This is a genomic window from Vibrio sp. 10N.261.52.C11, from assembly GCF_041471405.1.
Taxonomy (GTDB): Bacteria; Pseudomonadota; Gammaproteobacteria; order Enterobacterales; family Vibrionaceae; genus Vibrio; species Vibrio crassostreae_C.
Genome location: NZ_JBFROI010000023.1, coordinates 1 through 54,476, shown reverse-complemented (window position 1 = coordinate 54,476; position 54,476 = coordinate 1). Strand labels below are relative to the sequence as shown.

The window sequence follows — 54,476 nt, the reverse complement described above, 5'->3', positions numbered from 1 at the left end:
TGGGTGTGTTGCCATTAAAGAGCTAAATACCCAACACGCTGAACTCAAATCGATGAGAACCTCACAGTTTGCTCGAAAGTCAGGTGTTGCCAGCCAACTTTTACAACACGTATTAGATACAGCGGCCATTCGCCAGTATCAAACAATCAGCTTAGAGACTGGCTCAGAAGACTACTTTAAGGCCGCACGTAACCTGTATGAAAAGTTTGGCTTTGGATACTGTGAACCCTTTGCTGATTATGTGTTGGATCCGCACAGCCAGTTTATGCGTATTGAGTTGCGTTAAGAGGCTAGCCTTAGATGTCGACTTACTTTGCAGGTTTCTCCCTTGGCCTTTCGCTGATTCTTGCGATTGGCTCTCAAAATGCGTTTGTTTTAAAGCAAGGGCTTAAGAACCAACACGTATTGGCAGTTTGTGCTGTATGTGCCATTTCTGACGCCTTACTGATTAGCTTTGGCGTGACGGGCTTTGGCGCAATCGTTAAACAGTTCCCACAAATTGAGCAGTTCGCCCGTTATGGTGGCGCTATCTTTTTGGGTGTCTATTCATTCTTAAGCTTCCGATCAGCATTTACCGAAAACCACGCCTTAGAAGCCACGGCAGAAACTAAAGACTCATTAACCAAAGCGATTGCGATGTGTTTGGCGTTCACTTGGCTTAACCCGCATGTGTATTTGGATACTGTGGTATTGCTGGGGTCTATCTCAACTCAATATCAACCGGATCAAATGTTGTTTGGCGCTGGGGCGGTATCGGCGTCATTCGTGTTCTTCTTTTCACTTGGATATGGCGCTCGCTTCTTGGCTCCAATGTTTAAGAACCCGAGAGCGTGGAAGGTGTTGGAATTTGTCGTTGGCGTGATCATGGCATCTATTGCAATATCTTTGATTGTCTAGCTGCGCGTAATTAGGCTTCCATTTTGGTATAGGTGTTGAATACACGCCAGTAGAAAGCCTAACCTTACGTTTAATCTCACAAGCAGATGCAGTAAATATCGAATTCTTCGGCCCGAAAGCCGTGATGTAGCGTTTAGCACAGTAACTCTGGGCGCTTCGTACAATTTTTGACGACCTCTGTGAAATAGCTTAAAGCTAAAGCTATGGACACCTAAAACCGCTCTAACGTTGAGCGGTTTTTTTATGTCAAAAATAACGATTGGTCACGCTATGGGCGGAGTTGGTCCAAAGCCTGAAATTAGTTGGTTTTCACAAGCTTATAAAAGGGAATTATCTCGACTATTTTGGTAGATTAAAGGTATTACCGACTTCCAGTGAGCAGCAATGAAGATTCTTCACACGTCCGATTGGCACCTTGGCCAAAACTTCTACAATAAAAGCCGTAAGAATGAACATGAACGGTTTTTACAATGGTTACTTGAGCAAGTTACAGAGCACGACATCGACGCGATCATTGTTGCTGGCGACATTTTCGATACCAGTACACCGCCGAGTTACGCTCGTGAGATGTATAACAAGTTTGTGGTCGATTCGAACAAGATCGGTTGCCAGTTGGTGTTATTAGGTGGTAACCATGACTCGGTGTCTGTGTTGAAGGAGACACAGCAATTACTGAAGTACATGGGCGCAGACGTAATTCCGAACACCAATGAAGATCATGCGACTCAGGTTGTCGAACTAAAAGGTAAGAACGGCGATGTAGAAGCGCTGGTTTGTGCCATTCCTTTTATTCGCCCTCGCGATGTGTTGATGAGCCAGGCGGGTGTCACTGGCGTTGAGCGTCAGAAGCAACTCGGCGATGCAATCAAACAGCATTATCAAAGTGTTTATGATGCGGCGGTTGCTAAGCGCGCGACGTTTGCAAACAGCGAGCACATGCCGATCATCGCTACCGGCCACTTAACTGCGATGGGTGTTCAACAATCGGATTCGGTACGTGATATCTATGTCGGCAACCTTGATGGTTTTGCCGCTGATGGCTTCCCAGACGCAGACTATATTGCACTTGGTCATATCCACCGCCCACAAGTGGTGGCAAAGCGTGAATACATTCGTTATTCAGGCTCTCCAATCCCACTAAGTTTTGATGAACTTAAGTCTCAAAAACAAGTGTGTGTGGTTGAGTTTGTTGAAGGTGAGCGCACCATTTCTCAACTGCCTGTTCCCACATTCCAACCTCTAGCTGAAATCAAAGGCGACTTGAGCGAGATCGAATCTCAGCTTAACCAATACATAGGTTTAGATAGCGACCAAAGCGTATGGTTATCGATAGAAGTGCAAGCGCAAGATTACTTGTCGGATCTACAAGAACGTATGCGCGCACTGACCGAAGGATTGAATGTGGAAGTACTTCAACTGCGCCGAGCAAGAGAGCGTCGTAATCAAGCATTAGAGCAAGAGTCGGCAGAGACCTTATCTGAACTGAGCCCGATGGACGTGTTTACGAAGCGTATTGCCTTAGAAGAGTTTGAAACCGATTCTGAAAAAGCGCGTTTAGAGCGCATGACGGTGAAGTTCAAACAAGTGATGGTCGAAGTGTCTGAAAGCGCTCAAGCGCCCAATAAAGTAGAAGAGTAATCGTATGAAGATTTTAAGCCTAGAATTTGAAAACCTGAACTCTTTGAAAGGGCGCTGGAAGCTCGATTTTACCCAATCGCCGTTTGCAGAAAACGGTCTGTTCGCAATTACTGGTCCAACTGGGGCGGGTAAAACCACCATTCTTGATGCGATTTGCTTGGCACTTTTCCATCGCACACCGCGTTTGAAAAGCATTGCTAAAGGTAATAATGAATTAATGACTCGTGGTACGGGCGAGTGCTTTGCTGAGCTTGAATTTGAAGTGCAGGGTAAAACGTACCGCTCTAACTTCCACCAAAAGCGCGCACGTGGCAAACATGATGGCGCACTGCAAACGCCGACCTGTGAATTTGCAGATGCCGACACAGATAAAGTGTTAGAGACCATGCTCACTAAGAAGATCAAGTTGGTGGAGCAGGTCACGGGCCTCGATTTCTCACGCTTCACTAAATCCATCATGTTGTCTCAAGGTGAGTTTGCGGCGTTCTTAAATGCCAATGCTAACGACCGTGCAGAGCTACTTGAAGAGCTGACGGGAACAGAAGTTTATAGCCTGATTTCAGAGCGTATCTACGATCATTTTAAGTCGAGTGAAGAGTCGCTTAATCAACTTAAAGCGAAAGCTGAAGGTGTGAGCTTACTGTCTGAAGAGCAAATCAAAGAGCTGACCGCAGAGCGTGAAACGCTAGAAGTAGAGCAGAAGCGTTTAGCCGAGCAATTAAAAGAGTGGCAAGTGCATCTTAGCTGGTGGAAAGACGTGACCAAAGCTGAGCAAACTATTGCGGCCAGTGAGCTCGATCTGAAAACCGCTCAAGATGAACTAGACCGTAACCAACCGTCACTAGAGCGCTTGGCAAACAGTGAGCCGGCTGAAAAGCTGCGTCCAGTACACAAAGATTTAAAGCGTTGCGAACAAGAGGTGAACACTACTCAAGCTCACCTAGATAACAGCACCAAGTTACTTGCCGTTCGTGATGCAGAAATGCAAGACGCGCAAACTAAACTGACTCAAAGCAGTGCGATTGTCGAACAGGTAAAAGCCGAACAGCAGGATCAAGAGAAGATCATCGAGCAGGTTCGCCCGTTAGATAACCAAATTGCCGTACTCAAAGATAAGCAAACTGCGGCCGTTAGTGCAGCGAATACGCTTAACGAGCAACATACGCAGCAGCGTAATCAACAGATTGTTTTAGTCCAAAAAACAGATGCACTGAAGCAACAAGATAAACTCAGCACTGAGTACCTAAATACGCATCAAGCTGACCAACATCTGGAAAAATACCTAGGTCAGTGGCAAGCAAAGGTCGAGCAAGTTCGTACTCTAGAGCGCCAGCATTCAGAGCAGTTGAATTCAGCGAAGCAAGCTTTGTCTGCAGTTGATGCACAGCAAACGATCATCAAATCCGCGCAAGATGCTAAAGCAACGCAAGATAAAACTTTAGCTGAATTGGTTGTTCTCGAGAGTAGTGCAAAGCAACAGTGGGAAGCCTTGCAAGGCAACACTAGCGAGCAAGTGTTGAATTCGCAAAAAGATCTGTTGGAGTTTTGGAATCGCAATACGCACTCATTACTCGAGATCAATCGTGGTTTCCTAAATGCCCAACAACAGCTGCACGCAAAAACACAGGCACATCAAACCAACACCCAGTTGGTCGACAAGCTTTCGAAAGAGCGTGAAGTGTTGCTTCTGCGATACCAAGAAAAAAAGACCTCACTTGAACGTTTAGTTCGCTTAATTGATCAAGAAGGTGACCTTGCGAAATACCGAGCGTCATTGAAGCCAGGTATGGATTGTCCATTGTGTGGTTCAACAGACCATGCGATCGAACAATCACAAAGTTCGAAGGATTTGAATGCCCAGAAAGAGCTTGAGGAACAAGAATTAGCAGCGATTCAGAAAGAAGGCCAAGAGCATCGTCAGCAGTTAGATTCTCTTACCCTTGTGATTGTGGCGCTTAACGATGACATTCAACGTGCGCAAGCGGACATTCAACAAGCTCAGCTGAATTGGCAAGGCGTTGTCGGCAAGCTTCAACAGAGCTTATCGGATTTCGTTGGCACGGCTCCTGAACTGGCACTGCTAACGATTAACGATTTAGGCAATGAAGCTACAGTCGCGACCTTTGCTCAGCAGTGTGAACTTCAACTAAGTCAGAGCGCGCAGCAACTCAAAGCGTTGGGTGATGCTAAAGCGCATTACGCTGAAGCTGAGAAACAACGCCTGTCTGTAAGTGTTATGGCTGACAAGGCGCAGTCTAATCTCGAGTTGGCCGAGCAACGCTTAGCTGATTTGAATAAGCAAAACCAAGTCGCAAACGAGCAAGTGACTCAAATAGCTCAAGCGAAAGGCCAGCAATGGAACGCTTTGAAAGAGAGCATTGTTCAAACTTCTATCGAAGCACCTGAACTTGAGCATATCGATGATTGGTTTACTGCGAAATCGCAAGCATCAAGCACATGGCAGCAAACCAAACAGCAACAGGCCGATATTGAGAAGCAACTGATTACTCAAAATGCCGAATTGAAAACGTTAGACGACAAGCTAAGCAGTGTTGAGAAAGAGCTCGCGACACTGACGCAAGAGAGTGAGTCTTTAGTGTCAGAACTCACTCGTGTAACGGCTGAAAGAACAGAGTTGTTTGGTGACAAAGACATTCAAGCCACCAGCAATGCGATGAAGCAAAGAGTCACTGAAGCAGTAAATGCATTTGATGCCGCGCAGTTAGTGCTTAACCGCAGCGAACTTGAACATCGAACCGAGCAAACCAAACACACTGGTTTCTCGGACGAGTTAGTCAGTAAGCAATCGAGCTACACACAAGCGTCGAATGCTTGGTTAGAAGCGCTGAAAACTAGCCCGTTCGAAGATGAGGCTAATTTTGAAGCAGCGTTGTTAGATGAAGAGGTTAGAACTCAACTTCAAAGCCTGAAGAAGTCTTTAGACGAAGCGATTGTCAGTGCGCAAGCTAGGTTGAACGCCGCCAAAGCGACACAAGTGGATCTACTAAATCACGAAAATGCGAAAGCATGGCAAGAGCAAGACCAACAGCAAGTTGAAGAAGCGACTACTGAGTGTCAAAACGCACAGCAAAGCCATGCGACCAAGATCGGTGCAATTTCTGCCAATCTTGAAACGGATAGCCAGAACCGCAGTAATCAGCAAGATCTGTTTAAGCAAATAGACGAGCAACAGGTCGACTTTGATGATATTTCACGTCTGAATTCACTTATTGGTTCTAAGAACGGCGACAAGTTCCGTAAGTTTGCTCAAGGTCTAACACTGGAAAACTTGGTGTACTTGGCAAACAAGCAGCTACAACGTTTGCATGGTCGTTACGAGCTTAAACGTAAAGCCGACGATGGTTTAGAACTGCAAGTGCTCGACACATGGCAGGGCGATGTTATGCGTGATACCAAAACGTTATCAGGTGGCGAAAGCTTTTTGGTGAGCTTGGCGTTGGCATTAGCGCTTTCTGATCTTGTGAGTTACAAAACCAGTATTGATTCTTTGTTCTTGGATGAAGGTTTCGGCACGCTGGATAGCGACACATTGGACATTGCCCTAAACGCGCTCGATAACCTGAATGCGTCAGGCAAGATGATTGGCGTCATCAGTCACGTTGAAGCATTGAAAGAGCGAGTGCCTGTTCAGCTTAAAGTAACAAAACACTCTGGCTTAGGTGTGAGTGAGATGGAGAAGCAGTACAAGGTTGTTGCTTAGGTTCTAGCTATATTCCATCAGCGCAGAAATAGAAACAAAGCTAGATGAAGTAGATCCCCGACTCAGTCGTTCCTCCTTCTCGAGGATGACGGAGTCGGAAGTTGTCATTAATCACTTCGCCGTCATCCCTTAATGTCAGGATCGAATAAAAAGCAGCCGTCATTCCCTAAAGTGAGGCACGAGCGTAATAGGGAATCTCTAGTAGACGCAGGAAGTGGACGCATCAAAAAGGGAACGGCCATGCACAACAAGCCCCATTTACCAACTAAGACATGTCCTATTTGCCAAAAGCCTTTCTCATGGCGTAAAAAGTGGCAGCGCTGTTGGGGTGACGTGATTTACTGTTCTGAACGTTGTCGTCGTCATAAGCCAACTTTGTCGTAATTTCTGTTCGTTTTTAGAACACGTTAATAGTTTCGTCATTCATTTCTTAAGTTAATATTTCTATCTGTAAGACAACTAATGTATAAAGGCGGCATGAAGATACCTAAAAGAATACAGCCTTTAGTTGACGACGGTTTAGTCGACGAGGTGACAAGCCAACTCATGAGTGGCAAAGAAGCATCGGTGTACATTGTGCGCTGCGGCGATACGATCCGTTGTGCCAAGGTATATAAGGAAATAAGCCAACGCAGCTTCAAAAAAGCGACCGCGTATCGTGAAGGCCGAAAAGTCCGAAATAGCCGCCGCGCTCGAGCGATGGAAAAAGGCTCTGGCTTTGGTCGTGAACAACAAGAAAAGGTTTGGCAAAGTGCTGAAGTGGATGCCTTATATAAACTGGCAGAAGCGGGTGTTCGTGTGCCTGTCCCTTATGGTTGCTTTGACGGCGTACTGCTTATGGAGCTGGTCACTGACGATGAGGGTTACGTTGCACCACGTTTGAACGATGTGGTGATGTCAGCAGAGCAAGCGATCGAAGATCATGCGGTGATGATGACTTACGTGGTTAAAATGCTTTGCGTTGGTTTGATCCATGGTGACTTGTCTGAGTTTAACGTATTGGTTGATGAATACGGCCCTGTGATTATCGATCTACCACAAGCTGTCGACGCTTCGGCTAATAACAACGCTGAGTGGATGTTGGCTCGTGACATCAATAACATCCGTGACTATTACGCTCAGTTTGCTCCTGAACTGGCAAAAACCGAGTATGCCAAGGAAATGTGGGCGCTGTACGAGAAAGGCGACTTGAAGCCAGACAGCAAACTGACGGGTGAGTTTACGGAAACCGACGACTTGGCTGATATCGAAGCCATCATGCAAGAGATAGACGCTGCGCGAATTGAAGAACAGCATCGACGCGAGCGAGCTAAAGAAGAGAAAGAAGGTGTTGACGATACTAAGTTCAATTGGGCTGAATAATCGTGATGATCAGTTTTGATCTTTAGCTAGATATCAACCAAACGCCTTTTAAAACAGAGGCGTTCTTTCTAAATAAAAACCCAATGGAGCTTCAACTCTGTTGGGTTTTCTTTTTTAGCACTAATGAAAGACGAACACTCGTATCAACTACCAATTTAACTGTTCACCATCGTAAGCGTAGAAGTGCCCACTGTTATCCGGTGTGGCAGTGCGAATAATATCGACCAACTGATGGGCGACATAGCTTGACTCAAACAACTTACCTTCAGGGACATTGGTCTGAAAAGGCTTCGACAGAGCTGTGTCTGTCGTGCCCGGGTGCAGAGCCAACACGGTGCCTTTCTTAATGGTGCGTTGCCATTCGATCGACATGGTTTTGATGAACATATTTAGGGCTGCTTTCGATGAGCGGTAGCTATACCAACCGCCTAATCTGTTGTCTGAAATACTGCCAACCTTTGCGGATACCACAGCAAACTTTGGATTGTCGCTCGCTTTAAGTATCGGCGTGAAGTGTTTTGCTAATAACAAGCTGGGCAGGGTATTCACAGAGATGTTTTTGAGGAAAAACTCAGGGTCGATGGACGACAAGTTCTTTTCCGGTCCAAGATCTGGAGTGTGGAGCATACCCACGCAGTTGATCAGCCAATCAAGTTGTTCAAACTCAGAACTCAAGCGCTTAATATCAGCTTCGTCGGTGGCGTCGACTTTGTGCCAGCTCAAGCGATTGTTTTCTAGTTCCGGCTGTTGAGAGTGGTAAGTCGCGTCTACATGCACATCAAGAAAATCAAACCGAGAGAGCTCAGATAATAGGTGTTTAACCACAGCGAAACCAATACCGCCGCTCCCACCGACCACCAATATGTGTAATCTGAGTTGCTCCACCATTATAAGTTCTCCAAGTTTGTGATTCGTTGTTCAGCAGTATCGAGAATCGCTTGTTGTGATTGCTCATCCATGTTGTCCCAAGAGCGATATAACATGCCCATACGTGGGTTGCGGTTTAACGCATCGCGGTGCTGGTCCATAAAGCGCCAATACAAGCTATTGAAAGGGCAAGATTGCTCGCCGCTGCGTTCTTTTATCTTGTAGTGACAGCCTTTGCAGTAGTCACTCATGCGGTTGATATAGGAACCGCTGGCAGAGTATGGTTTGGTTCCTACGATCCCGCCATCCGCAAACAGTGCCATACCTCGCGTATTTGGCATTTCAACCCACTCAATCGCGTCGACGTAAATACCGAGGTACCAACTGTCGACTTGGTCAGGGTCTATACCCGTGATTAAACAGAAGTTGCCAGTGATCATTAACCTTTGGATGTGGTGCGCGTAAGCAAACTCAAGAGACTGGTCAATCGCATGCTTCATGCAATTCATTTTGGTTTGTCCATCCCAAAAGTAATGAGGCAGCTTATTGGTTGCTGAATAATGGTTTTTGTTGGCGTAAGCAGGCATGTTTGCCCAATAGACGGCGCGTATGTACTCTCGCCACCCCAGTATTTGGCGTACAAATCCTTCGACCTGTGCAATATCGATGCTTGGCTTATCTGGTGAGCTGTCTCGAAGACAGGATGCTTGGTAGGCCGACAGTGCTGCATCAATCACTTCTTTAGGGCTCAGCAGTTTACTGTTCAGCGAGAACGATATACGGCTATGATACAAGCTCCATTTAGAGTCGTGCTCTGTCGTCATCGCATCTTGAAACTGCCCAAATAACGGCAAGCAGACTTGGCAGAAATGAGCGAGTAGAGACAAGCTTTGTGCGCGGTTCACCGGCCATAGTAACTGGTTACCGACTTGACCAATAGTTTGCACTTGGTGGTGCTCGATACGCTGCAAAATGTCGGTTATGTCATTGGTAAACATCAGCGGCTGAGGCAGGTTTTCGATGTCTTGTTTCTTGAGTTTCTTTCGATTGTTCGCGTCGTAATTCCATTTGCCGCCAACGGGCTTTCCGTCTTCTAACAAAATGTCGAAGCGCTTTCTCATTCGGCGATAGAAGTGTTCCATCATGATGTGTTTGTCTTTCGGAAACTGTTGTTCGATCTCTTCGAATGGAAAGAGGAAGTGTTCCGTATCACAACAACCTTTGGTCGCATTAGTGAGCTTCAGCTTGTTCATCTGCTCTAAAAGGCGATATTCATCTGGCCTTTGATATTCGAATTTCTCAGCGCCGAATTCGTGTACGTAGTGTTGCAATAGAGCATCGAGATTTTCAAATTGCGTGGTGTCATCAAGAGCGAGGTGGAGTACTTGATGACCTTGTTCTTTGAGTTCGTTAGCGAAGTAACCCATCGCACAGAAAAACGCGGCCACTTTTTGAACGTGAGAGGCAACATAATCTGTTTCTTGTTTTAGCTCAGCAATGATGTAAATAACGTCATCGTTAACCTGTCTAAACCATGAATGCTCAATGTTGAGTTGGTCACCTAATACAAGTCGTACCGTTTTAAATTTCATAATGCGTCCTGGTTTGTGAGGCTTGTTGTGACTGCGTTACCGCCTGTCCATTGATTGATGAAGGCATGGTCTGGGTCGTACATTTCAGTACGTTGATTCAAATCGAAATGACGTGATTTGTTAATTATTAGACGCTTACGAGTTGATAAGCTGACAAGATCACAAATTTCTACTCTAAGCGGGAAATAGGAGATTTCGGTCAGGATGAGTGTGTTGAAGAGGATATCAAGCCAACCAATAATACCGATAGAGGTTGGCAAAGCCGGTTATTTTTGAGTGTCGAACTGGAGCTTCTATTCCATAGGAATAACGAGAATATCGATAGGGGAAGTATCGATGATCTGTTTAGAATGGGAGATGAGCTTATGCCAAAAATCATGGTGATGGCCGCATAGCAATAGGTCAACGCCGTTGGCTTCGATGGCATTTTTGAGCTTATCGTTCAAATCACCCGTTCCCACGAAAATGTGCTTGATTGGGTGCTTGGCGTAGGCTTCAAACTCTTTCAAATGCTTAACGGCATCTTCATTGATGGGTAAATCACCGTCATTTCCCTGAATATCAACGAGCTCTGGATAAATTTCTCCATGCGTACCATCGATATAAACAAATGAAATGCCAGCCTCCAGTTTATCAGCGAAGAAGGTCGCTCTATCAATGAGAATCTTGGTGTCGTCAGACAGTTCAAGTGCGACCAGAATATGTCGGTAATCCATAATTAAAGCCTCTTGTTGTGAGTTATGTAACAAGCATAGTTTCTGTTGACGCAAATGATATCGAAGAGATCTCATATTCCGTAAAATCATCATTCAATGTTCTTCTAAGCACTATCGTATTTATATCGCTTTGATTGGTAAGAAATTTACAAAAGGTTGATATAGTGGTTGAAGCGCTAGCTTATGCTGTTAGATAGGCTTGATAGTTCAATGCGCCAATAACGAAGAGGCATCAATGACAGCACTACTAACCATTCCCACTCGAACATTAGGTTTCGACTACGATATTGAGATCCGAGACTGGTCTCAAAAGCTCGTCGGCTTTCATGTGTTTGAAGATGGTAGACGACCGCTTGATGGAGGCATTGGGCTGAGCCTCAACCTTGTTGAACAGTTTGACGTGAATGGTCGTTGGCTAAATTCATTACCTGCGCGTTATCGTGAAATCACCGACGACTTTCCAGAATACCAATACCAGATGTTGTGGCTTGCTGCGAATACTTATGAAGCCGCGCAATTGCTTGAATTAAGGCCTGTTATTTTGGCTTTGATCTGCATGAAATACAGTGTCGACAACAAGAAAGCACTGGCACTAAGTCGCTTAGGGCAGAAGAAGATCCTTACCAAGTTGGGCTTAGACGGCAGCAAGGCGACACTCAAATTCATCGACAAGCTAGAGCTTCATTACAATGTTGGTGATGAACTCGACCACATTGTTCGCATTCTCGAGCCACTGCAAAGACGAGTTCTTAAGTTTAAGCATTACTCAAAAGTTGGATACACAGCCCTGCGTTTGGACCAAGTTCATCCATTTCTAACTGGTAGCAGGCTAGGGATTGCAATGGTGGAAGAGGGCAGACTTAACGCACCATCGAAGATGGCGATGTTCCAAGATGCGATATTGCTAGGGCAAGATTTGGAGATGGATGATCCACTGCGCGCGATTACCAGTCAGAACTCTTTTGCGATGTTTGAACAACTCCATGACCGCTGGACGGAGCAACGCCAATTACGTCGTTTGGAGGGTAACTGCCCAATGGATAAAGACATCCCTTATCCCGTTCCTTTACTTGGCAATGACAACATTCATCCGCTCACGGATTATTACGACCTTGAACACGAAGGCATCGAGCAGAAGCACTGTATTGGCGTGTATCACAACCGAATCATGAGCGATCGTTATGTGGTGTTCCGCATGCTCAAGCCTCAGCGTTTAACCATAGGTTTACGCCGCGTCCCGAGCAAAGCATTTCCTTTTGAAATAGACCAAATCTGCGGAAAACGAAATGCACCTCCGTCGGAATCCGCTCGCCAAGTGATTCACGACTGGCTAGAAGCGAGTAAGCAAAAATATCCTAAGCAATAGCCATTAAGTAGAAGGAATACAGGATGTTTCAACAAGGCGATCTTTGCCCTCATTGTGGTTTGATTATTGTGATGCCTACGGATCTGCAAGGTGAATGCCTAGGATGCGGCGAAGAAATTAATCAAGACCCAGCAGACGATTACGACGAAGAAGAGTAGCTTTACCTACACTTAGATTAAACAAGGCTAGGATAGCCGAATTACTCTCTTTAAAAGGACGGAAAAATGCAGAAAGTAATCTTTAGAAATTGCGATGAAAACTCACCTTATTGGCATGAGTTAGAGGGCTTATTTCAAAGTGAATGGTCTGATTTCAAGTTTAAAGATACATATAAAGAAAACGTACAACTCCCTCCAGTAATAACAGTACTTCGCGATAATGTGGTCATTGGTGGCTTGGCGTATTCCTATTTTCAAGAACCTCACCAAGTTCGTGATGTAGTGTGGATCAACGCTGTGTTTGTCGACCCTCAATGGCGCGGTCAAGGCATTGCCAGTGAACTGATTAATCGTGGTGTCAGACAGGTTTCTTCTGCAGTGCAAACTCAACTCTACGCGTACACCAATATCATGGGTCTCTACCAAGGGCTAGGTTGGTCAATCGTAAATATGGAATCAGAACCGAACCATAAAGTGATGAGTATTGAGCTTAATCGATAAGCTCGGAATAAAAGCCTGATATTAGTTTATCTGCCGTTCGAGTAATGAATTTCTCCCTTTCATCCATAATGCATAAACCTGTTAAATTTTCGTTGAAACTCATGCCGATATCGCCTTTAAATCAAACAACTAGTTGTTGATTAAAACGATCAAGACGATTTATTGCAGCAGTTGTTGAGCACAAAGCCTATATTGACTAGAATGACGCACTTTTTTTATTTACGTACATACAGGTAATGAACATGAGCGATACTAATTCAAGACCAGCTTTACCAGATCATCTTGCAGGCAACCCACGCAGCCCACACCACGTTGCTGAGTGTTTCGAATACCCAATCGGCATTCGTCTAAATGGTAAAGAGCGTACTGATGTTGAAGAATACTGCATCAGCGAAGGTTGGGTTAAGATCCCTTCTCCAAAAGCGCTAGATCGTTTTGGTCAGCCAATGCTTATTACTCTAAAAGGCACTGTAGAAGCTTTTTACATCGACGCATAATCATGTCGTGTGGCTAGCTAATACATCGACGCATAATCACGTCGTGTGGCTAGCTAATACTTCGAGTAATTAGCTAATGTTTGCTTAATTAGCCAACATCAAGCCACCAAGCGTTATTACCTAAAAGGGTCTAGAGAAATCTAGACCCTTTTTGTTTGCATTGATTTTAGCGAACTTCTTTAACCAATAGCCCAAACCACCTTCATAACTCCACAGATTCAACCAAAATTGTTGTTATTCACTATGCATTCGCAGTAATAACAAAGTTGTTGTTGGTTGATTTATGTTCGCTCGCTCTTTTTGGATTTATTCGTACTCGAAAGTTCTGATGTTTAATTAAACAGATACAAACAAAAATATGAAGCGCAGTCTAATTAAATGAAACTAATATGCTGTATTTAAAGTTATTTTTTGTTAATAACTACCTCTATCACAGAAATTAATCCTGAAGCACATACAATTCCCTTGATTTCGAATGAGCGCTAAATTTTTTCGTTCGAGCATTTAAATTCTTCCTTCGCCCAATAATTATGAGGTTCCTATGTTTGGAATATTCAAACCTATGGCGCATATCGATCGCTTGTCATCAGATAAGATCGATAGCACCTACACACGACTACGATGGCAGCTGTTTCTTGGCATCTTCGTTGGCTATGCGGGGTACTACTTAGTCCGTAAAAACTTTAGTTTGGCGATGCCTTATCTCATTGAACAAGGTTTTAGCCGTGGAGAACTAGGGGTTGCATTAGCGGCGGTATCTATCGCTTACGGCTTATCTAAGTTCTTAATGGGCAGTGTTTCTGACCGTTCTAACCCTCGTTACTTCCTCAGCGGTGGCTTGTTAATGTCGGCACTGGTGATGTTCTGCTTTGGCTTTATGCCTTGGGCAACAGGCAGCATCACTGCGATGTTTATCCTGCTGTTCTTGAATGGTTGGTTCCAAGGTATGGGTTGGCCAGCTTGTGGATGAACCATGGTCCACTGGTGGTCACGAAAAGAACGTGGTGAGATAGTGTCAGTATGGAACGTTGCTCACAACGTGGGTGGCGGTTTGATTGGCCCAATGTTCTTGTTGGGGCTGTGGGCTTTTAACGACGATTGGCGAACCGCTTTTTATGTTCCTGCATTTTTTGCCACTCTCGTTGCTGTCTTTGTTTGGTTTACTGTAAGAGATACACCTCAATCTTGCGGCTTACCACCGATTGAAGAACATAAAGACGATTACCCAGACGACTACGATACGTCTCATGAGAAAGAAATGACGGCGAAAGAGATCTTCTTTAAGTACGTTTTCTCTAACAAACTGTTGTGGTCAATCGCTATTGCCAATGCGTTTGTTTACCTTATCCGCTATGGCGTACTCGATTGGGCTCCAGTTTACTTAAAAGAAGCAAAAGACTTCTCTGTAGATAAATCATCTTGGGCTTACTTCTTGTATGAGTGGGCAGGTATCCCTGGCACCTTATTGTGTGGTTGGATTTCAGATAAGTTATTCAAAGGCCGACGTGCACCTGCAGGTATCTTGTTCATGGTTCTAGTGACAGTCGCTGTGTTGGTATATTGGCTGAATCCAGCAGGTAACCCAACGGTTGATATGCTGGCACTGGTTGCGATTGGTTTCCTTATCTATGGTCCTGTAATGCTGATCGGTTTGTATGCACTGGAACTTGCGCCTAAGAAAGCAGCGGGTACAGCGGCTGGTCTAACGGGTTTGTTTGGTTACTTAGGTGGCGCGGTTGCTGCGAACGCAATACTCGGCTTTATGGTTGACCATTACGGCTGGGATGGCGGCTTCATTATTTTGGTCGGCGCTTGTGTGGCTTCAATCATCTGTCTGCTTTACGCCTTCTTAGGTGAGCGTGCGCACCATAAACAAAAAGATCTCGAACGAGAGAGAGAAGCGCTAGCTCAGTAGTGTATTTACTGAATCACATCTATAAATAACAACAGAGGCAGGTATATCCTGCTTCTGTTTTATCAAGGGAAACAATAATGAAAACAACGTCACTGTCTCTGACCTTATAAGCACTAAGCTTATCTGCAAATGCATTAGCAGATCCTTTAGTGATTGCGCATCGCGGCGCTTCTGGTTATTTACCTGAACACACTTTACCCGCTAAAGCGCTCGCTTACGCAATGAAACCCGACTACATCGAACAAGATGTCGTGATGACCAAAGACGACCAATTGGTGGTTTTGCATGATCATTATCTAGACCGAGTCACCGATGTCGCGGATCGCTTTCCAACACGTGCTCGTTCAGATGGCCGTTACTACGCGATTGATTTTACGCTCGCTGAGATCAAATCATTAAAGGTGACCGAAGGCTTTAAGTTAGATGAACAAGGCAACAGAGTGGCAGGGTACCCAACGCGCTTCCCAATGTGGCAGTCTGATTTCCGTGTCGCTACCTTTGCAGAAGAAATCGAGCTGATCCAAGGCCTAAATAAGACCTTAGGTTATGACGTGGGCATCTATCCTGAAATTAAAGCACCTTGGTTCCATCGTCACGAAGGCAAAGATATCTCAAAAGCTGTGCTTGCAACCTTGCATCAATATGGTTACCTATCAAAAGACGACAAAGTGTATTTGCAGTGTTTTGACGCCAATGAACTTCAACGCATTAACGATGAGCTCATGCCAGTGATGGAAATGGATCTTAAGCTCGTTCAGTTGATGGCTTATACAGATTGGAATGAAACCATGACGTACCAAGGTGACAAAGCAACGCCGTACAGTTATGACTGGATGTTTGAAGCTGGTGGCATGGATAAAGTGGCGACTTATGCGGAAGGAATAGGCCCTTGGAAGCCAATGTTGGTGGACGATGCATCGACCAAAGATAACATCATTATTAAACCGTTAATGAAGTCAGCAAAAGACGCGGGCTTAGATGTTCACCCGTACACGTTCCGTGCTGACCCAGGAAGAATCCCAGCTTATGCTGATAACTTTGATGGCATGTTGGATGTCTTCTACAACCAAGTCAAAGTTGATGGTGTGTTTACCGACTTCCCAGACAAAGCGGTCGACTTCTTGAACCGTTAATGCCCCGTCAGTTACGAGCTATTAGTAACGAGATACTAAGAGCCAAAAGCACCGACTAAAGGTGCTTTTGGCTCTTCTTTCACTTTTTGGATCTCCTTGTACTGGCCTCGAAATCCTACCTATATTCTTCTTTCTCAGCCCACATTTTGATATTCACTCGGTTTACAGCTATAACCTGACTTGATAGGTTACTCCCAATGCAGCCAGATGCTTAATCTATAAGTGTTTATCGGCTCAACCTGATATTGAATTTGGAAAGATCATGGAAGAAAGAAGCAAAGCTTATCTTGATAGCTACCTCAACACATTACCAGCAGACGTTGCTTCGCAATACACCTCTTTTAGTGCCGACTATTACTGTGCTGATGAATACAACGCCAACCTCTGCGCCCAGTTAATTCTCAAGGGTGAAAAACAAGCGTCTTGCAGCCTTGAATATTGGTACAGCCATGAAGGCGAGACGAGACCAGTAGTTGGTCACTTGCAAGTCGTCACTGACTGGGATGGCAAGCCAGTTTGCATTGTAGAGATCACTTCAGTCTCACAGTGCAAATATAACGAAGTGACGGCGGAGTTTGCTGCTGCCGAAGGCGAGGGTGACAAAACACTCGAATGGTGGAAAGAAGCTCACTGGAACTTCTTCTCTCGTGAATGTGAAGAGCTCAAGATCTCACCAAGTGAAGACATGTTACTTATGTTGGAGCGTTTCAAAGTGGTTTATCAATAAAGGGTATTTTGTGTTTAGAAGATCGTGCTCCATAAACAGTAACAAGGTTGTCCATAATGAGCCTAACCGTCCGAGAAGTTTTTATAGGCTCGCTTAAACATTAGATAATTCATCGTATGCAGGAGGCAAGATGACAAAGCTAATCGAATTAACAGAAATAGTCTTATTCGACTGGGGCAATACGCTGATGGTCGACTTCCCAGACGCACAAGGGAAGATGTGTGACTGGGAAACCGTACAAGAAGTGAGCGGTGCTCGTGCATTACTGGCTGAACTCTTCAAAAATCATCAAGTCTATGTTGCCACCAATGCTGGTGATTCCAGTAAAGACGACATCATTCGTGCCTTTGAACGCGTTGGCCTATCTCAATATATCTTGGGTTACTTTTGTAAGGCGAGCATTGGCTTTTCTAAGTTTGAGCCGGGGTTCTATCCTGCCATTATTTCTAAGCTCGGTGTTTCACCACAAGAGATCACCATGGTAGGCGACACTCTAGAGAAAGACATTTACCCAGCACTTGAAGCGGGTTTGCAAGCGGTGTGGTTGAACACGGAAGGTGCTGAGCTTAAGTCACAGCATCCAGGTATCGTACAAGTTCAATCCCTAAGCGAACTGTTGGAGTAGCGCGATTAACTCTCTGATATTAAGTTCAGATAAAGCGCTTGTCCGTTTTGACGTAAACCTCTCATCTCTTTGCTGTTTAATCCTCTAAGCTAAGTCTAGTTTCCACTATGAGGGCTAGGCTATGAATATCGAACGTCACGGAATATCGGTTGGAATTGAACGTGTTAGCGGTGAAACCATTGTTGTGTTCAAAGCGAAAGGCAAACTCACACACGATGACTATCAAGCAATGATGCCAATTCTAAATACCACGCTAGAAGAACTCGATTCATCGAAACTCAAGATGCTGGTCGACATCTCCACCTTAACGGGTTGGGAGTTACGTGCTGCTTGGGATGATTTCAAACTGGGATTAGAGCTCAATTCGAAGATAGACAAAATCGCGATTTATGGTGACAAAAGCTGGCAAGAAATGGCATCAAAAGTCGGCAGTTGGTTTGTGTCTGGTGAGATCAAGTCATTCGAAGACCACGATTCTGCGCTTAAGTGGTTGGTCGATTGATAATATTCGCGAACAGCTAACGAACAATCAGTAAACAACGCCAATGACAGTAGACGAGCATTGTCTCGAAAGCTGTTATTTTTCGTTTTGGCGATGATATTTCCTATTCGATTCAATAGAATATGTTCACTGCTGGATGTAATATACGCCTAGCGCGATACGTTGTGCTAACCAAAATAATAAACACAATAACAAGGTCTAAGAACATGAATAAGGTAATTGATAAGCTGGCTTGGATATTCATCAAAGACGGCAAGTTGTTGATGGTGAGATCAAAAGGCAAAGAACTGTTCTATCTACCGGGTGGTAAGCGTGAAGCTGGCGAAAGTGACGAGCAAGCACTGGTTCGCGAAATCAAAGAAGAGATCTCAGTCGATTTAGTGCCTGATTCCATCAAATACGTCGAGACGTTTACAGGCCAAGCTGATGGCAAAGCGGAAGGCGTATCGGTGCAATTGACTTGCTATCTTGCTGATTATACTGGCGAACTGTCTCCGGATGCCGAAATTGAAGAGCTTAAGTTTGTGGATGGCAACGACAGAGCGGTATGCTCATTGGCGGCACTGGTTGCGCTTGATTGGTTAGAAGCGAACCAGTATTTGGCTTAAGGTTTTAGCGGCTACTAGCTAATACTGAAGATTGATCTTCAAAAGATCATCGCTTACGAATAGCTTGAAGGGCGGCTGTCTTTCATCAACAGGTCGAGTTTCCTTTGAGCTTTCTTCGTGTCTTGTAAATCCACCACCTCAATCATTTCACACTCATCTCGTACCATCTCATTAATTAGGCTTGGGTAGTGTCGGCAATCTTCTGGTCGGTCTAAGTAAATGCTACATGTGTACTTGGCTTGAGCCTTGGTGTCTTTCGTCGGAACCAGCTCCAGAAAAGGGCAGCGAGTTAAACGTTCGCCAGATACAGGGTCGAACCAGATCTCGCTTCCTCGAACATATTCAAAGATGTCTGGGTTGAACAACTCCCACAAATCGATCTCTTCTTGAGTCGCGGCAAGGTCGCCATCTCCGTATTTGATACAGCATTTTCCGCATTGATTACAATCTTTCATTATCGACTTCATAAGTTGGTGAGCTTTTATCATTTTACCACTGATAGCCGTGGCACGTTGACTTTGTTGTTCATGGTTAAGCCGTTACGGGGAGGGATCTTGGAATGGCGGTGCTTAAAATCAATTTATCTATGCACCACCACTCCAAACAAGGCTGTAAACAGTGATACAATTTGCGCCTAGCAAGTTATTAAAACAAGGCATAAAAATGAGAACCGTATACACCACCGAAGGCGACATCAACGCAAAGAAACAGAAAGACGCTTACCCAAAATTGGCGCTATGTGATAACTGCGTTCGAGACTATGTGGTGATTGCTCAAGGCGAACGTACTTATAAGCCATGCGCAAAATGTGGTGCTGACGATTAATGCGCCTTGATAAATACCTATGTAAAAGCACTGAACTAACCAAGCCTGAAGCAATTGAACGCATCCATAATGGCGAGGTGAACGTAAACAGTGAGACGGTCACCGATGAATCGACTCAGGTTCATGAAAGCAACACCATCTTGTTAAATGGCACTCCGCTTAAGTTGCGAGAATTTCGATACCTCCTAATGCACAAGCCTGCGGATACTATCTGCTCTAATATCGATGAAGTTTATCCTTCACTGTTCAACTACATCGAGATAGACAAAGCATCAGAACTGCACATCGCAGGACGCTTAGATGTAGACACCACAGGCTTAGTCTTGATTACCGATGATGGGCGATGGTCATTCAACATCACTCTGCCAACCAAGTCATGTAAGAAGGTGTATCGCGTGACATTGTCACGAGATATCAAAGATGATGTCGCTGACAAGTTCAAAGCGGGCGTTAAATTGCAGGGCGAACAAAATCTGACGCGTCCGGCAGAACTCGAAGTGATTACCAGTAAAGAAGTGCTGTTGACCATTACAGAAGGTAAGTTTCATCAAGTAAAACGAATGTTTGCTGCGGTAGGAAACCGAGTTGTTGGCCTTCACCGTGAACAGATTGGTGATGTTCGTTTAGATGTTGAAGCAGGCCAGTGGCGTTATCTAACTAAAGCCGAAGTCGACTCATTTCAGCAAGACTCTGAATAAACGCTGTAACCACTTAAAGCGTTAAGCGTGTCAGGACCAGAATATCAGCACTATAAGGATGTAGGATGGAAAACCTCAAAGTCTCAGAAATTAAGTCTTTCGTGCCCGCGAAAGACTTCGATTTATCTAAGCGTTTTTACCAGTCAATCGGCTTCGAAGTGATGTCTGAATTTCACGATATCGCCTACCTACGACACGGCAGTTGTGCGTTCCTTCTGCAAAACTTTTATGAACCTGCGCACTGTCAAAATTACATGATGCACTTGCTGGTTGAAGACGTAAAAAGTTGGTATCAAAACATCCAAAACTCTAATGTAGTGTCGGATTTTGAAGTTACCGTTTCCGAGGTTGTTGAACAGCCTTGGGGAATGCTTGAGTTTTGTATCACTGACCCAAGTGGTGTGCTGTGGCGTGTGGCTGAAAACATCAGGCCGCGTTAATGCATCCAACTTGCATTGAGGCCAGTGAAAACTTCAAATTATCCGTCTGTTTCTTTATTTCTGCCGACATAAGGCAATGATCAAATAGGTTCAAACATGGATATAAAGGCTAAAATGCACAGCCAAGACGTTTACTACTGTGACGACGTTGATTTGGTTGCTGAGCAAACTCAATGCTTAGAAGTGCTATACGATTTCAACCACACTCGCCCGAGCGAAGGTAATAAACGACAACAGATCATGAAGCAGTTGTTCGCCGAAGTCGGTGAGGGCTGCTACATTGAACCACCACTACATGCGAACTGGGGGCGTCACACGCACCTAGGCAACAACGTATACGTGAACTTCAATTTAACTCTGGTCGACGACACAGACGTATTCATCGGCGACAACGTGATGATTGCGCCTAACGTGACCATCGCCACTGGCACACATCCCATCAGCCCAGAACTCAGGCTAAAAGCAGCGCAGTTCAATATCCCCGTTCGTATTGGCAACAACGTATGGCTTGGCGCACACACCGTCGTACTTCCCGGTGTCACTATTGGTGAAAACTCAGTAATAGGGGCAGGGAGCATCGTCACCAAAGACATCCCAGCCAATGTCGTCGCAGTCGGCAACCCATGCAAAGTGGTACGCGAAATCAACGAACGCGACCGAGAGTATTACCACAAAGATCGTCGCATTCCCGATGAATTAAAGTAAGCGACTTTTCACACGCCTGAAATTAGCTGTGACATAAGTCATTGTTATGCAATGGCTTAGTTGTATATTACTTATCTATCTTAGAAACTAGACAAAATTATTCTGGAGTTAAGTGCAGAATTTTTCTGTTTGATAGCTGTTATATGTACAGGGAGTTTCAATGAAGGGTTTTCTCAAAGGGATTTTAGCTTATCTTGTTGTGATCTCGGTAGCTCTGCTAATTTCTCGCAATTTTTTTGATTACCTATCCACAATAGACTTGGTTGACTACATTGCATATGCCGGGGTTTTACTTGTTGTATTGGCTGGCATTACATTTGATGGTAACAATCCAGCTAATCAAGACTTTTTATCGTTAATGATTCATCGTGAACTTGTGTCCCGAACCAATGACTTTCAAGACGAAACGAATAAAGTAAGTTTTGCAGTTAATGTCGGATTGATTGGTATATTTTTACTTATTGCTAGTGGTGTAATGGCTTGGCATATTAGTAAGTAAAACATATAACAAGGCGCCTAAATCTGATTCGTAAACGCGTGCCGAACTCGCTTCGCTCAGACATGGCATACATCCACTTACAGCGTAGCTAAGCGTTATGCCTCGTCATTCTTCCTGAGTTAAAGTAACTATCCATATCTAGTTTAGGTTCACGGTGCCTTTCTTAACTATTTGGTAGAGTGGCATTTCAATGAGCATGGGGGTTTTGTAATGGGAACTGTAATCGGTTTGGTGATTCTAGTTGCGATAGATTGGTATCTTGTTCGTAAAACAGGGCTTCATATTCATAAATGGATCTCTAAAAAGTATGCCGCGTATCTGTCGGAGAAGGGGAACACAAAATAGCCTTTCTAATTAAGTCATCGGTATAAAAAGCGTGATCTGCTATTCATTTACACACATTGCAAAGATTGGAGGATTCATGAAAGGTAAAGGAAAGTGCCTATGTGGCTCGGTTGAGTTGGAAGTAGAGTACGCCAGTAATGAATTGGGGGCTTGTCATTGTAGTATGTGTAGAAATTGGTCTGGCGGTCCGATGTTAGTCATTGATTGCTCTGATTCCGTCAAAATATCAGGTGAATCAAATGTAGTGAGATATAAGTCATCCGATTGGGCTGAGAGAGGGTTCTGCGGTAAATGTGGTACTCATTTGTTTTACTTTTTAGTGCCAAATAATCAGTATCACCTTCCTGTCGGTTTATTGATGTCTGGGGATGACTACAAGTTAACTCATCAGATATTCATCGATGAAAAGCCCGAATACTACGAATTTAAAAATGAAACACATAATATGACTGGTGCAGAGGTATTTGCCCACTTTGAAAGTGGAGAGTAAATATGAAGCGAGATTTTTCTAAATTAGCGACAACCGATTACGGAAACATACTAAGTAACGAGCACTTTATTGACTTTAGTATTGGTCCTCTTTGGCAGGGAATGCCGCCAATTTTTGGAGAAGCGTTTACTGTCCAGTTAACGTCTGGTGATAATTTAATGCTTCATTCAGCCATATACGAAGCACCAAAAGGTTCCATCATTGTAGTGGATGGAGTTGATAGCGAATATGCAGTAGCCGGCGGTAATGTATGCGCAGTCGCTAAGAGTCGAGGTATCAAAGGTTTTATTATTGATGGTGTCATTCGAGATTTGAATGAAATTTCAGATATGAATTTTCCAGTTTTTGCGAAAGGTGTTCATCCAGTACCGGGAAAGAAAGAGGTCTATTCTGAATTGGGTGCTCCAATCACTTGCGGGGGAGCAAAGGTGTATACGGGAGATATCATTGTTGCTGATGTAGAGGGTATTGTCGTTATTCCTAAATCAAGAAAAGATGAAGTGTTTCTAATGGCTTCAAAGAAAGCAAGTGACGAAGCTTCATTAACACTCGCTGAGTGGGAAACGAGTCATAGGGCTAAAATAGCCCAAGCAATAACGTCTGCGAAACAAAAAACTTAATTGGTGCAGCAAGTTGATTTGTAATGGTGGCATTCTTGTCTGTTAACAAGCGAAGTCATCATCCGCCTCTCACATCTCATGGACGGCAAGTCCGCACAATAAGAAAGCGCATGATTTCTACAAAAGGTTGGGTGCAAAGGTTGAGCGAATGGATGGTCAAAGACCTTATTTCCGTTGGGCAATGTACGATTCGTGATTAGATAAAAAGGGAATGATGAATAAACAAAAACTAAAGAACCTCATTCAACAAGTTCCTGAGCTAATCGAAACAGCCAACGTATGTCGTGAGGTGGGTTTGCCAAACTTCTATATTGCAGGCGGCGCCATCACTCAAATAATCTGGAATGATATCGAAAACAAACCGCTTCTAGACCAAGTTAAAGACTTAGATATTGTCTATTTCAATAATGCATCAGCCCTCACTGAGGACGAATTCAAAAACCGCATTCGTTCGCGGTTAAGTCATCGTGTCGACGTGGATGTAAAGAACCAAGCGACCATCCATGAGCGTTACGCTAAGAAGTTCGGTTGCTTGATTCAACCATACGATCGTGTTGAACAAGGTATCAAGTCTTGGCTTTCTGCGCTTGCTATCGGGTTTACTCTGGATGATTCAGGCGATATCAAGTTGTTTGCACCATACGGTGTAGAGGACGCGTTTGATATGCTGATTAAACCGAATAAGCGAGCAATGACAGAAGCGAACTACAACAAAATGACCGCTGGTTATAAGGCTAGATGGCAGCAAGTAAAAGTGTTTCCTTGGGTGTGATCGACAGAGCTTTACGAGATCATTCTCAACATTTGGTATTTAACTCGGCTTAGCGCTAGTGGTAAGTTTGAGCGTAATCTCGGCATTGTTAGTCACTTAGCTGTTCGTTTGTCTTTTGGTAAGAATTAAGGAGTTTTAAGTGAGTCAGGAAGTAAGAGTAGGTATCGCTGCGGTTATTCTACGTGAAGGGCGAGTGTTACTTGGAGAGCGAATTGGTTCTCACGGAGCTCATACGTGGGCAACGCCGGGCGGACACCTTGAATGGGGTGAGAGCATTGAAGAGTGTGCCAAACGCGAAACACTCGAAGAGACTGGCCTCGTTGTTAGTGGATTTGAAAAGCTCTCTTTTACCAATGATATTTTTGAGAAAGAGAACAAGCACTATATAACGCTGTTTGTTGTGGCTTCTGATGCTAGCGGCAAACCACAGGTGACAGAGCCTGATAAATGTAAGCAATGGAAATGGTTTAAGCTAGATGAGTTACCTGAGCCATTGTTTCTTCCTCTGACGAATCTGTTGAGCGACCCGGTCATCCTTGGGAAGTTAGCGCCGTAAACGTGAACGATTGGAGGGCATATCAATGAGAGCACCTTTTCAAGTTTTAGTCTTTCCCTATCAAATAGTCGACACCAAACCTCGGTTTTTAATCGTACGCAGAAGTGACAATAGTGTATGGCAGGCAATATCCGGTGGTGGCGAAAATGATGAATCAATTCTTGAAGCAGCAAAACGAGAGCTTTCTGAAGAAACTCAGTTAGTCGGTGATAACTGGCAGCAGCTTGATTCAATGTGCATGCTTCCAAAAGTCTTTTATGCAGGGAATTACAATTGGACTGAGCATCCATTCGTCATTCCTGAGCATTCCTTCTCAGTTAAAGTCACAGAAGATCCTGAACTATCAAGTGAACACACAGATTACCGTTGGTGCGACTACCAAGAAGCTATTGAACTTCTAACATATGACTCAAACAGAAACGCGCTTTGGGAGATTAACGAAAGGCTTTATAAAGCTAGCTAAAGTACACAGATTAATTAACTCTATATTAGAGTGGAAATCCTGATTAGATTCTTACTAATCTCTCGCTATTTAGTGAATAGGTAAATCATGACATTACGAGTAGTTCCAGAGCTTTATTGTTTCGATATTAATGTGAGCAAATCCTTTTTTGTCGATGTGTTGGGGTTTGAAGTGAAATACGAGCGCTCAGATGAAGAGTTTGTTTATCTAACGCTTGACGGTGTTGATGTGATGCTTGAAGGGATTGCGGGCAAAAGTCGAAAATGGCTTTCAGGTGATCTGGAGTTTCCGTTAGGGCGTGGTGTTAACTTCCAATGGGATGTTATCGATATCGAACCACTTTATCAGAGAGTTAACGAAAGCGCCGCTGATTCTATTTACTTAGCGTTAGAGTCAAAGTCTTATCAATGTGGGGATTCGATCGCGACTCAGAAGCAGTTCATCGTTCAAACTCCTGACGGTTATCTCTTTAGGCTCTGCCAAGATATTCATTAAGTCATGACCTTTTGGTTGGATACCAAATGCTGGTCTTTGCTCTAAATTATTGGATGGACTAAACGTATTAACTGAGTACTAAGGTTGCATTTCCCAAACTACGGTTCTCGAGACACTAGCGATGAGCTCTAGTCGGTTTTTCGTGCGTGTTATACAGAAGGAACAACAATGATAACTATCGAAAGGCTTGAAGATTCACATGTGGCGTTAGTTCAGGCCATCCAACTCGCCGATGAACAGGTTAAGTTCGCTGGTACAGCTGCAGAGTTTTTATTAGACGGCAGTGAAACGACGCACTTGCACGTGATTAAGTCTGATAACGAAGTTGTGGGTTTCTTTAAGCTGGATATCGCTTACGCAGAGCACTACGAATTCTGCCCTGAAGGAAGCATTGGCTTGAGAGCTTTTGTGCTTGATAAAAACCAGCAAGGTAAAGGTTTAGGAACAGGCACGGTGAAGGCTTTGTTTCCGTATTTAAAAGCGAATTACTCAGCGTATGAGTCGATTTACTTAACTGTGAATTGCAAAAATCCGGCAGCATTCAACTGTTATAAGAAAGGCGGCTTCGAAGATATCAATCAACAGTATTTAGGTGGCGCAGCAGGCCCGCAATTTATCATGCGCGGTCGAATTGCTTAGTAATAAATTATTGATGAGAAACACCTGCACAGCTGTATGCAGGTTGAGAGTCTTAAAGAACACGAGAAGGAAATTTGATGAAGGTTCAATATCTTGAAGTGGTTACCCCAGAGGTCGATGTCGTTTGTGCAACATACGCTCAGCTCTACAACGTGAAATTCAGTGGTGCAGATGTGAACCTTGGTGGGGCGCGCACTGCAAAGCTATCTAATGGCGGGGTAATTGGCATTCGAGCACCGCTTCGTGAAACTGAAGAACCAACTGTTCGTCATTACACGTTGGTTGAGGATATTCAGTCTGCAGTAACTGCAGCCGAGAAACTAGGCGCCGAAGTTGCGGTGCCGCCAATGGAGTTACCACGTCACGGGATGTGTGCCATTGTCATTCAAGGTGGCGTCGAGCTCGGATTCTGGCAGTTATAAATGATGTATACCTTTTAGATTGTGACGGACGAGATACTACGATTTATGATGCGACACCTAGTGTCTTTACCTGCTTCATGGCATCATTCCCTGCAGCTAAAACCCCAACAAGGTATGTTATGAAACAGAATATTGTTCACATTGCACTCGTGGTAAAAGACTACGATGAAGCGCTTGATTTCTATGTAAACAAGCTTAAGTTTGATCTCATCGAAGACACGTATCTGCCAGAAGAAGATAAGCGCTGGGTTGTTGTTGCTCCACCAAATTCAACCGGTGTGAGCCTGTTACTTGCTAGAGCTTCCAAGCCAGAGCAACTCGATTTCATCGGCAACCAAGCTGGTGGACGCGTATTCCTATTCTTAAACACCGATGATTTCTGGCGTGATTACGAACGCATGACGTCTTTGGGCATTAACTTTGTCCGAGAGCCTAAAGAGCAAGGCTACGGCACCGTTGCTGTGTTTGAAGATCTTTACGGTAACTTGTGGGATCTGCTTCAGTTAAACCCTGAACACCCTATGGCTAACAGGTAGAAAAGCTTAGTCAACAACCTTAATTCTGGTCATACGGATAGGCAGGAGCGACATGGAAGTCACAAGGTATCAACCCAAGTATTTAACCGCTTTACAGGCGCTCTATCTAGAATCAAGACAGGACACCTTTCATTGGGCTGATGCCGACGCTTTTGAGTTATCCGATTTCGAATTAGATACAGAAGGTGAGCAGATATGGGTGGCTGTTTCTGGCGACAAGGTTTTAGGTTTTGCCTCTGTTTGGGAACCTGAGAGTTTCATCCATCACCTCTATGTGTGCCCGCGAACGCTACGTTCTGGAGTAGGCTCTGCTTTACTCAATACCTGCAAACAACATTACACTGATCTGACTTTGAAGTGTTTGACTGCCAATGAACATGCTATTGGCTTTTACCAGTCGCAAGGTTTTGTTATCTCATTCACAAAAGGAGAGGGATTAGAGCGTTATCATTTAATGGAATACAGATAGCTGATATCTAAAGTTAGGATGTGAGCTACAACTTAGCTCTAAGTATTGAAAAATCAAATTTGAGTTCTTTGTTTACGGTGCAATAGATAATTTCAAATGGTAGCGTCATCCAATTCTGTTTCAATGTTTAGTCGTTACTAGAGGTCCCGAATGAATCAAGTTGAAGTTCTTTATGCCCTAATGAATAGAATAGTGTCTGATTTAAATAAACGTTTGCCAGTTTCTTTGGTTCTACATCAGCAACAAATAACAACAAAGAATATTAGTTTGAGTGGGGCTAATGGGAGGGTATGGGTATCTCCATGTCAGGGCGGTTACGATATTTCGATTAGCGGAATTTCGCTCGAAAATGATATGACGGCAAGGTTAACATCTTATTTTGGTCGCAATCCGGATGGCTACAAACAAAGAAATGCAACTCGAGGTTTTGAACGCCAGCCTTTTTGGCGCACAAGTAATTTTCTAAACGTCGAAGTCGTTTGTGAAATGTATGCCAAGACTACTCAATAGTAAATTAATGTTGAAAAGGATTTGCTTCATTTCAAGCTTGCATACTTACGTAGGCTTCTGAACATTGGAGATAATATGGAAATAAAACAGCTTTCAGCGACGGAGGTACTTCCGGTTAGGCATCAAGTGCTTTGGCCTGATAAACCGATGTCATTTTGTATGGTGCCAGATGACGAACAAGCAACGCATTACGGCGCGTTTGTTGGTGAGCAGTTGGTTTGTGTCGCGTCTATCTATATCCAAGGCAATGAAGCGAGGCTGAGAAAGTTTGCCACGCTGCCTGAATTCCAAGGGCAGGGAATCGGTTCAAACGTGATTGATCATGCCATCTCTAACCTCAAAGAATCAAACATCCAATATTTTTGGTGCGATGCGCGCACAACGGCTTTAGGTTTTTATCAAAAGTTTGGGATGGCTGTAGAAGGCTCTGAATTTGAAAAATCGGGTGTTGCGTATTACAAAATGTCGGTTCATTGGGAGTAACGCTTCTTTGTCGCTAAGTTAACTCTCAGCTCCGATAAATCATCAACTTAAGTTAAGGAAGCTCATCGTGGAAGAAATCAAAGGCATTCTGCAATTCATGGTCGAGATTGAACAATTAAAGGATGTTCATCGACAGACAAAACCGGTTGGATTGGATCGATATGAAAACTCCGCTGAGCACAGTTGGCACGTCTGTTTGAGCGCACTCATGTTGAAAGACTATGCCAATGAAGAAATCGATATTACGCGAGTAATGAAGATGCTGCTGATTCATGATCTTGGGGAAATCGATGCCGGAGACACCATCATTTATGCCAGTGAAACCGCAGAAAACAAGCTCAAAGAGAGAAACTGCGTTGAGCGCTTGCTGAAATCATTACCGAGCCATTCAAGAATCGAGTATTTGGATTTATGGCTTGAGTTCGAAGCAGGTGAGTCACCAGAAGCCAGATTTGGTAAGGCGATCGATAGAGTGCCGCCTTTGCTTCATAACATCCATGGTGGTGGTCACAGCTGGAAGAAGCACAACGTATCTAAAGACAAAGTACTGACCTTCAATGGCGAGCGTATTTCTAAAGGCAGTCGTGCTCTATGGAAAGAACTAGAAGTACAACTTGAAGGCGCTGCAGACAAAGGGTTATTAAAGTAAAAGCTAATTTCATACCTTAGCGTAAGTATAGCTTTAGCGGCTCAATGAGGGAGATCTCGATGGTAACTGATTCAAGATGCATGGCACTTACCTTGTGTCTCATTTCTTTCTAATAAAACTCTAGTGGACAACAATAAGTTCGAGAACCGAGTGATAAGTTGTTAGTATGTATCAAATTTATAAATATCAGTTGGCTTATATAAATGCTTGATAATAAGTATATTAAACACCCTTATCACTGTGAGCAGTGCGACGCACTTACCCCGCACCTTGCTGTTAGCGCTTCCGATGCTGAATCTAAAGCGGACGCTGAATCTGAAAAGAAACAATGGAAGTTAGGCGTGTTGATGGAATACCTGATGACGTTATTGTTTAAAGGTGACCATAATGTTCCCGGTTTTTATGTAGACAGTGATTACGAATACCAATGTGAGAAATGTGGGACTAAGTCGTGGCACTGATCGTGTGTTTAACTTTTGAAAAAATCTCCACCTAAACTGATGATAATAAGACGCATTAGAAAAGTGATCCTCTCTGCAAACTGAGAATGGAATCGCGTCTATACTGACATGGGTTACGTCGCTGAATTTGGAAGTGGCGCTATGAATGTAAGTTTGATTAGGTTAAATCTCAGAGGTGACGATGAAAAAATTACTACCACTATGCGCCATTTTACTCTCGGCATCATTTTCAGCTGCGGCTTCTGATGGTTTGATTAAATACCAAAGTAATTATTCAGTGAAAGAGACCGCTGACCGCTTTGAAGAAATCGCCAAGAGCAAAGGTTTGACCTTGTTTGCGAGAATCGACCATCAGAAAAACGCGAGTAAGGTCGATCTTGAATTGAGACCAACGGAAGTCATCATCTTTGGTAACCCGAAAGTAGGGACACCATTAATGCAATGTGCTCAAGAAGTCGCGATAGATTTACCGCAGAAGGTGTTAGTCACTGAGGATTCTAATAAGAAAGTATGGTTGTCTTACAACGATCCTAATTACTTGGTAGAGCGTCACGCGATCAATGGCTGTGACGAGGTCGTTAAGAAAGTATCGGGTGTACTAAGCAAGCTATCAGAAGCGACAGTGACGAAAAAGAAAGCAAAATAACCAAGACGAATAAGCACTCATTAAGACTATTAATGGGTGCGATATGACGATGATATCGCCCATTAGTCATTGTGTTGACAACTAAGCAACAGTATATAAAAGTAGTTTTATGAAACTGAATTTAGCGCCATCTAACCAACGAATTATCATCATTCCATAGGAATGGTGGGATTGTTGATGCGCTTTGTTTATCGAACCCACCCGTAAGGTGGGTTTTTTGTCGCTGTCTTATGGGTTTTATCTGAATAGAGGAAGTCATATGAAAAAGATCGCGGTTTTTGGCAAGCCTGGGAGTGGAAAATCCACAATCAGCAAGGCGTTAGCACTAGCTACAGGGATAGAGCTTCACCAGTTAGATTCTATTGTTTATAAGGCCAACGGAGAGTTTGTTGAACGTGAAGTATTCGAGCAGGCTCATGAGAGCATACTTAAGTCAGAAAGCTGGATCATCGATGGTTTTGGCCCTCTAGGATCGTTCAACACACGTTTAGATGCAGCTGATACCTTGGTTTATATCGACCTTCCTTATTCAATTAGCTACTGGTTTGTAACCAAGCGAATGCTCAAAGGTCTATTCGTTAAACCTGAAGGCTGGCCTGATGGAAGTTCAGTTATAAAAGGCACGATACAAAGTTATAAGACACTAAAACTGTGTCCTAAATTTTGGAATGACGACTTTAAAGCGCAGTTAGAATTGCGTGCTAAAGAGAAAGAGGTTTACATCATCAGAAGCGTGACTGAATTGAATAACTTTGTTCATCAACACGTCACTTAACAGTCGAGAGCTTACCTTTCTTTGAAACGCTTTAATTTGCTCATAACTTCATGAAAATATATAGATTTAACTCAACATGTGGCATATTTGCCATGTGTTGAATTTGTGCTTTGAGTTAAGGCGATAGATATTATGTATGGAAGTGAGAAGACGAGAGCGTTCTGCTGTAACTGTAAGGAACTTACACTGCATAGGTACACGATGTTCAGTAGCCAAGTGCAAAAGGCACCACAAGCTGAAGATAAAGAACCGAGCTTACTCCAACGAATTTTATCGGAGTTTCTATCTTTTGGTGTTACAGGTTCGGGCGCGACAGGTGATTACAAATGTACCCAATGTGGAACATATCTGAATACACCAGACAACCTCGACTGAGTTTGTGAGTTTGTGAGTTTGGCTTAGGCAAATAAAAACGGGAAGACCTCAATGATCTTCCCGTTAGATATTACTTAACTCATCGTGCTATTGGCAGTTTGAGTGAGAAGCCTTATGCACAACACTTCTTGTATTTTTTACCGCTGCCGCAAGAACACGGATCGTTACGGTTAGGGGTCTTTTCAAACGTCATCGTTTTTGGCTTGTTCAGTAGAGTATCAAGCTCGATGGTGTTCTCTTCTTTGTCTGCGTCGACTGTAACAGTAACGAAGATAGTATTTTCAGCGGCTAGTGCTTCAACTTCTGCTTTGCGCGCTTCAGTTTGAACCATTACTGCGATTGGAGATTCTTCAGTACCCGCTTTCACATCGCGGTTTACGTTGTAGCCAGCAAGAACGTGGTTCTGTCTTGTTTCGATACGGCCTTTGAAAAATAGTTTCGACATTGGGTACTCATTAAAAATGTTGAATGGCGCTATTTTTAACGGCGATAGCGCAATGGAGCGGGGATTATACGCATATATTGCAATTGATAAAGCAGTGATGTGAGCAAACACTGTTTGGTTTTTGTTTGCTAGTAACGGTTTGTTCTCTAGCTTTGCTTCTATTCGACAAATTTCGAAATTCAAGACAATAAAATTGCCCTAAATAGGCTTATGAATGATAAATTCAAATTACTAATCGAAACAAAGAGATAGTGTATGAAGTTAGATGCCATCCTGTGGGATTACGATGGAACCATAGTCAATTCCGTTCCAAAGAATATCGCAATCACAAAAGATATTATCTCTTTAGTCGCGCCACACTTGTCAGGTGATAACTTACCTAAATATTTGCTCAGCGAAGCGCTTTATCATGAAGCCAACCACGGGGCTAAAAACTGGCAAGCCTTATATGTCGATTATTACGGTTTATCACACGATGAAATGTTGATCGCTGGTGGAATGTGGGCAGAGCATCAAGAGAAAAACCAAACAGCCGTTGCCTTGTTTGAAGGAATGGAAACCGTGGTTAATCAGTTTGCTCATCTTCCACATGGGATCTGCTCTCAAAACTCTCAATTGAATATTCGTGGTGTGCTCGACAGTTATGGCATTGGTGATTTGTTTAAATCGGTCGTGGGCTATGACGATGTCTCGAACGGTAACCAAAAACCCCATCCATTTGGTGGTGTGAAATGTGTCGAGAACATATTTGGCGCCGATCCGACTAACGAGCTTTGTTTGATGTACATCGGTGACCATGAAGCGGACACACAGTTTGCTCGCAATATTGAAGCCGCGCTGGGTAAAAACGCAAAAGTGATTGCCGTTGCAGCAGGTTATAGCCGATCGAAACCTGAAAATTGGCAAACCAAGCCCGATTACATTGCTAACAGTGTCGATGATCTTTTAACGATCATTAGCAAGTACGCATAACGAAGCCGACATTTAAAAATCACCACACGTAAATAACTTTAAGGAAGAATAATGACACCAAAACAAGTGGTATTGGGATTTTGGGATTCAATGCGCAGTAATGATTTTGCAAAGGCAGGTGAATGGCTAACCGCAGATTTTGAAGGCTATTGGCCGCAGTCGTCTGAATTGACGTTAGGGCGCGACAACTTCACTGCAATCAATACTGAATACCCAGCCAATGGTGTTTGGGAATTCACGCTCAATTCGATTGTCTGTGAAGGTGATACGGTAGTCACGGACGTTTCGGTCACTGACAGTGTGTTGAAAGACCGAGTGATCACCTTTCACACGGTGGTTGACGGTTTAATTCAAAAGCAAACTGAGTTTTGGCCAGACCCATTCGAAGCGCCGGCGTGGCGATCGCAGTGGGTTCAGATCGTATCGAACAATTAGTTTGTATCGATACGATCAGTTTGTCACGAACAATCAGGTTGCACAGAATAAGTAAACATTAGGAGGTTTCATTGAGCAAGGTAGTGGTTGTAACCGGCGGAAGCCGAGGCATTGGCGCAGCAACGTCTAAATTGTTGGCCAGTAAAGGCTATGCTGTATGCGTTAACTTCATACACAATGAGTCGCGAGCTGAAGATCTAGTAGACGAGATTCGTGAACAAGGCGGAACCGCGATAAGCGTGCGTGCGGATGTGTCTGTTGAATCGGATGTGAAATCTTTATTTGAGATTGCTCGTAATAAGCTAGGTCCAGTGACGCACTTGGTCAATAATGCCGGGATCTTGTTTACCCAGTCACCATTGGTTGATATTGAATTGGATCGCTTTGAAAAGGTGATGAAATCCAACGTATCAAGCTGCTTTCTGTGCAGTAAAGCCTTTATCAAACAAGCCGATGGCGCGGGTTCGATTGTGAATGTATCGTCTGCCGCTTCTCGTACTGGCGCACCGTTTGAGTATGTGGATTACGCAGCATCGAAAGGTGCGATGGATTCACTCACCAAAGGCTTATCGCTTGAATTAGCTTCACGCAATATCCGAGTGAATGGCGTAAGGCCAGGTTGTATTTATACTGAGATGCATGCAGACGGCGGAGAGCCAGATCGCGTAGACAGACTAGCTTCGCAGTTACCGTTACAACGAGGTGGCACACCAGAAGAAGTCGCGAACTCTATCGCGTGGTTATTATCAGACGAAGCTTCGTATGTCACCGGCTCGTTTATTGATATTGCAGGCGGTCAATAGGGCACGTTTGCCTTTACACTAATATAAACAAGTTAAAACCATCAACACGCAACAAAAGTACCTAACTAAAAGAACGAAACTAAGAGTACAACCATGAAAAACTATTTTGAAAGCCCGTTTGTTGGAAAGTCACTCAAAGAACAAGTGACCAACCCAAACATCATCGTGGGCGAGCACAGCTATTACTCGGGTTACTACCATAACCACAGCTTTGATGACTGTGCGCGTTACCTATTACCGGATAGAACCGACATCGATAAGCTGATCATTGGCAGCTACTGCTCGATTGGTTCTGGCGCCGTGTTTATGATGGCGGGCAACCAAGGCCACCAAAACCAGTGGGTGAGTACCTTCCCGTTTTTCTATCAAGACGATGAGAAGTTTGAAGGTGCGATAGACGGCTTTGAACGCTCTGGTGATACCGTGATTGGTAACGATGTGTGGATTGGTACAGAAGCCATGATCATGAGTGGTGTTAAGGTTGGTGACGGAGCCATCATCGCAAGTCGAGCGGTTGTGACTAAAGATGTCGCGCCATACTCGATTGTCGGTTCAAACCCAGCACGCCATATCCGTTATCGTTTCAATGAGACTGAAATCGCTCAGTTGCTAGAAATGAAATGGTGGGAATGGAGCGAAGAACAAATCAAAGGCGCAATGTCGCTAATGTGTTCTTCAGACATTGGTGGTTTGTACCATTATTGGAAAGGATTCTTGAAGCCTTAAATTGTCGTTCACAGATGAAATGTGAATGGTGAGAACGAGATTAAATTTAACAAATTACTCAATAATCTGATTATGGCAATGCGATTGTGATACGAGTAACTTATTGATTGTAAAGATATTGAATAGTATGGCATGTCGCATTAGCGTGGTGGATGAATTGGAAGGGTATTATGATTAGTTGCAACGATTACGATTATATTGAGATTGTGTGTATGCACCGATACCCAATCAAATTAACGCTGAAATCTGGCGAGCAGATTGAATGTGTCGGATTAGATACTCAACGCAATGATAGCCGTGAAGAGTGCATTAAAGTCAGTACTCAAGGCGAGCAACAACTTGTCGTATTAACTCAAATAGCGACATTGGATGTCTGTGTCGACAACCCTCACTTTCAGCATGTTTCATTCAAAACGTCATAGGCTTTCAAATGAATAGAACCATAGAACAATGCTATTGCACCGCGTGCAGAGAAGAGACACAACATGTTGTTGTGTTGGTCAGAAAGACGAGTGCGTTTGCAGACAAACCTAACCAAAAGCGAAGTGAGTTTTGGGCAGGCATGATAAAAGGTTGGTTCCTTGGCCCGTTTGTCGCGTCAATGGATGAGTTTTCTCGTCACCTTGTCTGTGAAAAATGTGGCCATAAAGAGATACAAGATTAGCATCGTTATCTTATAAAACATTGGATTCAATACAGTTAGATCGTCAATTGGCTTAGGAATAGAACGAATGAAAGTTGAAACGATAGAAGCCGTAAAGGCGTATGGTTTTTCAGTAAGAACCACCAATACCGATGAGATGGACCCAGCAAGAGCCAAGATAGGGCAATTGTGGCAGGGCTTTTTTGACCAAGCATTTCCGAAATTAACACCGGATTCAAAAGTGTATGGCGTTTACACTAACTACGAGTCTGACTTTACGGGCGAATTTGATGTTATCGCGTGTACTAATGCACTTACGGATCAGAATGTTGATACGCTTGTAGAAACCGAAATACAAGCAGGTAAATACTTAACGTTTTCTGCTGAAGGTGAATTACCACAAGCTGTGATCGACCTATGGGGTGAAGTGTGGGCGTATTTCAGCGCTGCTGACTGCCCACATGTGAGAACTTACACGACAGATTTTGAACTATACAAAGGTGAAACTGAAGTCGAGATTTCGATAGCGATTCAGTGATCAGGTTAAAATGAACAAAAGGCTTAGCTTAGACTGTGTTTGCCAGTTAAGAGACAGTCGTTACCGGTAAAGAGACAACGGAATCCCAGTTAAGCCTTTGAATATCTGTTCTTTACAAAGAAGATAAAGTGTCACGTAACTACTTTAATACCTAGGAATTATCTATTCCAGAATTCCCCTAGATCACCCTAGATACCCTTAAGTCACCCAAAATTTTCTTAAGTTATCCAAAAAGACAATCTTGCTTGGTTTCATTCCACAAAGGGTATTGCTTCATGACTTGGGTGTAGAGCTTACTTTCCAAGTGCGCTCTTAACCAACGTCCTACGTTTTGGTATTCAGATTGCACAAACCACTTCTTTTCGACCCGCACAAACTGGCTGACAAAAGGCATCACCGCAAAATCGGCCAAGCTTGGGCTTTCTCCAAAAAAGTAGGGCTGATCGGTAAGTCGCACTTCTAACTGCTTAATGAAGGTTTCGCAGGCTTGTCGGCGTTGTTCAACATCGATGTTTCGGTAACGAACCGATGCACGATACCTTTCTAAGTGACCAATAAATTCTTCATCGTTGGTTTTAATGAGCTGCTGAACTTGTTCGCTAAGCGTTGGATTGCTTGAACGCAGAAGATCTTGAGGATCGTTTTGTTGAAGTGACCAGTTCATCACATCCAAGCTCTGTTCAATGACTTGTCCATTGGGTAACACCAATACAGGCACTGTTCCTTTTGGCGAACTGGCCAATAGTTCGCTAGGCTTGTCTTTGGTAACAATTTCTCGAAGTAACACTTTTTGCTGTGATAGTGCGATGCCCATTCGTCCGCGCATTGCATAAGGGCAACGGCGTAAAGAATAAAGGATAGGTAGATCGGATTCGTTCGGCATTATTGAGGTCATTTAGTTTGAAAAGTGTTGTACGGTGGTAAAGAGATCGTGATGTGGGTAGAATACGCGGCTTAAAAATTATAAGTAAGTGAGCGACTTCAAAAATGAGCAGAAAAATTGAGTTATTAGCCCCAGGTGGCGATGTAGAAGCGATAAAAGCCGCCATCGTAGCGGGTGCTAATGCAGTTTATTGTGGTTTAGACACATTCAACGCTCGTAACAGAGCCTCTAACCTGTCGTTAGACGAATTGAATGGTGTGATTCGCCTTGCTCATGAATACGGCTGTGAAGTGTTCCTGACTCTTAACGTTGTGCTACTGGAGCACGAGACTAAGAGCATCACCAAACTGCTGAACCAGCTTGTGAACACCAAAGTGGACGGCATCATTGTTCAAGACTTGGGTTTATTCAACCTGGTTAAGAAGCATTTCCCATCGTTAGACGTTCACGCGTCGACTCAGTTAACTACGCACAACGAAGGTCAGATTAAGTTCTTGTCTAAGATTGGCGCGACGCGCGTTAACTTGTCTCGTGAGTTGAACCTGCCTGAAATCAAGATGCTGACGGAAGTGGCACACGATCACGACGTATTAACCGAAGTGTTCGTACACGGCGCTCTGTGTATCGCATTCTCTGGTCAATGTTACTCAAGCTCAGTAAGTGTGGGTAACTCAGGTAACCGTGGTCGTTGTAGCCAAGCGTGTCGTGATGAGTACGAAATCACCAACGCGGGCAACAAGTTCCCACTTAACCTGAAAGATAACTCAGCTTACTACGACCTACCTGAATTGGTTGATGCGAAAGTCGACTCATTGAAAGTAGAAGGCCGTATTAAAGGCGCACACTACGTTTACACTGTGGTAGACACATGGCGTAAACAGATTGATAGCTTTGTAGAAAGTGGTTTGTTGATCGAAGACGATTCGAACCTACACAAAGTATTCAACCGTGATTTCACCAACTCTTTCCTAAAGGGCAACCTAACGAAAGACATGTTCATCGATAACCCGCGCGACAACAGCATGAACTACGCTGTTGAAAAAGCGACGGAGCAGAACAACGAAATCTCAGTTGTACAGATTCAAGAAGTGACCAACGAACTTCACCAAGCGAAAGACGTTCTTGGTAACGAAATGCGTGACAAGATCGAGTTCCTTGATATTCGCAAGACACCAGTAGCACTGTCGTTCAGCGCAAAAGTGGGTCAACCATTTACGGTGACTGTGAACACGCCAAAAGAGAACTTTACTCTTCAATCTAAATCGCTATTGAAAGCGGTTGAAGAGAAGGCGATTACTCAAGAGCTACTTGAGAAGCGCTTCAAAAACGTGAAGAGTGCAGTTCACACGCTAGAAAGCCACGACTTCAGTGAAGTGGATGCAGGCTTGTTGATTCCTCTAAAAGAAGTTTCAGACCTAAAAGACGAGATCGACTTCATTCTGAACGGCTCTGTGGAAGTGATTAAGCACGTTGAAGTGCCAGCACTGCCTCAGCACCCTAAAGTGAACGAGAAGCCGACTATGTCGATGCTTATCGCCGATGTAGAAGACTTACACCTGTATGACGTGACTGACGCGGATGTTTACTTCAAACTTCCAGAAAGCTTCAAGAAGCGTTGTAACAAGTACATCGACATCTTGGCAGCAAACCCACGTTTGATTCCTTGGTTCCCAGCGGTATTGATCGGTAAAGATTACGACGAAGCGGTTCGTATTCTTGAAGAGATCAAGCCAGCTCGCATCGTAACCAACAACACGGGTATTGCTTACAAAGCTTACGAGATGGGTATTGAGTGGGTTGCAGGCCCGTTCATGAACACGACCAACTCTCACGCACTGGTTACTCTGAAAGAAGAGCTGAACTGTGCAGGCGCATTCATTTCGAACGAGATCAACAAAGGTCAGATTCGTCATATTCGTCGCCCAGAGAACTTCAAACTGTTCTACAGCATTTACCACCCAATCTTGATGATGACCAGCCGTCAGTGTTTCTTCCAAAGAACCGTGGGTTGTAACAAGCCAAGCATCGAAGCAGGTTGTATGTTGAAGTGTGAGAAAGCGACCACGATTACCAACGTGAAAGGCATCTCTTTTGCGGTTGATAAACAGAAGGGTGGCTACCCAAGCATTTACAACCACGAGCAGTTCTTGAACCACGACGCAGTAACTGACTTCTCTGGTCTGTTCGACGAGTTCTTCATTGACCTAACCAACATCGGTGCAGGTTCTAAAGAAGTGAAAGACAAAGTTGAGCTTATCAAGCATTTCGAAGCGCTACTGAACGGCGTTGAAGGTTCACAACAGAACCTAGAGCAGATGGTTGAAGTTCGAACTAATGCTCAGTACGTGCAAGGTCTATAGCGTACAAGGTTTATAGGGTTCAATGTCTATGGGCTGTAAGGCTTATAGCTTCTAACGCAAAGAGCGTTCAAGGTTTATAACGCTCAACCGCTTATAAGCACTCTGAACCAATAAACAAAAGGCCACTCAATCGAGTGGCCTTTTTAATGTCTGAAACTTTCTGAATCTTTCTCAACCAACGAATACGTTATTCTGTCACGGCTTCTTGTTTGAAGCATGGGCTTTTCAACGTGTTCATCTTTTCGATTTCATTGGTTAAGCGCAGCGAGAGCAGGGCTTTCTGGTTCGAAGCAAAATCAAACATCACGATAGTCGCAGTGCCAACGGTCGTCAGTTTCTGTTGAGCCTTACTGACAATCGCGTATTCCATTGTGAACCGATCATCTTGAATATCGGTAACACGTGAGCCAACCATCAAGGTATCTGGATACGTGACTGGGCGGAAATACTTACAGTAAGTGTCACCAAGAACAGGGCCAACTTTGGTAATCGCCATCTCTTCCATCAACTCAACGTGCTTGAAAAAATCTAAGCGAGCGGTTTCGAAATAGCGAAAATATACAGCGTTGTTAACGTGATTGAGTGCGTCCATTTCTCCCCAAGCGACAGGGATTTCTGTTACTACCGGGTAGTCAGATAATAGTGCTTCCATGCGAACTCTCTTATTGTTATGTAGGGATAAGTTGTTATTGGAATAAAAACCCTACCGCTAAATTAACAAAACTGCAACACGCGTGATTTAAGTTTTTGAAGCTTGAAACCACACAATGTCAGTGACTTAGTTGCACATCCACTCAATAGTTAGGCACTAAGGTGTTTGAATTGCAGCTCAACTAAGCGTTGGTACAATTCGCAGCTATTGATGAGAGACTGGTGGTCGCCGATGTCTACTAGCTGTCCTTTATCGAGCACTGCAATCTGGTCGGCGTGTTTAATTGTTGATAATCGATGGGCGATAATAATCGTTGTTCTGCCACGCATTAACTCTTCTAACGCTTGTTGTACGTGGTGCTCACTTTCGCTGTCTAGTGCGCTGGTTGCTTCGTCCAACAATAGAATATTCGGATCTTTTAGGATGGCACGAGCAATCGCAATACGTTGTCTCTGCCCACCAGAAAGCCTTACACCACGCTCACCAAGAAAGCTGTTGTAGCCATCAGGTAGGTTTTGAATAAACTCGTGTGCGTGCGCTTTCTTGGCTGCTTCGATCACTTGCTCGTCTGTTGCCTGCGGGTTGCCGTAGCGAATGTTATGGAACACATCGTTACTGAACAGAGCAGGTTGCTGCGGCACCAATGCCATCTGCTTTCTCAGCTCGTTCGGATCAAACTGATTGAGTTCAACGCCGCCTAACGTCACTTTACCCACTTGTGGGTCGTAGAAACGTTGCAGCAGTTCGAACAGGGTGGTTTTACCTGCGCCAGACGGGCCAACCAATGCTAACACTTTGCCTTCATGGGCAGTGAGCGTGAGGTTGCTTGTTGCGGGTTGGTCCGGTCTTGATGGGTAACAGAAGGTCACATCATCAAATGCTACTTCTGGCGTTACGTTAGCAAGCGAGGTTGGGTTCGCAACTGGCGCAACAATATGGCTTTCAACTTGTAGGATCTCGATTAAGCGCTCGGTCGCACCTGCCGCGCGTTGCAGTTCGCCCATAACTTCTGAAATCGTACCTAATGACGAAGCAACCATGATTGCGTAGAACACAAACGCGGCTAAGTCACCTGCCGACATAGTGCCGTTGATAACATCACTGCCGCCAACCCAAAGCATGCCTGCAATAGCACTAAATACAATCACGATAACGCCAGAGATAAGAATCGCGCGCTGTTTTACACGTTGGCGACCAATCTCATATGCCTTTTCAACTTCAACCGCGAATGACGCTTTCTCTTGCTCTTCTCGGCTGTAGCTTTGCACCGTTTTAATGTGTTCAATCGCTTCACCTGCGTAAGAACCCACATCAGACATCGAATCCTGACTTTGACGAGATAGGGCTCTGACACGACGCCCGTAGACAAGGATCGGGATCAAGATAAATGGCACCGAGGCCAATACAATCAACGTCAGCTTAATGTTGGTGGCAAACAGCATGATGATTGCACCAATACACATCAACGCGCTGCGCATCGCCATAGAGAACGATGAACCTATGATGCTTTGAAGCAGAGTAGTATCCGTTGTAATGCGCGACATGATGTCGCCACTGCCATTGGTTTCGAAGTAACTCGGATGCAGCGTCACGACATGATTGAAAACCGATAAGCGAATGTCTGCACTCACGCGTTCCCCAACAGAAGAAACCAAGTAGAAGCGGAAGAAAGTACCAATCGAAATCAACACGACCACGACCATGATGAACTGAATCGCGCTGCCTAAATCTGAAAGTGATTGTTGGCTAAAACCTTGGTCGATGAGAAGACGAATACCATGTCCGACTGAGAGGGTTAAGCTCGCTGTGAAGATCAACGCGATCAACGCCGCAATAACACGACCTTTATAAGGCTGAATGAATTTACTCAGCTCAAACAAAATACTGAGGCTTTTTTTCTCAGGTTTGGGTTCTGGCGCTTGTTGAGTCGATCGCTGAGTCTGTCGCTGGTTTGAGTCGAGCGTAGAAGAGACATCGTTTTGCATATGACTGCCTTAATGTGTTGTCGCTTTAAAAATAGATGGCTTGTTGCTAATTGCTTATGACTTATTGCCGGTACTGCGCGTTGTTCGCTGGGAAGTAATTGTTGTTGAGAATAGAACCCATTAAAGCATTTATTGCGCTGTGACGCTCCCCAGGAAACTCAATTTCCAATATTTCATCAACACTAAGTGAATAATTCGAAGCGACCTTAAAGGAAAACTAAGCATTTTGATCCAGTCAGTTGGATAGGGAACCAAGCTATTTAACCTTAATTTTTATGCAAGTAAATTAGCGTTGATAGGAGAGTGCACATATAAACAAGCAACCATGCGATGATTTATAAATTGATAGCAAAACGTTTGCTTTTTATCTCGATATTAGCTTTATCAATGGCTTGCGAGTTTTGGTTGTAAGACCAGTTATAGCGACTGTTTTTTGTGCAATATTTGTTACAAAAATTCAACAAAGTAGTTTTTTATACATTTTTCTTGCATAAAACCTCGGATTGAATAGAATAACCAATAAATGACAATTAATGCAGTATTGTGGCATGAGTATTCAAGTAAAGAGCATCAACAAATCATACGGTGATACCCAAGTTCTTCACGACATCAGTTTCGACTGTGAGAGCGGCGAAACCTTGGTATTGCTTGGCCCAAGCGGCGCGGGCAAGAGTTCATTACTGCGTGTATTGAACCTGCTTGAAATCGCGGACAACGGCGAATTAGACATTGCGAATGAGCAATTCGATTTTTCAAGCCAAATCCAAGAGAAGCAGGGGCTTAAACTTCGTCGTAAAGTCGGCATGGTGTTCCAGCAATACAACTTATGGCCACACATGACGGTGATGGAAAACTTGATTGAAGCACCAACCAAAGTGGCGGGTTTGGATAAGCAAGAAGCGATTAAGCAAGCGCAAGAAGTCCTAAAGACACTTCAACTTGCCGACAAAGCAGACGCTTGGCCACTTCAACTGTCTGGCGGTCAACAACAGCGTGTTGCGATTGCACGTGCGCTGATGATGAAACCGGATGTGTTGTTGTTTGATGAACCAACAGCGGCGCTTGATCCTGAGATCACCAACCAAGTCGTGAGCATTATTAAAGAATTGAGCGGAACGGGCATTACCCAAGTGGTCGTGACGCATGAAGTCGATTTCGCGAAGAAGATTGCTAGCCACGTTCTGTACCTAGAGAAAGGGTACATCGTTGAACACGGCACCAGCGATTCATTCGTTAATCCGCAGACACCTGAGTTTGCCGAGTATCTGACTCATTAAGTAAGTCACTTATTAAAAGAAAGTTGACTCACTAGATCTAGCTAAACACAACATCAATTAAAACAATCAAATTATAAGAATGGCCACAGGCCGCTATTACACAGTATTCGGAGTAACAAAATGAAAAAGATTCTACTAGCTTCACTTATCGGCCTTGCTTCTTTTAACGCAGCGGCTAAAGAAGAAATCAAATTCGCGATGGAAGCAACGTACGCACCATTCGAATACATGGATGAGAACAACCAAATTCAGGGTTTTGACGTAGACTTAGCAAACGCACTTTGTGAAGAGCTGAAAGCAACGTGTACTTTCCACAACCAAGCATTCGATAGCTTGATCCCTGCACTTAAATTCAAACGTTACGATGCGGCTATCTCGGCAATGGACATCACAGAAGCGCGTCTTAAACAAGTGAACTTCTCTAACGCATACTACGATAACTCTGCAGCATTCATTTCTTTCGAAGGCAAAGTCGCAGACCAAGCAGCACTAGAAGGTAAGCGTGTTGGCGTTCAAAACGGTTCTACTCACCAGAGCTTCCTACTTGAGCAAATGACTGGCGTAACAGCGGTACCTTACTCAAGCTACCAAGATGCATTCATCGACATGAAAAACGGTCGTATCGATTCTGTATTCGGTGACACAGCCGTTGTAGCAGAATGGTTCAAGAAAGAAGACAACCTAACGTACGTTGGCGATCAAGTAACAAACCAAGAGTACTTCGGTAACGGCTTTGGTATCGCAGTAAACAAGAGCAACCAAGAACTTGTAGACCAGCTTAACGTTGCACTTGCAGCAGTGAAAGCGAACGGCGAATACGACAAGATCTTCAACAAGTACTTCGGTAAGTAATTTATGGAATTAACGGGTTACTCTTTAGGGCTCGTCGAAGCAAGCTGGATGACTGTTCAGCTTGCGTTCGTAAGCCTATTGGTTGGATTGGTTCTAGCAGTTTTGTTTGCAAGTGGTGAGATGTCTCGTCGTATTGCAATCAAATGGCCAACGACTGCATTTGTGACGATTGTTCGTGGTTTACCAGAAATTCTGGTCGTACTGTTTATCTACTTTGGTTCGACACAAGTTCTGTTCATGATCACTGGCGACTTCATAGAAGTGAGCCCGTTCTTATCTGGTGTTGTTGCACTGTCACTTATCTTTGCTTCTTACGCTTCGCAAACCTTGCGTGGTGCATTAAAAGCAGTAAGCAAAGGGCAGAGAGAAGCAGCAAGCGCGCTTGGTATCTCTCAATCACGTTCATTCTTTCGTATCGTGTTACCTCAAGCGGTAAGACACGCACTACCAGGGTTAACCAACCAATGGTTAGTGTTACTGAAAGACACTGCATTAGTTTCGCTAATTGGCGTAACAGATTTGTTGAAACAAGCACAACTAACATCCGCTGCAACGCACGAAGCATTTACTTGGTACGCGACAGCAGCAGCAATCTACTTGGTCATCACTTTAATCACACAAAGATTGGTAAAAGTGATTGATGGTAAGTTCTCTATTCAAGGTTTGGGTAACAAAGGGGCAATGGCATGAATCAACAATACCTCTCTCAAATGCTTGAAGGCTTAGTGACCAGTCTTCAACTCACAGGCGCTTCATTGCTTGTTGGTTGTATCTTGTCACTGCTGATGACGGTAACGCTAATTCTAAGAATACCGGCGATTCACTGGTTCACTCGTGGCATCATCACGCTGTTCACTGGCACACCATTGTTGGTTCAAATCTTCTTGGTGTATTACGGCCCGGGTCAGTTCGATTGGATTCGTGAAAGCTTCATGTGGACTTGGTTAAGCCAACCTTGGTTCTGCGCAATGTTAGCATTAGCTTTGAACACCGCGGCATACAGCACGCTACTGTTCAGAGGCGCATTCAACGCCATTCCAGCAGGGCAGTGGGAAGCATGTCGCGCACTTGGTATGGACAAAATCGCAACGCTGAAAGTGTTACTGCCATATGCACTACGCCGCGCCGTTCCAGCTTACTCGAACGAAGTGATTCTAGTTTTCAAAGGTACGTCACTGGCAAGCACCATCACCATCATGGATTTGATGGGTTACGCTCAGCGTATCAACGGCCAAACCTACGACACACTTACTGTGTTTGGTATCGCCGGCGCATTCTACTTAGCAGTAAACGGCATACTAACGCTGATCTTCCGCCAAGTAGAGAAGAAAGCCCTCGCATTCGAAGCCGCGTAAGCTAGCCACAAACAAATTTAATTAACGTATAAAGCCTGCCATTTATGTTCGCATAAATGGCAGGCTTTTTTGTTTTTGGGGTATGCGCAGAGGTACTGTTTTTATATCTAGTAGAGCGGGGTTTTTGCGAAATTCATACTATATAGAAATATTCTGCATTTTGTCATTCAATGAGTCTATCTATGTTTTAAGTCACTGAATTGCTGTGATTAATCGTGGTAAATTAATATGCATATGAAACTAGATAGAATGATTCTGTATTTGAATGCAGAATTTTTCAGTCTAATAGCTGTTATGAATCAGGGAGACTTATGAGCACTATTCAAGAACAATTCGAGAAGTTCATTGAAGATTTGATTGCCGAAAATCCAGATAAAGCTAAAGATTTGGATATAGAAATGCTAATAGCAGATATAACACCTGATTTCGTAGATGCAATAGGTGCATCATTGGCCAGTTCGATGCCAGAAATGCTTTCAAATCGCAGGTATGACTACAATTCATTTGCTGATAGGAACGTTGACAGGTGGAAGTCAGGCTTTGATCTTCTAGAAACTCATATCGTGATTTGTACTGAAGCAGGTGAAACCTTAAACTCTGAACATCGCCCTCAAGCAGCGGAACAAGGAGATTTGGTATTTGATCTTTTAGTTCGTCATCATGCGAGAGCCTGCCACATCGCAAATGAAATTTTATGCTTAATGAAAAATGGTTTCCCTGATGCAGCGCATTCACGCTGGAGGGCGTTGCATGAAGTGAGTGCTACTGCATTGTTTATCGCTAAACATGGTCAAGAGTGTGCAGAAAGATTTTACTTTCATGATGTTGTGGATTCCTACGATGCCATGAAAGAGCACCGGAAATATGAAAGCAGACTTCAAGCAAAAGCACCAACAGACACAGAAATACAAGAAGTAAAAAAGGTCTACGATGACCTAATTAAAAAATACGGAAAAGGTTACTCAGGACACTACGGATGGGCCGCTTATTTGTTTCCTGCGCATAATCGTGTTGGCTTTGGTGCAATTGAAAAAGACGTTGGTCTTGAGCACTTACGTCCTTACTATAAATGGGCAAGCCAAAATATTCACGCTGGCTCAAAAGGATTAAGAAATCGTTTAGCTCTCGAAGAATGTGAAGAAGATATATTAGTTGTGGGGCAGAGTAATTCGGGGATGACTGACCCTGCTCATGCGACTGCAATTAGTCTACTTCAAGTGACGAGTGCGTTACTTATGTTAAGACCGTCAATGGATGCAATTGTAATGATGCAAATTGCAACATGCTATTCAGATGATATTGGTAGTGAGTTTCTCAAGTTGTCGAGAAATTCTGATTCATAACAAGCAATTTAAGAGGGATTCCCAACGCTTGGCATTTTTGCTTTTACTCCAGTTTTAGTGTTTATGGCACAATGCTGAATCTTTGTATTGCTAAGCAAGTTAATTGGGAGTCATGCGCTACTCCAACTTGAGAAGGTAGTACAAGTGGAAACTAGAGTTAAAAAGTCGGTTCGGTATCTTACCTTGGGTATTCTTATCTACCCGTTTCTTTACATGATACTCAATTTTATTATCCCGATTCTAATGGCGATTTTGGGCGAAGTTGGTCGCTCGTTAGTTGAAATTCTTGAATATTTCACTTGGTTTATAATGCCTTTTTTTTCGGTGCTCTATTTGTTAGCTTTCTATCATTTTTCACCCATGTTAGGTAAGTGGCATCAATGGGTTGGGTATGCTTTGGTTTTTGCCGCTGTGCTAATGGAAATAGCGATGCCCTGGATGGAATCTGGTCTGGTGTTTAAGACAGCATCTTTTCTATGTCAGCTTTTCGAGATAGGCATTTTGGTTAGTTGCCTGTTCGTTTTTAGCAATAAGTTGAGGCCAAATTCTGAGCTTGGAAGTAACGTATAGCAAGTCTGAGCCTCATCTTACTAGATTGGAGTGCTTATTATCCATCCGAGCTGTTCAAGAGTGATTCACAACACACGGCATTTTAACTATGCCTTTGTATTAGCCATTTAAGAAGTATAAGGCTGCTTCGGCATTGCGTTACTCCGCCTTGAACAGGGCGCACCACTCATCGTGTTGAAATTCATATTGCATCCCCGTTTCAGGGTAAATCGAGACCTATTTCCTTGCCTGAGAAATGAGCAAAAGTAGTATGTGCTTTAGAACTCTACTTCTTTAGTCAATTTTTCAGGTAATACGTGAATATACTTCTGATCATACCTACAGTTTTTTTAACTAAATTTATTGGTTTGCAAATGGGATTCACCTATAACCTGTTTTCAGACCCGTTCAGTCTTAAACTTGCTCTGATTGACCTTGGTTTATTTGTCTTTGTCGGTGCACTTCTTAGTTTTATTTACGACAAGGTCAAACATGCACTCAAGAACGTCAGGAAAAATTAGCCTGACATAGCACTGAAAACGGATGCTCAACGGCGTTATTTTCGGCTTACTTCAATTTCAGTGTTTACGTCGCAATGATTTAAGATCTGTTCGTAACGTCACTCACACCTATACATTGTTTTGCTTTCTACGAGGGAATGAACATGAAAAAAGGAATTTTCAAGAACTTGAAGCTGGCATTAGGGATTGGCTTTGGTGTCGCAATTCATCAGTACTTTTTTATGACGGATGGTACGTTTGATTTCTATCGGCCAATTGTGGCGTTTGCTTTTACGTTTGTAGTGAGCAGCATTGGTACACTTCTAATAGAAAGAATCATGCGTAACAGGGAGGCTAAAGGGGAATCATGACTAAAATCTATTTCGTATGTGGCTTTATCGGTTCGGGTAAGACGACTTACTCGAAAGCGCTTGCAGAAAAGCATGGCGCCTTTCGTTTCTCAATCGATGAGTGGATGATTCCTTTGTATGGCGAGCATATGGAGCGTGAGGTTTTTGATAGCCGGCTGGCTACGTTACAAGGTTTATTCAAGGACTCTGCAATGCAGCTCTTTTCTTTGGGTGTCCCTGTGATTTTTGACTTTGGTTTTTGGCGTGAGTCTGATCGGGATTCTTTTACAAGCTGGGCATCAAACCTAGGTGTGGACAGCGAAGTTCACTATCTTGATGTTCCGTTTGAGACTTGCAAGGAGAGAGCATTCAGCCGTAACTCGGAACTGAATGGTAGGTCTTATGAAATGACACCTGAAATGTTAGATCTGTTTTGGTCTTGGTTTGAGGTTCCAACTTCAAACGAAAATGTTGTTTGGGTTCAACAGGAAGCTCAAAAAGGTATGTAGTTAGGCGCGCAGGTGAGAGGTGTTTTTGTTATCTAGCTTGTGTTCTAAGTCTTCCGTTACATTGGGTTTATGAAAGTCTGAGTCGTCCATCGAATAGTAGAGTAACAAGGGCATTTCTCATGCCGTATTTTTGGTAATTAGTTCTTCCTGTCGATTATCGAATTTGTCCTAAACCCACTATTAAGGCAGGGAACCCCAATGAATAGAACGCTATGGTTCGCACTCATTTCGCTTTTGTTTTCAATGACAATGGTATTTTGTACATACAGTTATGGCATAGAGAGCCACGTTGAAGTAATTACACTCACTTTAGTACTGTCTGGCCCTCTGATTTTTACATTTGCGCTTGTTGTCATTTTTTGTGGCGCACCAGTTATTAACAAGTACAAGTTACTTGGAACCATCGCAATTTGTGTGCATGGATTTACAGCCTCACTGCATGTGCTGTGGAACGGTTTTATGTTTGTCGATGTGATTAATAAACAAGGCTTAGGTCCGGGACAAGGTTATTCTGGTTTGATACTTTGGGTTGGTAGTATCAAGGCGATGCTACTTGGTTTGGTTGTGGGAGTATGCCTGCATTACTTGCTACGATTTTTTAGAAAGGCTGCAGTAAGATAACTGTTGGCTAGTTAGTTGATTGTTCGTTGTCTATAGGAGTTGCCACTGTGTTTTATAGTAAGGAATCCAACAAGGGATTGCTGCTCATCCTTGTTGCGATAAGTGCTTTCATTGTCGTTACCTCGGATAATAACCCTGGGACATTAATCGCTCACGCCATCAATGGTTTAATTGCTTTGCTCTTTTTCTCCATGACAATTGAGGTTAAAGACAATGTACTAAGCTGGTATTTCGGCTTTGGTTTTTGGCGTAAGAATGTAGAAGTGTCAGACATTACAGAGACATCGTTTTATCAAAGCAAGTGGTATCAAGGTATTGGTATCCGAATGCTGAGCGATGGTTGGTTGTATAATGCATCGATAGGTTCAGCGCTTAAGTTAAGCCTAAGCAATGGAAAGCATGTTTACATTGGTTGTAAGGATACGGACGGTTTAAAGCTGGCGTTGAAAACCGCTAACGAACAGATAACGCAAAAGTGATTTACGAGGCTTGGCACTTTTCGTTTTGAGTTGGACTAATTTTTAAGGCTGTATGCTTTAAGTGAGCTGCATTTTAATATCTCAACAAGTGGATCGGAGGTTCAATGGACCAAGCAATCAAAACACATTTCGACGAGTATCCCGATGATGTTCGAGCTCGGCTTGAAGAGTTGCGTTCATTAATCTTTGAGCTTTGCTCTGATTTGGAACTAGCTGAAGTCGAAGAGTCTCTGAAATGGGGCGAGCCGAGTTACAGCGTTAAGACGGGCAGCCCAATTCGAATCGACTGGAAATTGAAGTCACCAAACAACTATTACTTGTTCTTTAACTGTCAAACGAAGCTAGTCGACACATTCAGAGAATTGCACGATGGCACATTGGTATTTCAAGGTAATCGGGCAATCGTCTTGAACCTAACTGAACCACTTCCCAAAGCACCAATCAAGCAGTGCTTAGAGTTAGCCTTAACTTATCAACAACGAAAACATCTACCGCTTCTTGGCGCGTAATTCTTATGTGTTGTCATTATATTTCTTAAACAGGTTTTCTGTGTTCTAGCTATCACTCTTTAAAGTGCTAAGACTGTACCATCTTGATTAGTATCAAGAGGCTAGGGAATCTCTATAACCAACGCTGATTGTATTGCTTACCGTTTAAAAAGGTGTTCTAGTCACCTTGTATTTCAAACTTAAAAGGAAGTTGTATGAATTTAGATAAAGCCAAAAAACGTATCGCAAAGCAGGTTAAAAAAGGCGACCACGGATACCCAAAAATCACGTTAGCGTATTACGGGACGACCAAAGATCTCGCAACGGAAGTCGCGGTTCAATTTATGCTGGGTGAGGGCGATGGTGTTCAAGAAGAGCGTTTTTCTTGTGAAACCGAAATCCGAGATAATGAGTTAGTTCAAACGACGTTACTCAAGATAATCGAGCGAGCAAATGTTAACTCAGTGATTGAAGTTGAAGGCGTGGCTGTTCTTTAGTTTGCTTTAGCCTGGAAACGAAGCCAACACGAGAACTCAGGTGTATAATCCACATTTTTATCAAATTGGGCAGGACACATGGCGATCTCGTTTGAAACTCAAAGACTAAAAGTAGAAGAAGTCGCAGGTGAACTTACTGTTCCTGAACGTTCGGCTCTGCTTGAGCGAGTACCTGGCATTCTAATCCCGTCAGTCGTTGAAAACCTTCCACCATACTTTCATGGTATTGTGTCAGGTGAGCTGGCTGAAATTTGGCTCGACCGAATGTTGTCGGAGAGCCGCTTACTTCAAGTGAAATCCAACGATAATCAATTAATTGGTTTTCTGTTCGCTTATGTAGAAGACGAAAGTGATGCTCATATTGGCTACTTGCTTGCAGAAGAATGCTGGGGCAAGGGTTTCGCGAGTGAGTTATTGCAGAGTTTCATCACAGAAGTCGCAAAAACCGAGTCATGGTCCACACTGATTGGCGGTGTCGACCGTTCAAACATAGCCTCTACACACTTACTTAATAAGCTAGGTTTTGTTGAGCAAGCCTCTGACGAAAGTGCCGTGGTTTTCTATGAATATAAGCTTTCTCGTCTTAATTCTTAATTCTTAATTCATAATTCTTAATTCTGAGCTCTCAGCTCTTAATTTCTAATCCCTAACTCAAGCCACATCTGCGTTATACATTCATTGCCAATGTTTACGTCAATTGATAGGGAAGAAACCTTATTACACCATTCAACTGAGAACCGAGAGCAGCGAGTCTAGTTAACGTGGGCTAATTCGGCACTCTGTGTTTCATTAGCGACTCTCCAATCGCCCCCTAAGGCTTTATAGAAAACAGGCTTTGTATCCACATTAGACCATACTGGTTTAGCGACCTCGACCATCTACCATTACGATGATTGTTTTAGAGATGATGCTGAGATCAGCGGCAATCCAAGACTTAACCGAACATAGGCTTAGTGCATAACTGTGGTCAAAACCTACTTTACGACGTACATCATCAATACAGGTGTCGTAACCTTGATTTACTTGTGCAAGCCCTGTAATACCAGGCATTACACCGTATGTGCGGTCGGCAAAGTAAGGAATTTCGTTCTCTAGTTTGGTGTAAAAAGTAGGGCGTTCAGGGCGCGGGCCAATTAGAGACATTTCACCTTTCAGTACATTGATCAGTTGTGGCAGTTCATCAAGACGTGTCTTTCTCAAAAAGCGGCCAACAGGCGTGATTCGTGGGTCATTCGCGGTAGCCCAAACTGCACCAGAGCGAGTTTCTGCATCCTCGTACATGCTACGGAATTTCATGATCTCAAAGATTTCCATTTTCTCCGGTGTCGATTTACCAACGCGCAATTGACGGTAGAAAATAGGGCCACGAGAAGTGAGTGCAATCGCCATCGCAATCAACGGAAATACGGGCGCTAGCAAAATCAAAGCAATCAGTGAGCTTACAAAATCGAAAGTACGTTTAGCACGTGAGATTTTGTATTGGTATAGGTTTTGGGTAGATAGCTGTTCAATGTTAATCATAATAAGTCCTTAATGATTTGCTCGTGTCCAAGGTGAGTTTTCTAGTCCGATTAGGTAACGAATGCCACCAATGAAGTTGGCGTAGTGTCCAACTATCAAATAAGAGATTAATGAAATAGGTTTGTTTACTAGACGCTTTGGCAAGATGCAACCAAGGACGCCAATGGTATAAACGGCAACTTGAGCCCATAACAGCGCTTCAAATACCAAGTAGTTGCTAAGTAAGATTGAGCACACTAAGCACACAATCATTAAATAGGGAGTGAGTAGGCGAAGTCCTTTTCCTGAAAAGAACGCAAACGCGATGCCTTTAAACTTCGGGCTGAACAAGGCAAATAATCGAATCGCTTGTTGCATGTTGCCCGCTGAAATACGAAGTCTTCTTTTGAAGTCTGTTTCTAGGTTCGATTCTTCTAGCTCTAATGCAACCATTTGGGTTTCGTATTCGGCGATGTAACCTTGTTTAACGATTTGCATCGGTAAGATGAAATCATCATTAATAGTGTTGAGTGGAAGCAGTTCAAACAGGTGTGTTCTAAACAAGTAGAAAGCGCCATGAGAACCCAAGCTAGAACCTAATGAAGCCTCAGACTCTTTAACCGCGGTTTGGTACTGCCAATACGTGTTTTCGCCTTCATTGCCTGTTGGACAAAGTTGATACGTTGCGTTTACCACTCCAACCTTGTCACTTTCAAAATGAGCGGCAGCTATAAGCAAAGCATCCAATGAAATAAGGGCAGAAACATCACTCATCGCCGTGATATCACTGGTTATACGTGTCACTTCATCATTAACAACCGCGACTTTACCTCGGTTTACTTGATGGTCATGTATCTCAAAATAAACATCACTGCACATCGCTTCTTGTATGGTCATTTGTGCAATGGCGACTGTGTTATCAGTGCAACCATCGCAAGCGATAATGACTTCCAACTTCTTTTTTGGGTAATCGAGTGAAGCAAGGTTACGAATCTTGTCTGCGATCCACTGTTCTTCGTTAAATGCAGGAACAAGAACGGTGATGGTCGGCAACGTGCAATCTTGCTGTTCCTCTTTGTAGCAACGATGACTCTCTTCAACATTGCGTGCGGGGTGGCTTTTCGCATACCAACGCAGTAACAAAGGGTAGGCTGCGTGATGATAGACAATCAACGCACCTGAAAACAAACAAAGTCCCGCAAGCAACCAATCAATCATGCGTAAGCTCCTTCTGATATATCGTTGTAAGACGAAACCATTTTGATGATGTCGAAGTTTTCGAGTACGTAACGACGAGGTGACAAAAAGCGTTCATTTTGCTTTTCTAATAGCGCACTAGCTAACCCCACAATGCTGCCGCTTTTGACGAGGGCGCCGCTGACTGGACATAAGGTTTCATCGACGGCACCAACGTCCATTGCGACGGTTGGAATATTGCATGCTTGAGCTTCAAGTGTAGAAAGCGGCAGCCCTTCGTGGCGTGAAGGTAGGCAGAACGTATCCAACGCTCCGTAAAACGTGGTCATGTCTTCAACTAAGCCAAGAAAGATGACTCGGTCACTCAGATTCAAGCGGCTAGTCAGTTGCTCTAGTTGATTGCGTTTAGTACCGCCGCCAGCCAATGCGACAACCATGTTTGCAGGTAAAAGAGTCAGTGCTTTAATAAGTTGGTCTTGGCCTTTGACATGTTCTAGTCGACCTGCACAACCGATGATGTGTTTGTCTGTCGGCAGGTTTAGTTTTGCTCTCGCGTGTTCTTTCGACATCGGCTTAAACTTCTCACAATCAACGCCATTTTTGATGGTAATGATGTTCTCATAAGAAAAAGCAGTGCGTAGTTGGTTATAAACACGTGTCGCGTCGGCAACTAACGTTGGTTGAGCAGCTTTTAATGCAAGCGCTTGTAATCGACGACGTTTGTTGTTGTTCAGATGCCAAGCGTCATGTTCGGTATGGATTCGAGTTGGAACCCCGGTTACGCGAGCGGCATAACCAGCGGGCGTTGTTGATCAAATC

General features: G+C 43.7%; 68 protein-coding genes and 5 pseudogenes (1 of these 73 running past the window's edge). 62 read left to right on the top strand and 11 right to left on the bottom strand.

What is annotated here, in order from left to right; genetic code table 11:
- The 7 genes and pseudogenes from AB4323_RS09275 to AB4323_RS09245 all read left to right on the top strand — a co-directional run.
- Window positions 1–286 carry the 3' portion of a GNAT family N-acetyltransferase gene (locus tag AB4323_RS09275; RefSeq protein ID WP_017066999.1) on the top strand. It extends 239 nt beyond the left edge of the window, so the window shows 286 of its 525 coding nt (coding positions 240–525); the start codon falls outside the window, past its left edge; the stop codon is at window positions 284–286.
- Window positions 287–300: 14 nt separating this feature from the next.
- Complete coding sequence (locus AB4323_RS09270; RefSeq protein ID WP_017059193.1) at window positions 301–897, top strand: LysE/ArgO family amino acid transporter; 597 nt, start codon at window positions 301–303, stop codon at window positions 895–897.
- 13 nt (window positions 898–910) lie between these two features.
- A pseudogene (locus AB4323_RS09265) lies at window positions 911–1,068 on the top strand (porin family protein); the annotation flags it as partial.
- A 213-nt stretch (window positions 1,069–1,281) separates the two neighbouring features.
- Entirely contained in the window at window positions 1,282–2,535 is a 1,254-nt protein-coding gene (gene sbcD / locus AB4323_RS09260) for an exonuclease subunit SbcD (RefSeq protein WP_017059194.1), read from the top strand.
- Between the two features lie 4 nt (window positions 2,536–2,539).
- Window positions 2,540–6,256, top strand: a complete 3,717-nt coding sequence (locus tag AB4323_RS09255) for an SbcC/MukB-like Walker B domain-containing protein (protein ID WP_372152225.1) — start codon at window positions 2,540–2,542, stop codon at window positions 6,254–6,256.
- 240 nt (window positions 6,257–6,496) lie between these two features.
- Entirely contained in the window at window positions 6,497–6,640 is a 144-nt protein-coding gene (locus AB4323_RS09250; protein WP_108117457.1) for a DUF2256 domain-containing protein, read from the top strand.
- Window positions 6,641–6,733: 93 nt separating this feature from the next.
- Window positions 6,734–7,618 carry a PA4780 family RIO1-like protein kinase gene (locus AB4323_RS09245; RefSeq protein ID WP_029235559.1) on the top strand — a complete coding sequence of 295 codons (885 nt, stop codon included), beginning with the start codon at window positions 6,734–6,736 and terminating at the stop codon, window positions 7,616–7,618.
- A 147-nt stretch (window positions 7,619–7,765) separates the two neighbouring features.
- Here the strand turns inward: AB4323_RS09245 and AB4323_RS09240 are convergent, their stop codons facing one another.
- The 3 genes from AB4323_RS09240 to AB4323_RS09230 form a co-directional block, all read right to left on the bottom strand.
- Window positions 7,766–8,506, bottom strand: coding sequence for an SDR family oxidoreductase (locus AB4323_RS09240; RefSeq protein WP_065583629.1), 741 nt, complete (start codon window positions 8,504–8,506; stop codon window positions 7,766–7,768).
- Window positions 8,506–10,077, bottom strand: a complete 1,572-nt coding sequence (locus AB4323_RS09235) for a cryptochrome/photolyase family protein (protein ID WP_372152223.1) — start codon at window positions 10,075–10,077, stop codon at window positions 8,506–8,508. Before AB4323_RS09235 ends, AB4323_RS09240 begins: the two co-directional genes overlap by 1 nt.
- Window positions 10,078–10,370: 293 nt before the next feature.
- Window positions 10,371–10,793 carry a universal stress protein gene (locus AB4323_RS09230; protein ID WP_372152221.1) on the bottom strand — a complete coding sequence of 141 codons (423 nt, stop codon included), beginning with the start codon at window positions 10,791–10,793 and terminating at the stop codon, window positions 10,371–10,373.
- A gap of 235 nt (window positions 10,794–11,028) precedes the next feature.
- Between AB4323_RS09230 and AB4323_RS09225 the strand changes: the two genes are divergently transcribed.
- The 10 genes and pseudogenes from AB4323_RS09225 (at window position 11,029) to AB4323_RS09180 (ending at window position 18,825) form a co-directional block, all read left to right on the top strand.
- Window positions 11,029–12,159, top strand: coding sequence for a PcfJ domain-containing protein (locus tag AB4323_RS09225; RefSeq protein ID WP_017059201.1), 1,131 nt, complete (start codon window positions 11,029–11,031; stop codon window positions 12,157–12,159).
- 23 nt (window positions 12,160–12,182) lie between these two features.
- The gene (locus AB4323_RS09220) at window positions 12,183–12,317 is read left to right on the top strand and encodes a hypothetical protein (RefSeq protein WP_017059202.1); all 135 of its coding nucleotides are present in this window, start codon (window positions 12,183–12,185) and stop codon (window positions 12,315–12,317) included.
- A 66-nt stretch (window positions 12,318–12,383) separates the two neighbouring features.
- A complete protein-coding gene (locus AB4323_RS09215; protein ID WP_102333286.1) occupies window positions 12,384–12,818 on the top strand; it encodes a GNAT family N-acetyltransferase in 435 nt (144 codons plus the stop codon).
- A gap of 242 nt (window positions 12,819–13,060) precedes the next feature.
- The gene (locus tag AB4323_RS09210; protein WP_017059204.1) at window positions 13,061–13,315 is read left to right on the top strand and encodes a DUF3297 family protein; all 255 of its coding nucleotides are present in this window, start codon (window positions 13,061–13,063) and stop codon (window positions 13,313–13,315) included.
- A gap of 541 nt (window positions 13,316–13,856) precedes the next feature.
- Window positions 13,857–15,230, top strand: a pseudogene (gene glpT, locus AB4323_RS09205) (glycerol-3-phosphate transporter).
- 77 nt (window positions 15,231–15,307) lie between these two features.
- Window positions 15,308–16,363 (top strand): annotated as a pseudogene (glpQ, locus tag AB4323_RS09200) (glycerophosphodiester phosphodiesterase).
- Window positions 16,364–16,625: 262 nt separating this feature from the next.
- A complete protein-coding gene (locus AB4323_RS09195; RefSeq protein WP_017059207.1) occupies window positions 16,626–17,090 on the top strand; it encodes an ASCH domain-containing protein in 465 nt (154 codons plus the stop codon).
- Window positions 17,091–17,220: 130 nt separating this feature from the next.
- Window positions 17,221–17,715, top strand: coding sequence for an HAD family hydrolase (locus AB4323_RS09190; protein WP_372152219.1), 495 nt, complete (start codon window positions 17,221–17,223; stop codon window positions 17,713–17,715).
- A gap of 121 nt (window positions 17,716–17,836) precedes the next feature.
- Window positions 17,837–18,217, top strand: a complete 381-nt coding sequence (locus AB4323_RS09185) for an STAS/SEC14 domain-containing protein (protein ID WP_017068319.1) — start codon at window positions 17,837–17,839, stop codon at window positions 18,215–18,217.
- Between the two features lie 206 nt (window positions 18,218–18,423).
- Window positions 18,424–18,825 (top strand): NUDIX domain-containing protein, encoded by a 402-nt coding sequence (locus AB4323_RS09180; RefSeq protein ID WP_017097423.1) that lies wholly within the window; start codon window positions 18,424–18,426, stop codon window positions 18,823–18,825.
- Window positions 18,826–18,878: 53 nt separating this feature from the next.
- On the opposite strand, the gene AB4323_RS09175 is transcribed toward AB4323_RS09180, so the two are convergent.
- The gene (locus AB4323_RS09175) at window positions 18,879–19,280 is read right to left on the bottom strand and encodes a YkgJ family cysteine cluster protein (RefSeq protein ID WP_171733309.1); all 402 of its coding nucleotides are present in this window, start codon (window positions 19,278–19,280) and stop codon (window positions 18,879–18,881) included.
- 208 nt (window positions 19,281–19,488) lie between these two features.
- On the opposite strand from AB4323_RS09175, the gene AB4323_RS09170 reads away from it, so the two are divergent.
- From AB4323_RS09170 to AB4323_RS09055, 24 genes and pseudogenes are all read left to right on the top strand, one after another.
- The gene (locus tag AB4323_RS09170) at window positions 19,489–19,650 is read left to right on the top strand and encodes a hypothetical protein (RefSeq protein ID WP_012604036.1); all 162 of its coding nucleotides are present in this window, start codon (window positions 19,489–19,491) and stop codon (window positions 19,648–19,650) included.
- On the top strand, window positions 19,650–20,348 hold the full coding sequence (locus AB4323_RS09165) for a pseudouridine synthase (protein WP_372102170.1): 699 nt from the start codon (window positions 19,650–19,652) through the stop codon (window positions 20,346–20,348). The genes AB4323_RS09170 and AB4323_RS09165 overlap by 1 nt, the downstream gene beginning before the upstream one ends.
- 65 nt (window positions 20,349–20,413) lie before the next feature.
- Window positions 20,414–20,788, top strand: coding sequence for a VOC family protein (locus AB4323_RS09160; protein WP_372102169.1), 375 nt, complete (start codon window positions 20,414–20,416; stop codon window positions 20,786–20,788).
- A 96-nt stretch (window positions 20,789–20,884) separates the two neighbouring features.
- A complete protein-coding gene (locus tag AB4323_RS09155; RefSeq protein WP_102566241.1) occupies window positions 20,885–21,493 on the top strand; it encodes a sugar O-acetyltransferase in 609 nt (202 codons plus the stop codon).
- Window positions 21,494–21,653: 160 nt separating this feature from the next.
- Window positions 21,654–21,992, top strand: a complete 339-nt coding sequence (locus AB4323_RS09150) for a hypothetical protein (protein WP_017090233.1) — start codon at window positions 21,654–21,656, stop codon at window positions 21,990–21,992.
- Between the two features lie 210 nt (window positions 21,993–22,202).
- On the top strand, window positions 22,203–22,337 hold the full coding sequence (locus AB4323_RS09145; protein ID WP_017091388.1) for a hypothetical protein: 135 nt from the start codon (window positions 22,203–22,205) through the stop codon (window positions 22,335–22,337).
- Between the two features lie 76 nt (window positions 22,338–22,413).
- Window positions 22,414–22,827: a GFA family protein gene (locus AB4323_RS09140; protein ID WP_017068325.1), complete on the top strand. Its 414-nt coding sequence runs from the start codon at window positions 22,414–22,416 to the stop codon at window positions 22,825–22,827.
- Window positions 22,828–22,829: 2 nt separating this feature from the next.
- A complete protein-coding gene (locus AB4323_RS09135) occupies window positions 22,830–23,447 on the top strand; it encodes an RraA family protein (RefSeq protein WP_102333295.1) in 618 nt (205 codons plus the stop codon).
- Window positions 23,448–23,493: 46 nt separating this feature from the next.
- A pseudogene (locus tag AB4323_RS09130) lies at window positions 23,494–23,643 on the top strand (GNAT family N-acetyltransferase); the annotation flags it as partial.
- 18 nt (window positions 23,644–23,661) lie between these two features.
- Entirely contained in the window at window positions 23,662–24,219 is a 558-nt protein-coding gene (locus tag AB4323_RS09125) for a nucleotidyltransferase family protein (RefSeq protein ID WP_102333296.1), read from the top strand.
- 139 nt (window positions 24,220–24,358) lie between these two features.
- Window positions 24,359–24,775, top strand: coding sequence for an NUDIX hydrolase (locus AB4323_RS09120; protein WP_102333297.1), 417 nt, complete (start codon window positions 24,359–24,361; stop codon window positions 24,773–24,775).
- Between the two features lie 25 nt (window positions 24,776–24,800).
- A complete protein-coding gene (locus AB4323_RS09115; protein ID WP_102333298.1) occupies window positions 24,801–25,238 on the top strand; it encodes an NUDIX pyrophosphatase in 438 nt (145 codons plus the stop codon).
- A gap of 87 nt (window positions 25,239–25,325) precedes the next feature.
- The gene (locus AB4323_RS09110; RefSeq protein ID WP_102333299.1) at window positions 25,326–25,733 is read left to right on the top strand and encodes a VOC family protein; all 408 of its coding nucleotides are present in this window, start codon (window positions 25,326–25,328) and stop codon (window positions 25,731–25,733) included.
- 168 nt (window positions 25,734–25,901) lie between these two features.
- Complete coding sequence (locus AB4323_RS09105; protein ID WP_017070703.1) at window positions 25,902–26,372, top strand: GNAT family N-acetyltransferase; 471 nt, start codon at window positions 25,902–25,904, stop codon at window positions 26,370–26,372.
- Window positions 26,373–26,449: 77 nt separating this feature from the next.
- Entirely contained in the window at window positions 26,450–26,794 is a 345-nt protein-coding gene (locus AB4323_RS09100) for a VOC family protein (protein ID WP_017061800.1), read from the top strand.
- Window positions 26,795–26,913: 119 nt separating this feature from the next.
- The gene (locus AB4323_RS09095) at window positions 26,914–27,330 is read left to right on the top strand and encodes a VOC family protein (protein WP_017061801.1); all 417 of its coding nucleotides are present in this window, start codon (window positions 26,914–26,916) and stop codon (window positions 27,328–27,330) included.
- Between the two features lie 52 nt (window positions 27,331–27,382).
- A complete protein-coding gene (locus AB4323_RS09090; RefSeq protein WP_102333300.1) occupies window positions 27,383–27,799 on the top strand; it encodes a GNAT family N-acetyltransferase in 417 nt (138 codons plus the stop codon).
- A gap of 150 nt (window positions 27,800–27,949) precedes the next feature.
- A complete protein-coding gene (locus AB4323_RS09085; protein WP_102333301.1) occupies window positions 27,950–28,309 on the top strand; it encodes a histidine kinase in 360 nt (119 codons plus the stop codon).
- A gap of 75 nt (window positions 28,310–28,384) precedes the next feature.
- Window positions 28,385–28,792: a GNAT family N-acetyltransferase gene (locus AB4323_RS09080; RefSeq protein ID WP_102333302.1), complete on the top strand. Its 408-nt coding sequence runs from the start codon at window positions 28,385–28,387 to the stop codon at window positions 28,790–28,792.
- Window positions 28,793–28,859: 67 nt separating this feature from the next.
- The gene (locus AB4323_RS09075; protein WP_102333303.1) at window positions 28,860–29,441 is read left to right on the top strand and encodes an HD domain-containing protein; all 582 of its coding nucleotides are present in this window, start codon (window positions 28,860–28,862) and stop codon (window positions 29,439–29,441) included.
- Window positions 29,442–29,644: 203 nt separating this feature from the next.
- Window positions 29,645–29,902 (top strand): hypothetical protein, encoded by a 258-nt coding sequence (locus AB4323_RS09070; protein WP_065583644.1) that lies wholly within the window; start codon window positions 29,645–29,647, stop codon window positions 29,900–29,902.
- Window positions 29,903–30,083: 181 nt separating this feature from the next.
- Window positions 30,084–30,548, top strand: coding sequence for a DUF302 domain-containing protein (locus AB4323_RS09065; protein WP_102333304.1), 465 nt, complete (start codon window positions 30,084–30,086; stop codon window positions 30,546–30,548).
- Window positions 30,549–30,807: 259 nt separating this feature from the next.
- On the top strand, window positions 30,808–31,323 hold the full coding sequence (locus AB4323_RS09060) for an adenylate kinase (RefSeq protein WP_065583646.1): 516 nt from the start codon (window positions 30,808–30,810) through the stop codon (window positions 31,321–31,323).
- A 132-nt stretch (window positions 31,324–31,455) separates the two neighbouring features.
- A complete protein-coding gene (locus tag AB4323_RS09055) occupies window positions 31,456–31,698 on the top strand; it encodes a hypothetical protein (RefSeq protein ID WP_029235167.1) in 243 nt (80 codons plus the stop codon).
- A 112-nt stretch (window positions 31,699–31,810) separates the two neighbouring features.
- Here the strand turns inward: AB4323_RS09055 and AB4323_RS09050 are convergent, their stop codons facing one another.
- Window positions 31,811–32,143, bottom strand: coding sequence for a PBPRA1643 family SWIM/SEC-C metal-binding motif protein (locus AB4323_RS09050; protein WP_017068336.1), 333 nt, complete (start codon window positions 32,141–32,143; stop codon window positions 31,811–31,813).
- Window positions 32,144–32,398: 255 nt separating this feature from the next.
- Here AB4323_RS09050 and AB4323_RS09045 point away from each other — a divergent pair, with 255 nt between their 5' ends.
- From AB4323_RS09045 to AB4323_RS09015, 7 genes are all read left to right on the top strand, one after another.
- Window positions 32,399–33,115 (top strand): HAD family hydrolase, encoded by a 717-nt coding sequence (locus AB4323_RS09045; RefSeq protein ID WP_017061811.1) that lies wholly within the window; start codon window positions 32,399–32,401, stop codon window positions 33,113–33,115.
- Window positions 33,116–33,166: 51 nt separating this feature from the next.
- Window positions 33,167–33,550 carry a nuclear transport factor 2 family protein gene (locus tag AB4323_RS09040; RefSeq protein ID WP_102333305.1) on the top strand — a complete coding sequence of 128 codons (384 nt, stop codon included), beginning with the start codon at window positions 33,167–33,169 and terminating at the stop codon, window positions 33,548–33,550.
- 71 nt (window positions 33,551–33,621) lie between these two features.
- Window positions 33,622–34,353: a glucose 1-dehydrogenase gene (locus AB4323_RS09035; RefSeq protein WP_102333306.1), complete on the top strand. Its 732-nt coding sequence runs from the start codon at window positions 33,622–33,624 to the stop codon at window positions 34,351–34,353.
- A gap of 93 nt (window positions 34,354–34,446) precedes the next feature.
- Complete coding sequence (catB, locus tag AB4323_RS09030) at window positions 34,447–35,079, top strand: type B chloramphenicol O-acetyltransferase (protein ID WP_017063920.1); 633 nt, start codon at window positions 34,447–34,449, stop codon at window positions 35,077–35,079.
- 170 nt (window positions 35,080–35,249) lie between these two features.
- Entirely contained in the window at window positions 35,250–35,501 is a 252-nt protein-coding gene (locus AB4323_RS09025) for a Rho-binding antiterminator (protein ID WP_017068339.1), read from the top strand.
- An 8-nt stretch (window positions 35,502–35,509) separates the two neighbouring features.
- The gene (locus AB4323_RS09020) at window positions 35,510–35,743 is read left to right on the top strand and encodes a hypothetical protein (RefSeq protein WP_017068340.1); all 234 of its coding nucleotides are present in this window, start codon (window positions 35,510–35,512) and stop codon (window positions 35,741–35,743) included.
- A 67-nt stretch (window positions 35,744–35,810) separates the two neighbouring features.
- A complete protein-coding gene (locus AB4323_RS09015; RefSeq protein WP_102319784.1) occupies window positions 35,811–36,260 on the top strand; it encodes a GyrI-like domain-containing protein in 450 nt (149 codons plus the stop codon).
- 223 nt (window positions 36,261–36,483) lie between these two features.
- Here the strand turns inward: AB4323_RS09015 and AB4323_RS09010 are convergent, their stop codons facing one another.
- Window positions 36,484–37,074 (bottom strand): glutathione S-transferase, encoded by a 591-nt coding sequence (locus tag AB4323_RS09010; RefSeq protein WP_240799499.1) that lies wholly within the window; start codon window positions 37,072–37,074, stop codon window positions 36,484–36,486.
- 173 nt (window positions 37,075–37,247) lie between these two features.
- Here AB4323_RS09010 and AB4323_RS09005 point away from each other — a divergent pair, with 173 nt between their 5' ends.
- Entirely contained in the window at window positions 37,248–39,503 is a 2,256-nt protein-coding gene (locus AB4323_RS09005) for a peptidase U32 family protein (RefSeq protein ID WP_102333308.1), read from the top strand.
- A 187-nt stretch (window positions 39,504–39,690) separates the two neighbouring features.
- On the opposite strand, the gene AB4323_RS09000 is transcribed toward AB4323_RS09005, so the two are convergent.
- Window positions 39,691–40,155 carry a thioesterase family protein gene (locus tag AB4323_RS09000; RefSeq protein WP_017061819.1) on the bottom strand — a complete coding sequence of 155 codons (465 nt, stop codon included), beginning with the start codon at window positions 40,153–40,155 and terminating at the stop codon, window positions 39,691–39,693.
- Between the two features lie 149 nt (window positions 40,156–40,304).
- Complete coding sequence (locus AB4323_RS08995) at window positions 40,305–42,140, bottom strand: ABC transporter ATP-binding protein/permease (protein WP_017061820.1); 1,836 nt, start codon at window positions 42,138–42,140, stop codon at window positions 40,305–40,307.
- A 548-nt stretch (window positions 42,141–42,688) separates the two neighbouring features.
- On the opposite strand from AB4323_RS08995, the gene artP reads away from it, so the two are divergent.
- The 13 genes from artP to AB4323_RS08930 all read left to right on the top strand — a co-directional run bounded on the left by artP (window position 42,689) and on the right by AB4323_RS08930 (window position 51,554).
- On the top strand, window positions 42,689–43,417 hold the full coding sequence (artP, locus tag AB4323_RS08990) for an arginine ABC transporter ATP-binding protein ArtP (protein WP_032545343.1): 729 nt from the start codon (window positions 42,689–42,691) through the stop codon (window positions 43,415–43,417).
- Window positions 43,418–43,537: 120 nt separating this feature from the next.
- On the top strand, window positions 43,538–44,269 hold the full coding sequence (locus tag AB4323_RS08985) for a lysine/arginine/ornithine ABC transporter substrate-binding protein (protein WP_017070691.1): 732 nt from the start codon (window positions 43,538–43,540) through the stop codon (window positions 44,267–44,269).
- A gap of 3 nt (window positions 44,270–44,272) precedes the next feature.
- Window positions 44,273–44,959 carry an arginine ABC transporter permease ArtQ gene (artQ, locus tag AB4323_RS08980; protein WP_017078229.1) on the top strand — a complete coding sequence of 229 codons (687 nt, stop codon included), beginning with the start codon at window positions 44,273–44,275 and terminating at the stop codon, window positions 44,957–44,959.
- Window positions 44,956–45,624 (top strand): arginine ABC transporter permease ArtM, encoded by a 669-nt coding sequence (gene artM / locus AB4323_RS08975; protein WP_017068344.1) that lies wholly within the window; start codon window positions 44,956–44,958, stop codon window positions 45,622–45,624. Before artQ ends, artM begins: the two co-directional genes overlap by 4 nt.
- 311 nt (window positions 45,625–45,935) lie before the next feature.
- On the top strand, window positions 45,936–46,967 hold the full coding sequence (locus AB4323_RS08970) for a DUF5677 domain-containing protein (RefSeq protein ID WP_372106276.1): 1,032 nt from the start codon (window positions 45,936–45,938) through the stop codon (window positions 46,965–46,967).
- Between the two features lie 144 nt (window positions 46,968–47,111).
- Complete coding sequence (locus tag AB4323_RS08965) at window positions 47,112–47,537, top strand: hypothetical protein (RefSeq protein WP_372058637.1); 426 nt, start codon at window positions 47,112–47,114, stop codon at window positions 47,535–47,537.
- A 643-nt stretch (window positions 47,538–48,180) separates the two neighbouring features.
- Window positions 48,181–48,387 (top strand): hypothetical protein, encoded by a 207-nt coding sequence (locus tag AB4323_RS08960; RefSeq protein ID WP_102333313.1) that lies wholly within the window; start codon window positions 48,181–48,183, stop codon window positions 48,385–48,387.
- Complete coding sequence (locus tag AB4323_RS08955; protein WP_102333314.1) at window positions 48,384–48,875, top strand: ATP-binding protein; 492 nt, start codon at window positions 48,384–48,386, stop codon at window positions 48,873–48,875. The genes AB4323_RS08960 and AB4323_RS08955 overlap by 4 nt, the downstream gene beginning before the upstream one ends.
- Window positions 48,876–49,073: 198 nt before the next feature.
- Window positions 49,074–49,496 (top strand): hypothetical protein, encoded by a 423-nt coding sequence (locus AB4323_RS08950; RefSeq protein ID WP_102333315.1) that lies wholly within the window; start codon window positions 49,074–49,076, stop codon window positions 49,494–49,496.
- Window positions 49,497–49,522: 26 nt separating this feature from the next.
- Complete coding sequence (locus tag AB4323_RS08945; protein ID WP_102333316.1) at window positions 49,523–49,975, top strand: hypothetical protein; 453 nt, start codon at window positions 49,523–49,525, stop codon at window positions 49,973–49,975.
- A gap of 104 nt (window positions 49,976–50,079) precedes the next feature.
- The gene (locus AB4323_RS08940) at window positions 50,080–50,484 is read left to right on the top strand and encodes a DUF1801 domain-containing protein (RefSeq protein WP_102320222.1); all 405 of its coding nucleotides are present in this window, start codon (window positions 50,080–50,082) and stop codon (window positions 50,482–50,484) included.
- A 194-nt stretch (window positions 50,485–50,678) separates the two neighbouring features.
- The gene (locus tag AB4323_RS08935; RefSeq protein ID WP_017059577.1) at window positions 50,679–50,960 is read left to right on the top strand and encodes a hypothetical protein; all 282 of its coding nucleotides are present in this window, start codon (window positions 50,679–50,681) and stop codon (window positions 50,958–50,960) included.
- Window positions 50,961–51,038: 78 nt separating this feature from the next.
- Window positions 51,039–51,554: a GNAT family N-acetyltransferase gene (locus AB4323_RS08930; RefSeq protein WP_102333317.1), complete on the top strand. Its 516-nt coding sequence runs from the start codon at window positions 51,039–51,041 to the stop codon at window positions 51,552–51,554.
- Between the two features lie 267 nt (window positions 51,555–51,821).
- On the opposite strand, the gene AB4323_RS08925 is transcribed toward AB4323_RS08930, so the two are convergent.
- The 3 genes and pseudogenes from AB4323_RS08925 to AB4323_RS08915 form a co-directional block, all read right to left on the bottom strand.
- Complete coding sequence (locus AB4323_RS08925; protein WP_017059580.1) at window positions 51,822–52,481, bottom strand: sugar transferase; 660 nt, start codon at window positions 52,479–52,481, stop codon at window positions 51,822–51,824.
- Between the two features lie 9 nt (window positions 52,482–52,490).
- Window positions 52,491–53,678: a glycosyltransferase family 2 protein gene (locus AB4323_RS08920; protein WP_102333318.1), complete on the bottom strand. Its 1,188-nt coding sequence runs from the start codon at window positions 53,676–53,678 to the stop codon at window positions 52,491–52,493.
- Window positions 53,675–54,457, bottom strand: a pseudogene (locus AB4323_RS08915) (glycosyltransferase); the annotation flags it as partial. The pseudogene AB4323_RS08915 and the gene AB4323_RS08920, both read right to left, overlap by 4 nt.
- Window positions 54,458–54,476: the final 19 nt, after the last annotated feature.

What these genes read in the sequence shown, in the direction of transcription:
- AB4323_RS09055 (WP_029235167.1), top strand. Translation starts at nt 31,456, where the DNA reads ATGTATGGAAGTGAGAAGACGAGAGCGTTCTGCTGTAACTGTAAGGAA.
- AB4323_RS09235 (WP_372152223.1), bottom strand. Translation starts at nt 10,077, where the DNA reads ATGAAATTTAAAACGGTACGACTTGTATTAGGTGACCAACTCAACATT.
- AB4323_RS09110 (WP_102333299.1), top strand. Translation starts at nt 25,326, where the DNA reads ATGACATTACGAGTAGTTCCAGAGCTTTATTGTTTCGATATTAATGTG.
- AB4323_RS08970 (WP_372106276.1), top strand. Translation starts at nt 45,936, where the DNA reads ATGAGCACTATTCAAGAACAATTCGAGAAGTTCATTGAAGATTTGATT.
- AB4323_RS09270 (WP_017059193.1), top strand. Translation starts at nt 301, where the DNA reads ATGTCGACTTACTTTGCAGGTTTCTCCCTTGGCCTTTCGCTGATTCTT.
- AB4323_RS09115 (WP_102333298.1), top strand. Translation starts at nt 24,801, where the DNA reads ATGAGAGCACCTTTTCAAGTTTTAGTCTTTCCCTATCAAATAGTCGAC.
- AB4323_RS09215 (WP_102333286.1), top strand. Translation starts at nt 12,384, where the DNA reads ATGCAGAAAGTAATCTTTAGAAATTGCGATGAAAACTCACCTTATTGG.
- AB4323_RS09155 (WP_102566241.1), top strand. Translation starts at nt 20,885, where the DNA reads ATGGATATAAAGGCTAAAATGCACAGCCAAGACGTTTACTACTGTGAC.
- AB4323_RS09210 (WP_017059204.1), top strand. Translation starts at nt 13,061, where the DNA reads ATGAGCGATACTAATTCAAGACCAGCTTTACCAGATCATCTTGCAGGC.
- AB4323_RS09000 (WP_017061819.1), bottom strand. Translation starts at nt 40,155, where the DNA reads ATGGAAGCACTATTATCTGACTACCCGGTAGTAACAGAAATCCCTGTC.
- AB4323_RS09135 (WP_102333295.1), top strand. Translation starts at nt 22,830, where the DNA reads ATGAAGCGAGATTTTTCTAAATTAGCGACAACCGATTACGGAAACATA.
- AB4323_RS09180 (WP_017097423.1), top strand. Translation starts at nt 18,424, where the DNA reads ATGAATAAGGTAATTGATAAGCTGGCTTGGATATTCATCAAAGACGGC.
- AB4323_RS08950 (WP_102333315.1), top strand. Translation starts at nt 49,074, where the DNA reads ATGAATAGAACGCTATGGTTCGCACTCATTTCGCTTTTGTTTTCAATG.
- AB4323_RS08920 (WP_102333318.1), bottom strand. Translation starts at nt 53,678, where the DNA reads ATGATTGATTGGTTGCTTGCGGGACTTTGTTTGTTTTCAGGTGCGTTG.
- AB4323_RS09140 (WP_017068325.1), top strand. Translation starts at nt 22,414, where the DNA reads ATGAAAGGTAAAGGAAAGTGCCTATGTGGCTCGGTTGAGTTGGAAGTA.
- AB4323_RS09045 (WP_017061811.1), top strand. Translation starts at nt 32,399, where the DNA reads ATGAAGTTAGATGCCATCCTGTGGGATTACGATGGAACCATAGTCAAT.
- AB4323_RS08985 (WP_017070691.1), top strand. Translation starts at nt 43,538, where the DNA reads ATGAAAAAGATTCTACTAGCTTCACTTATCGGCCTTGCTTCTTTTAAC.
- AB4323_RS09185 (WP_017068319.1), top strand. Translation starts at nt 17,837, where the DNA reads ATGAATATCGAACGTCACGGAATATCGGTTGGAATTGAACGTGTTAGC.
- AB4323_RS09015 (WP_102319784.1), top strand. Translation starts at nt 35,811, where the DNA reads ATGAAAGTTGAAACGATAGAAGCCGTAAAGGCGTATGGTTTTTCAGTA.
- AB4323_RS08925 (WP_017059580.1), bottom strand. Translation starts at nt 52,481, where the DNA reads ATGATTAACATTGAACAGCTATCTACCCAAAACCTATACCAATACAAA.
- AB4323_RS09255 (WP_372152225.1), top strand. Translation starts at nt 2,540, where the DNA reads ATGAAGATTTTAAGCCTAGAATTTGAAAACCTGAACTCTTTGAAAGGG.
- sbcD (WP_017059194.1), top strand. Translation starts at nt 1,282, where the DNA reads ATGAAGATTCTTCACACGTCCGATTGGCACCTTGGCCAAAACTTCTAC.
- AB4323_RS09160 (WP_372102169.1), top strand. Translation starts at nt 20,414, where the DNA reads ATGGAAAACCTCAAAGTCTCAGAAATTAAGTCTTTCGTGCCCGCGAAA.
- AB4323_RS09010 (WP_240799499.1), bottom strand. Translation starts at nt 37,074, where the DNA reads ATGGGCATCGCACTATCACAGCAAAAAGTGTTACTTCGAGAAATTGTT.
- AB4323_RS09170 (WP_012604036.1), top strand. Translation starts at nt 19,489, where the DNA reads ATGAGAACCGTATACACCACCGAAGGCGACATCAACGCAAAGAAACAG.
- AB4323_RS09070 (WP_065583644.1), top strand. Translation starts at nt 29,645, where the DNA reads ATGCTTGATAATAAGTATATTAAACACCCTTATCACTGTGAGCAGTGC.
- AB4323_RS09220 (WP_017059202.1), top strand. Translation starts at nt 12,183, where the DNA reads ATGTTTCAACAAGGCGATCTTTGCCCTCATTGTGGTTTGATTATTGTG.
- AB4323_RS08995 (WP_017061820.1), bottom strand. Translation starts at nt 42,140, where the DNA reads ATGCAAAACGATGTCTCTTCTACGCTCGACTCAAACCAGCGACAGACT.
- catB (WP_017063920.1), top strand. Translation starts at nt 34,447, where the DNA reads ATGAAAAACTATTTTGAAAGCCCGTTTGTTGGAAAGTCACTCAAAGAA.
- AB4323_RS09105 (WP_017070703.1), top strand. Translation starts at nt 25,902, where the DNA reads ATGATAACTATCGAAAGGCTTGAAGATTCACATGTGGCGTTAGTTCAG.
- AB4323_RS09195 (WP_017059207.1), top strand. Translation starts at nt 16,626, where the DNA reads ATGGAAGAAAGAAGCAAAGCTTATCTTGATAGCTACCTCAACACATTA.
- AB4323_RS09040 (WP_102333305.1), top strand. Translation starts at nt 33,167, where the DNA reads ATGACACCAAAACAAGTGGTATTGGGATTTTGGGATTCAATGCGCAGT.
- AB4323_RS09060 (WP_065583646.1), top strand. Translation starts at nt 30,808, where the DNA reads ATGAAAAAGATCGCGGTTTTTGGCAAGCCTGGGAGTGGAAAATCCACA.
- artM (WP_017068344.1), top strand. Translation starts at nt 44,956, where the DNA reads ATGAATCAACAATACCTCTCTCAAATGCTTGAAGGCTTAGTGACCAGT.
- AB4323_RS09150 (WP_017090233.1), top strand. Translation starts at nt 21,654, where the DNA reads ATGAAGGGTTTTCTCAAAGGGATTTTAGCTTATCTTGTTGTGATCTCG.
- AB4323_RS09090 (WP_102333300.1), top strand. Translation starts at nt 27,383, where the DNA reads ATGGAAGTCACAAGGTATCAACCCAAGTATTTAACCGCTTTACAGGCG.
- AB4323_RS09165 (WP_372102170.1), top strand. Translation starts at nt 19,650, where the DNA reads ATGCGCCTTGATAAATACCTATGTAAAAGCACTGAACTAACCAAGCCT.
- AB4323_RS09065 (WP_102333304.1), top strand. Translation starts at nt 30,084, where the DNA reads ATGAAAAAATTACTACCACTATGCGCCATTTTACTCTCGGCATCATTT.
- AB4323_RS09095 (WP_017061801.1), top strand. Translation starts at nt 26,914, where the DNA reads ATGAAACAGAATATTGTTCACATTGCACTCGTGGTAAAAGACTACGAT.
- AB4323_RS09125 (WP_102333296.1), top strand. Translation starts at nt 23,662, where the DNA reads ATGAATAAACAAAAACTAAAGAACCTCATTCAACAAGTTCCTGAGCTA.
- AB4323_RS09240 (WP_065583629.1), bottom strand. Translation starts at nt 8,506, where the DNA reads ATGGTGGAGCAACTCAGATTACACATATTGGTGGTCGGTGGGAGCGGC.
- AB4323_RS08940 (WP_102320222.1), top strand. Translation starts at nt 50,080, where the DNA reads ATGGACCAAGCAATCAAAACACATTTCGACGAGTATCCCGATGATGTT.
- AB4323_RS09020 (WP_017068340.1), top strand. Translation starts at nt 35,510, where the DNA reads ATGAATAGAACCATAGAACAATGCTATTGCACCGCGTGCAGAGAAGAG.
- artQ (WP_017078229.1), top strand. Translation starts at nt 44,273, where the DNA reads ATGGAATTAACGGGTTACTCTTTAGGGCTCGTCGAAGCAAGCTGGATG.
- AB4323_RS09005 (WP_102333308.1), top strand. Translation starts at nt 37,248, where the DNA reads ATGAGCAGAAAAATTGAGTTATTAGCCCCAGGTGGCGATGTAGAAGCG.
- artP (WP_032545343.1), top strand. Translation starts at nt 42,689, where the DNA reads ATGAGTATTCAAGTAAAGAGCATCAACAAATCATACGGTGATACCCAA.
- AB4323_RS09025 (WP_017068339.1), top strand. Translation starts at nt 35,250, where the DNA reads ATGATTAGTTGCAACGATTACGATTATATTGAGATTGTGTGTATGCAC.
- AB4323_RS09230 (WP_372152221.1), bottom strand. Translation starts at nt 10,793, where the DNA reads ATGGATTACCGACATATTCTGGTCGCACTTGAACTGTCTGACGACACC.
- AB4323_RS09080 (WP_102333302.1), top strand. Translation starts at nt 28,385, where the DNA reads ATGGAAATAAAACAGCTTTCAGCGACGGAGGTACTTCCGGTTAGGCAT.
- AB4323_RS09050 (WP_017068336.1), bottom strand. Translation starts at nt 32,143, where the DNA reads ATGTCGAAACTATTTTTCAAAGGCCGTATCGAAACAAGACAGAACCAC.
- AB4323_RS09175 (WP_171733309.1), bottom strand. Translation starts at nt 19,280, where the DNA reads ATGAAAGATTGTAATCAATGCGGAAAATGCTGTATCAAATACGGAGAT.
- AB4323_RS08960 (WP_102333313.1), top strand. Translation starts at nt 48,181, where the DNA reads ATGAAAAAAGGAATTTTCAAGAACTTGAAGCTGGCATTAGGGATTGGC.
- AB4323_RS08955 (WP_102333314.1), top strand. Translation starts at nt 48,384, where the DNA reads ATGACTAAAATCTATTTCGTATGTGGCTTTATCGGTTCGGGTAAGACG.
- AB4323_RS09100 (WP_017061800.1), top strand. Translation starts at nt 26,450, where the DNA reads ATGAAGGTTCAATATCTTGAAGTGGTTACCCCAGAGGTCGATGTCGTT.
- AB4323_RS09190 (WP_372152219.1), top strand. Translation starts at nt 17,221, where the DNA reads ATGACAAAGCTAATCGAATTAACAGAAATAGTCTTATTCGACTGGGGC.
- AB4323_RS09245 (WP_029235559.1), top strand. Translation starts at nt 6,734, where the DNA reads ATGAAGATACCTAAAAGAATACAGCCTTTAGTTGACGACGGTTTAGTC.
- AB4323_RS09085 (WP_102333301.1), top strand. Translation starts at nt 27,950, where the DNA reads ATGAATCAAGTTGAAGTTCTTTATGCCCTAATGAATAGAATAGTGTCT.
- AB4323_RS09145 (WP_017091388.1), top strand. Translation starts at nt 22,203, where the DNA reads ATGGGAACTGTAATCGGTTTGGTGATTCTAGTTGCGATAGATTGGTAT.
- AB4323_RS08930 (WP_102333317.1), top strand. Translation starts at nt 51,039, where the DNA reads ATGGCGATCTCGTTTGAAACTCAAAGACTAAAAGTAGAAGAAGTCGCA.
- AB4323_RS08935 (WP_017059577.1), top strand. Translation starts at nt 50,679, where the DNA reads ATGAATTTAGATAAAGCCAAAAAACGTATCGCAAAGCAGGTTAAAAAA.
- AB4323_RS09225 (WP_017059201.1), top strand. Translation starts at nt 11,029, where the DNA reads ATGACAGCACTACTAACCATTCCCACTCGAACATTAGGTTTCGACTAC.
- AB4323_RS09250 (WP_108117457.1), top strand. Translation starts at nt 6,497, where the DNA reads ATGCACAACAAGCCCCATTTACCAACTAAGACATGTCCTATTTGCCAA.